Origin of the sequence: Streptomyces sp. NPDC059861 (genome assembly GCF_042731435.1) — a bacterium.
Classification (GTDB): Bacteria; Actinomycetota; Actinomycetes; order Streptomycetales; family Streptomycetaceae; genus Streptomyces.
In genome coordinates this window covers 64,892-122,562 of sequence record NZ_JBHWJQ010000015.1, presented here as the reverse complement: position 1 = coordinate 122,562, position 57,671 = coordinate 64,892, and the positions used below count along the sequence as shown (strand labels likewise).

The 57,671-nt window shown below is 69.4% G+C and carries 48 protein-coding genes and 3 pseudogenes (2 of these 51 running past the window's edge); 23 read left to right on the top strand and 28 right to left on the bottom strand.

Going from position 1 to position 57,671, the window contains the following annotated elements; all coding sequences use genetic code 11:
• From ykgO to ACFV6X_RS16070, 3 genes are all read right to left on the bottom strand, one after another.
• Positions 1–112, bottom strand: the 5' portion of a protein-coding gene (gene ykgO / locus ACFV6X_RS16080) for a type B 50S ribosomal protein L36 (protein WP_385383332.1). The gene continues 11 nt to the left of window position 1, outside the view; only the first 112 of its 123 coding nucleotides appear in the window; its start codon is at positions 110–112; the stop codon falls past the left edge of the window.
• Between the two features lie 121 nt (positions 113–233).
• Positions 234–398, bottom strand: a complete 165-nt coding sequence (gene rpmG / locus ACFV6X_RS16075; RefSeq protein ID WP_365453762.1) for a 50S ribosomal protein L33 — start codon at positions 396–398, stop codon at positions 234–236.
• Positions 399–568: 170 nt separating this feature from the next.
• Positions 569–1,702 (bottom strand): PP2C family protein-serine/threonine phosphatase, encoded by a 1,134-nt coding sequence (locus tag ACFV6X_RS16070; protein WP_385383329.1) that lies wholly within the window; start codon positions 1,700–1,702, stop codon positions 569–571.
• A 651-nt stretch (positions 1,703–2,353) separates the two neighbouring features.
• Between ACFV6X_RS16070 and ACFV6X_RS16065 the strand changes: the two genes are divergently transcribed.
• Positions 2,354–4,558: a CHAT domain-containing protein gene (locus ACFV6X_RS16065; RefSeq protein WP_385383327.1), complete on the top strand. Its 2,205-nt coding sequence runs from the start codon at positions 2,354–2,356 to the stop codon at positions 4,556–4,558.
• 73 nt (positions 4,559–4,631) lie between these two features.
• Positions 4,632–4,946 carry a hypothetical protein gene (locus ACFV6X_RS16060; RefSeq protein WP_385383324.1) on the top strand — a complete coding sequence of 105 codons (315 nt, stop codon included), beginning with the start codon at positions 4,632–4,634 and terminating at the stop codon, positions 4,944–4,946.
• A 130-nt stretch (positions 4,947–5,076) separates the two neighbouring features.
• Here ACFV6X_RS16060 and ACFV6X_RS16055 read toward each other — a convergent pair whose 3' ends face one another.
• Positions 5,077–5,271 (bottom strand): alkyl sulfatase C-terminal domain-containing protein, encoded by a 195-nt coding sequence (locus ACFV6X_RS16055; RefSeq protein ID WP_385383321.1) that lies wholly within the window; start codon positions 5,269–5,271, stop codon positions 5,077–5,079.
• On the opposite strand from ACFV6X_RS16055, the pseudogene ACFV6X_RS16050 reads away from it, so the two are divergent.
• Both ACFV6X_RS16050 and ACFV6X_RS16045 read left to right on the top strand, forming a co-directional pair.
• Positions 5,244–5,914, top strand: a pseudogene (locus ACFV6X_RS16050) (IS5 family transposase); the annotation flags it as partial. The gene ACFV6X_RS16055 and the pseudogene ACFV6X_RS16050 overlap by 28 nt on opposite strands.
• Positions 5,915–6,024: 110 nt before the next feature.
• The gene (locus ACFV6X_RS16045) at positions 6,025–6,900 is read left to right on the top strand and encodes a GNAT family N-acetyltransferase (RefSeq protein ID WP_385383318.1); all 876 of its coding nucleotides are present in this window, start codon (positions 6,025–6,027) and stop codon (positions 6,898–6,900) included.
• A 136-nt stretch (positions 6,901–7,036) separates the two neighbouring features.
• On the opposite strand, the gene ACFV6X_RS16040 is transcribed toward ACFV6X_RS16045, so the two are convergent.
• From ACFV6X_RS16040 to ACFV6X_RS16015, 6 genes are all read right to left on the bottom strand, one after another.
• Positions 7,037–7,489, bottom strand: coding sequence for a peptidoglycan-binding protein (locus ACFV6X_RS16040; protein ID WP_385383316.1), 453 nt, complete (start codon positions 7,487–7,489; stop codon positions 7,037–7,039).
• 649 nt (positions 7,490–8,138) lie between these two features.
• A complete protein-coding gene (locus ACFV6X_RS16035) occupies positions 8,139–8,900 on the bottom strand; it encodes an MBL fold metallo-hydrolase (RefSeq protein WP_385383428.1) in 762 nt (253 codons plus the stop codon).
• A gap of 626 nt (positions 8,901–9,526) precedes the next feature.
• Positions 9,527–11,098, bottom strand: a complete 1,572-nt coding sequence (locus ACFV6X_RS16030; RefSeq protein ID WP_385383313.1) for an alkaline phosphatase D family protein — start codon at positions 11,096–11,098, stop codon at positions 9,527–9,529.
• Positions 11,095–11,667 carry a phosphoesterase gene (locus ACFV6X_RS16025; protein ID WP_385383311.1) on the bottom strand — a complete coding sequence of 191 codons (573 nt, stop codon included), beginning with the start codon at positions 11,665–11,667 and terminating at the stop codon, positions 11,095–11,097. The genes ACFV6X_RS16030 and ACFV6X_RS16025 overlap by 4 nt, the downstream gene beginning before the upstream one ends.
• Positions 11,668–12,094: 427 nt before the next feature.
• Positions 12,095–13,393 carry a Na+/H+ antiporter NhaA gene (gene nhaA, locus ACFV6X_RS16020; RefSeq protein WP_385383308.1) on the bottom strand — a complete coding sequence of 433 codons (1,299 nt, stop codon included), beginning with the start codon at positions 13,391–13,393 and terminating at the stop codon, positions 12,095–12,097.
• A 269-nt stretch (positions 13,394–13,662) separates the two neighbouring features.
• Positions 13,663–15,198 (bottom strand): alanine/glycine:cation symporter family protein, encoded by a 1,536-nt coding sequence (locus ACFV6X_RS16015; RefSeq protein ID WP_385383305.1) that lies wholly within the window; start codon positions 15,196–15,198, stop codon positions 13,663–13,665.
• Between the two features lie 994 nt (positions 15,199–16,192).
• Here ACFV6X_RS16015 and ACFV6X_RS16010 point away from each other — a divergent pair.
• Entirely contained in the window at positions 16,193–16,816 is a 624-nt protein-coding gene (locus ACFV6X_RS16010) for a hypothetical protein (protein WP_385383302.1), read from the top strand.
• Positions 16,817–17,151: 335 nt separating this feature from the next.
• On the opposite strand, the gene ACFV6X_RS16005 is transcribed toward ACFV6X_RS16010, so the two are convergent.
• From ACFV6X_RS16005 to ACFV6X_RS15995, 3 genes are all read right to left on the bottom strand, one after another.
• Positions 17,152–17,649 carry a hypothetical protein gene (locus ACFV6X_RS16005; RefSeq protein ID WP_385383299.1) on the bottom strand — a complete coding sequence of 166 codons (498 nt, stop codon included), beginning with the start codon at positions 17,647–17,649 and terminating at the stop codon, positions 17,152–17,154.
• A gap of 73 nt (positions 17,650–17,722) precedes the next feature.
• Positions 17,723–18,061, bottom strand: coding sequence for a thioredoxin (gene trxA / locus ACFV6X_RS16000; protein WP_385383296.1), 339 nt, complete (start codon positions 18,059–18,061; stop codon positions 17,723–17,725).
• Positions 18,062–18,655: 594 nt separating this feature from the next.
• A complete protein-coding gene (locus ACFV6X_RS15995) occupies positions 18,656–19,168 on the bottom strand; it encodes a molybdenum cofactor biosysynthesis protein (RefSeq protein WP_385383293.1) in 513 nt (170 codons plus the stop codon).
• Positions 19,169–19,488: 320 nt separating this feature from the next.
• On the opposite strand from ACFV6X_RS15995, the gene ACFV6X_RS15990 reads away from it, so the two are divergent.
• From ACFV6X_RS15990 to msrB, 4 genes and pseudogenes are all read left to right on the top strand, one after another.
• Complete coding sequence (locus ACFV6X_RS15990) at positions 19,489–20,100, top strand: CGNR zinc finger domain-containing protein (RefSeq protein WP_385383290.1); 612 nt, start codon at positions 19,489–19,491, stop codon at positions 20,098–20,100.
• 481 nt (positions 20,101–20,581) lie between these two features.
• Positions 20,582–21,055: a VOC family protein gene (locus tag ACFV6X_RS15985; protein ID WP_385383287.1), complete on the top strand. Its 474-nt coding sequence runs from the start codon at positions 20,582–20,584 to the stop codon at positions 21,053–21,055.
• Positions 21,056–21,201: 146 nt separating this feature from the next.
• Positions 21,202–21,791: pseudogene (locus ACFV6X_RS15980) on the top strand (hypothetical protein); the annotation flags it as partial.
• Between the two features lie 150 nt (positions 21,792–21,941).
• The gene (gene msrB / locus ACFV6X_RS15975; RefSeq protein ID WP_385383284.1) at positions 21,942–22,349 is read left to right on the top strand and encodes a peptide-methionine (R)-S-oxide reductase MsrB; all 408 of its coding nucleotides are present in this window, start codon (positions 21,942–21,944) and stop codon (positions 22,347–22,349) included.
• 354 nt (positions 22,350–22,703) lie between these two features.
• On the opposite strand, the gene ACFV6X_RS15970 is transcribed toward msrB, so the two are convergent.
• Entirely contained in the window at positions 22,704–23,738 is a 1,035-nt protein-coding gene (locus ACFV6X_RS15970) for a LacI family DNA-binding transcriptional regulator (RefSeq protein ID WP_385383281.1), read from the bottom strand.
• Positions 23,739–24,070: 332 nt separating this feature from the next.
• Between ACFV6X_RS15970 and ACFV6X_RS15965 the strand changes: the two are divergent.
• From ACFV6X_RS15965 to ACFV6X_RS15955, 3 genes and pseudogenes are all read left to right on the top strand, one after another.
• Positions 24,071–24,772 (top strand): annotated as a pseudogene (locus ACFV6X_RS15965) (carbohydrate ABC transporter permease); the annotation flags it as partial.
• Between the two features lie 115 nt (positions 24,773–24,887).
• Entirely contained in the window at positions 24,888–25,970 is a 1,083-nt protein-coding gene (locus ACFV6X_RS15960) for an ABC transporter substrate-binding protein (protein ID WP_385383278.1), read from the top strand.
• A 117-nt stretch (positions 25,971–26,087) separates the two neighbouring features.
• On the top strand, positions 26,088–29,297 hold the full coding sequence (locus ACFV6X_RS15955) for a family 78 glycoside hydrolase catalytic domain (RefSeq protein ID WP_385383275.1): 3,210 nt from the start codon (positions 26,088–26,090) through the stop codon (positions 29,295–29,297).
• Between the two features lie 11 nt (positions 29,298–29,308).
• Here ACFV6X_RS15955 and ACFV6X_RS15950 read toward each other — a convergent pair whose 3' ends face one another.
• Positions 29,309–30,211, bottom strand: a complete 903-nt coding sequence (locus ACFV6X_RS15950) for a helix-turn-helix transcriptional regulator (RefSeq protein ID WP_385383272.1) — start codon at positions 30,209–30,211, stop codon at positions 29,309–29,311.
• Positions 30,212–30,533: 322 nt separating this feature from the next.
• Between ACFV6X_RS15950 and ACFV6X_RS15945 the strand changes: the two genes are divergently transcribed.
• The 7 genes from ACFV6X_RS15945 to ACFV6X_RS15915 all read left to right on the top strand — a co-directional run bounded on the left by ACFV6X_RS15945 (position 30,534) and on the right by ACFV6X_RS15915 (position 38,543).
• Positions 30,534–31,511, top strand: coding sequence for an aldo/keto reductase (locus ACFV6X_RS15945; RefSeq protein ID WP_385383269.1), 978 nt, complete (start codon positions 30,534–30,536; stop codon positions 31,509–31,511).
• A 121-nt stretch (positions 31,512–31,632) separates the two neighbouring features.
• Entirely contained in the window at positions 31,633–32,667 is a 1,035-nt protein-coding gene (locus tag ACFV6X_RS15940) for a zinc-binding dehydrogenase (protein WP_385383266.1), read from the top strand.
• Between the two features lie 42 nt (positions 32,668–32,709).
• Positions 32,710–33,561 carry an aldo/keto reductase gene (locus tag ACFV6X_RS15935; RefSeq protein ID WP_385383263.1) on the top strand — a complete coding sequence of 284 codons (852 nt, stop codon included), beginning with the start codon at positions 32,710–32,712 and terminating at the stop codon, positions 33,559–33,561.
• A 90-nt stretch (positions 33,562–33,651) separates the two neighbouring features.
• A complete protein-coding gene (locus ACFV6X_RS15930; protein WP_385383260.1) occupies positions 33,652–34,434 on the top strand; it encodes a flavodoxin in 783 nt (260 codons plus the stop codon).
• Between the two features lie 231 nt (positions 34,435–34,665).
• Positions 34,666–35,310 carry a (2Fe-2S)-binding protein gene (locus tag ACFV6X_RS15925; protein WP_385383258.1) on the top strand — a complete coding sequence of 215 codons (645 nt, stop codon included), beginning with the start codon at positions 34,666–34,668 and terminating at the stop codon, positions 35,308–35,310.
• A gap of 6 nt (positions 35,311–35,316) precedes the next feature.
• Positions 35,317–36,297, top strand: a complete 981-nt coding sequence (locus tag ACFV6X_RS15920) for an FAD binding domain-containing protein (protein WP_385383255.1) — start codon at positions 35,317–35,319, stop codon at positions 36,295–36,297.
• Positions 36,294–38,543 carry a xanthine dehydrogenase family protein molybdopterin-binding subunit gene (locus ACFV6X_RS15915; protein ID WP_385383252.1) on the top strand — a complete coding sequence of 750 codons (2,250 nt, stop codon included), beginning with the start codon at positions 36,294–36,296 and terminating at the stop codon, positions 38,541–38,543. The genes ACFV6X_RS15920 and ACFV6X_RS15915 overlap by 4 nt, the downstream gene beginning before the upstream one ends.
• Before the next feature lie 70 nt (positions 38,544–38,613).
• On the opposite strand, the gene ACFV6X_RS15910 is transcribed toward ACFV6X_RS15915, so the two are convergent.
• The 11 genes from ACFV6X_RS15910 to ACFV6X_RS15860 form a co-directional block, all read right to left on the bottom strand.
• On the bottom strand, positions 38,614–38,955 hold the full coding sequence (locus ACFV6X_RS15910) for a VOC family protein (RefSeq protein ID WP_385383249.1): 342 nt from the start codon (positions 38,953–38,955) through the stop codon (positions 38,614–38,616).
• A 68-nt stretch (positions 38,956–39,023) separates the two neighbouring features.
• A complete protein-coding gene (locus ACFV6X_RS15905; RefSeq protein ID WP_385383246.1) occupies positions 39,024–40,721 on the bottom strand; it encodes an ABC-F family ATP-binding cassette domain-containing protein in 1,698 nt (565 codons plus the stop codon).
• A gap of 78 nt (positions 40,722–40,799) precedes the next feature.
• Positions 40,800–42,434, bottom strand: coding sequence for a ribosomal protection-like ABC-F family protein (gene abc-f / locus ACFV6X_RS15900; protein WP_385383244.1), 1,635 nt, complete (start codon positions 42,432–42,434; stop codon positions 40,800–40,802).
• Positions 42,435–42,904: 470 nt separating this feature from the next.
• Positions 42,905–43,396, bottom strand: coding sequence for a hypothetical protein (locus tag ACFV6X_RS15895; protein ID WP_385383241.1), 492 nt, complete (start codon positions 43,394–43,396; stop codon positions 42,905–42,907).
• The gene (locus tag ACFV6X_RS15890; protein ID WP_385383238.1) at positions 43,393–45,885 is read right to left on the bottom strand and encodes a molybdopterin oxidoreductase family protein; all 2,493 of its coding nucleotides are present in this window, start codon (positions 45,883–45,885) and stop codon (positions 43,393–43,395) included. The genes ACFV6X_RS15895 and ACFV6X_RS15890 overlap by 4 nt, the downstream gene beginning before the upstream one ends.
• Positions 45,886–46,017: 132 nt before the next feature.
• The gene (locus ACFV6X_RS15885; RefSeq protein ID WP_385383235.1) at positions 46,018–47,007 is read right to left on the bottom strand and encodes a Ppx/GppA family phosphatase; all 990 of its coding nucleotides are present in this window, start codon (positions 47,005–47,007) and stop codon (positions 46,018–46,020) included.
• A 129-nt stretch (positions 47,008–47,136) separates the two neighbouring features.
• Complete coding sequence (locus tag ACFV6X_RS15880) at positions 47,137–47,838, bottom strand: DUF6766 family protein (RefSeq protein WP_385383232.1); 702 nt, start codon at positions 47,836–47,838, stop codon at positions 47,137–47,139.
• A gap of 132 nt (positions 47,839–47,970) precedes the next feature.
• Positions 47,971–48,345, bottom strand: a complete 375-nt coding sequence (locus ACFV6X_RS15875; protein WP_385383230.1) for a hypothetical protein — start codon at positions 48,343–48,345, stop codon at positions 47,971–47,973.
• Positions 48,346–48,568: 223 nt separating this feature from the next.
• On the bottom strand, positions 48,569–48,796 hold the full coding sequence (locus tag ACFV6X_RS15870) for a DUF5133 domain-containing protein (RefSeq protein WP_385383227.1): 228 nt from the start codon (positions 48,794–48,796) through the stop codon (positions 48,569–48,571).
• Positions 48,797–48,965: 169 nt separating this feature from the next.
• The gene (locus ACFV6X_RS15865) at positions 48,966–50,162 is read right to left on the bottom strand and encodes a PP2C family protein-serine/threonine phosphatase (RefSeq protein ID WP_385383225.1); all 1,197 of its coding nucleotides are present in this window, start codon (positions 50,160–50,162) and stop codon (positions 48,966–48,968) included.
• Positions 50,159–50,848 carry a GAF and ANTAR domain-containing protein gene (locus ACFV6X_RS15860; RefSeq protein WP_385383425.1) on the bottom strand — a complete coding sequence of 230 codons (690 nt, stop codon included), beginning with the start codon at positions 50,846–50,848 and terminating at the stop codon, positions 50,159–50,161. Before ACFV6X_RS15860 ends, ACFV6X_RS15865 begins: the two co-directional genes overlap by 4 nt.
• Positions 50,849–51,168: 320 nt before the next feature.
• Between ACFV6X_RS15860 and ACFV6X_RS15855 the strand changes: the two genes are divergently transcribed.
• From ACFV6X_RS15855 to ACFV6X_RS15840, 4 genes are all read left to right on the top strand, one after another.
• A complete protein-coding gene (locus ACFV6X_RS15855; protein WP_385383422.1) occupies positions 51,169–51,960 on the top strand; it encodes an SDR family NAD(P)-dependent oxidoreductase in 792 nt (263 codons plus the stop codon).
• Between the two features lie 235 nt (positions 51,961–52,195).
• Positions 52,196–52,522, top strand: coding sequence for a plasmid stabilization protein (locus ACFV6X_RS15850; RefSeq protein ID WP_385383222.1), 327 nt, complete (start codon positions 52,196–52,198; stop codon positions 52,520–52,522).
• A gap of 71 nt (positions 52,523–52,593) precedes the next feature.
• Complete coding sequence (locus ACFV6X_RS15845) at positions 52,594–52,839, top strand: hypothetical protein (RefSeq protein WP_385383219.1); 246 nt, start codon at positions 52,594–52,596, stop codon at positions 52,837–52,839.
• A gap of 24 nt (positions 52,840–52,863) precedes the next feature.
• On the top strand, positions 52,864–54,117 hold the full coding sequence (locus ACFV6X_RS15840) for a cytochrome P450 (RefSeq protein ID WP_385383216.1): 1,254 nt from the start codon (positions 52,864–52,866) through the stop codon (positions 54,115–54,117).
• On the opposite strand, the gene ACFV6X_RS15835 is transcribed toward ACFV6X_RS15840, so the two are convergent.
• Complete coding sequence (locus ACFV6X_RS15835) at positions 54,100–55,212, bottom strand: acetate/propionate family kinase (RefSeq protein ID WP_385383213.1); 1,113 nt, start codon at positions 55,210–55,212, stop codon at positions 54,100–54,102. The genes ACFV6X_RS15840 and ACFV6X_RS15835 overlap by 18 nt on opposite strands.
• A 219-nt stretch (positions 55,213–55,431) precedes the next feature.
• Positions 55,432–57,671, bottom strand: partial view of a phosphodiester glycosidase family protein gene (locus ACFV6X_RS15830; RefSeq protein ID WP_385383210.1) — the 3' portion only. Its footprint extends 1,126 nt past the window's final position; 2,240 of the gene's 3,366 nt are visible here — the last part of the coding sequence; the start codon falls outside the window, past its right edge; it ends in the stop codon at positions 55,432–55,434.

Sequence of the window (57,671 nt, the reverse complement as noted above, 5' to 3'; positions counted from 1 at the left end):
GCGCCTTGAAGCGCGGGTCCTTCTTGTTGATCACGAACGTCACACCCCGCCGGCGCACTATCTGCGCCCCCGGCTTGGACTTCAGTGAACGCAGGGACTTACGTACCTTCATGACTCTGCACCTCCTGTGCGTGCTGGGGGATTCGCCTACGGCCTTGGCGGCGACAGGCGGGTGGGCGTCGTGCCGTGCTCCCGCCAGGGCATCCGGCATGGGTCGCCGCCGGTGGCACCGTTCAGCGTTCCTCACGGAAGAGGACGTGCTCCCCCGCCACCGGGTCGTACTTGCGCAGGACGAGCCGGTCGGGGTCGTTCCCACGGTTCTTGCGCGTCACGTACGTGACGCCGGTCCCGGCCGTCGACTTCAGCGTGACGACGGGACGAGTGGCGTTGCGTGCCATGAGGCCCTCCTTTCACCACAGACCGCGACTGGCGAGTGCATGCCATTCGCTGTCGTGAAGAACAGCGGCCTTCGCCGTCGCATTCCCGACCCGGCACCGAGACACCCTCCGCCGCGCGGTTGCTCTCGACAGCCCACTTGCCACTGCCGACGGACGTTGCCGTGGTCTGCTCACGACGGTCCCGGCAGCCGCTGGATCGCCACCATGGCGGCGTCGTCACCCAGGTGCCCACCCGCGTGCCGCAGCAGGTCCTCGCGCAGCCGGGAGAGCAAGGCCTCAGGTCCGACGACCCTGCCGCCGACGAGGCGTTCCATTCGTTCCGTGAGCGGGTAGAAGGTGCCGTGGCCGTCGCGGGCCTCGATGACACCGTCCGTGTAGAGCAGGACGATGTCACCCGCCTCGAACGCGAACCGCTGCGGGGAGAGGTCGGTGTCCACGAACTCGGTGAGCCCCAGGGGCGGCGCCGGCCGGCTCACCTCCAGAAGGCGGACCCGGCCCCCGCCCACCAGCAGGGGCGGAGGGTGCCCGCAGTTGATCAGGTACAGGGCGGACTCGTCGTTCGGTACATCCAGCACGGCTGCGGTGATGAATGCCTCGCCCAGGTCATCGGGTTTGTCCTCGGGGGCGACGGGGTCGTCCAGATCGGAGGAGACGGTGCCCTCCAGGAAGGCGACGAGTTCGGCCAGGTCCGCCTGACGGTGGGCAGCGCCCCGGAACGCGCCGAGCAGGAGGGCAGCGTCCCCGACCGCCTCAAGACCCTTCCCGCGGACGTCGCCGATGACGATCCGGGTCCCCAGCGCCGTACGGGCGGCGGCATAGAGGTCGCCGCCGAGCTGCGCTTCACGCTCGGCTGACAGGTAGACGGAGGCGATGCGCAGCGGGCCGATCTGATGCGGAAGCGGTCTGAGCACGACGCCCTGCGCGGACTTCGCGACCGAGCGCAGCCGGGTCATCTCGTCCTCACGGCGTTCCCGCCAGTAGGCGAAAAGTGTCACGATCGCCGAGATCAGGATCAGTGCGATGATCTGGAAGGCGTGATTCAGGTCGACCAGTGTGGTGCGCACCATCGCGACCATGACCTGCGCCAGGACGGCGAGCGCGCCGACGCAGGCCGTGGTGCGGGGACCGGCGAACGACGCCGTTACGGCGGGCGCTGCGACCAGGAAAGGGCCCAGATGGACGCTGGGCGGGGCGAGGATGTCGACCGCCGTGACGACCGCGATCAGCAGGATCGGCGCCACCAGCAGAAAGCGGCGGGGCTCCTCCGGCAAATGGTGATCCGCACGGAGCCGCCGAGGAGTCATACGTACTGGATACACCCCCGCGAGCGGCGCCGCCCGGGGAGCGTCGGACCGTCGGGGCGGGGGGGCCGACTGGCCGGCGGCCCCGGTCGACGTCGGCGGTCGTCAGCCCGCGGACGAGCTGATCCGGCACGGTCTCAGCGACACGCGTATGGATGCCGGGCTGGCCGGCTCGCGCACCGCGGCCTCGACACGACCGCGAGCAGGCCGGCTGAGCCACTGCACCCAGCTCGGGACGTGCCTCGCCTGGCGTATCCCGAAATTGCGTGAACCAGCCCTTCCGGCCGCCGGGGGACGGCATGATTTCCATGGCTACCCCGCTGCCGGACATCGGTCGCACTGCGCCCCGAATCTCCTGGTGCCGTACAGGGGAGCCTGAGCCGTTGGGGGGCAGGCATGAGATCAACCGCGTATGGACGTCTTCTCGTTGTGGCGGGACGTCTCGGGCGACGCCGGTTACGTCCGGACCGTGGGACTGTTGCTTCCCCCGGCATCAAGCGGATCGCAGCACTCATCGACGCATTTCTCGAACACAGTGCGGATCTGCCGGATGCACTGCGCCGTGACCTCCTGGAACTCGAGGGGGTCCTTGGCGGGGTGACCCTCGCAGATGCCGACGACTCGGGAAACGCGGGGGTCTCCTATGTACGTTCGATGCTGATTCGCATTGTCCAACACCCCGGGCCACGGGACTCGTTGCCGCCGGCCGACAGGCAGCTGGCGATCCTCTACGAACTGCTCGGGCGCGAATATGTGCGATTCGCCGACTGGGCCACCGCGGCGGAGTGCTTCGCGGGAGCCGCGATCTACTGGCCCACACGTCGGCACAAACGCCGGACCTTCTGCCAGTTGGTCGTCCTCACCATGAAGGCAGGAGACCGGGACGCCGCGCTCGACCATCTGAAGACCATCGAAGGGGCGAGTCACGGAGCGTCCGCCGTCTTCCATCGGATAGCCGCGCGGGTGCTGGATGAGACGCCGGGCATCGGCGCGCACGACGTAGCCGGGATCGAGCGGGTGCGCAAGCTGGGAATCATCCCGTACACGTACCTGGCCTCCTGCTTGGCGGAGCGCCTCACCGAGGACGCTCAGCCGGAGCGGGCGTTGGGGGTCCTGACCTCGGCGATCGGGCGGCTGACCGAGGAGAGGGCCGATTACTGGCTGATCGGGGAACTGGAGCAGAGGTCCGCGGCGATCTGGGTGGCCCTGGGCCGCTACGAGGAAGGGCTTGGTCTTGCTCTCGCCGCATGGGCAAAGCTGGACGCTCAGCGCTACCGCGCCTGCTCGCACACGCAACGTGTGGCTCTCTGGGCGAACTTCGGGCCATCGAGGCACGCGGCGCTGGCATCGGCGACTGCCCTCGGCGACGGCCGGGCCGTGGCCGAACTCATCGAGTCGTGCCGCCTCCAGTCCATGATCGGAACGGTCGTCGAGGTCGATGCCGAGGAGGAGACCTCGAAGCTCGCGGACAGCGGGTTCAGCACGTCGGCGGAGGCGACCGATGCGGCCGAAAGCAGCACACCGCTCGTCTCCCAGGCACTCTTCACCGCGCTCGACGACGCGTTCGGTGCGACGCTGCTGCACTTCCCCTCGCCCGTGTCCTTTCAGGGCACGACGCTTCTCACGCCCCACTACGGCGACGTGCTGCCTGCCGAGAGAGCGCACGCACTCGCGCCCCGGCCTCTGGACGAGGCGCTGCCCGCGGGCCTCTTCTGGTCCTCGCACATCGAGGACGGCTACCTCTTCTGGTTCGCCGCCCGGGACGCGAAGCCGATCGGATACGGCAAGGAGGACCTCCGGGAGCGGGACCGGGTCAAGCCGGTACTGCTGGCCCTGGCCGGGCAGGCCCAGTCGTCCGAACCGAAGACCTGGAGCCTGTTCCCCTACCGGCGCGGACCCGGCGACTACTACGAGCCCTACACACATCTCGAGAGCTGGAAGTCGGCCGAGGAACAGATCATCACCCGTACGGTCGGCGATCTCCTGCCGCCAACGCTGGTCGAGGAACTGAGCGCGGCCACGGAAGCCGATCCGCTGCCACTGACGATCTCCCCGGCACGCGAACTCGCCTGTGTGCCCTGGCCGATCGCGATGATCCCGGGGACCGAGCATCGACTGGTGGAACGGGCCGCACTACGGATGTGGACCTCCACCCCCACTCAGCTCATGCGCTCGGTGCGCGGCGCGCGGACAGGGCAGCCTTCCTCATCACCCGCACCGTTCCTGCTGGCATGCGACAACCCGGACGGGACGCTGCGCGAGCGCACCTCGGAGTCCGTGGTACGGAGCGCGGCCACACTGCTGGAAGCAGTGGGGTCTCCCGTGCCCGCCACCAAGGAAGCCCTGCTCCAGGCGCTCCACCGGATCGGGCCTTCGGCCCAGGGGCTGTTCTTCTACCGCGGGCACGCGGTGCACGACTCCGACCCGGCGTGGGCGGCCCTTCCCCTGGCCGGGGACGACTTCGTGAGCTCGGGGGAACTGTTCGGCAGCCTCGACGACGGCACACCGTTCCTGCCGATGCCGCAACGGGTGGTCCTGTCGTGCTGCTCCAGTTCGACCGCCTCGTCCCTCGGCGGCGAGGCCATCGGGCTCGCCGCCGGTGCCGTCCAGTCGGGTGCCGACCAGGTGATCGCCACGTCCGTCGACATCCTCGACTCGTCGTTCACCGAGGTGTTCGAGGACCTGATCGTGGAGGGCATGCTGGAGCGGCCGCAGGGCGATCACGCGGCCCTGCTGAGAAGGCTTCAGCTGCGGATGCTCAACGAGTGGAAGATCTGCTCACTGCGCGGAACGACCGACACCGGCGACGACGTCCGTGACCCGCACCCCGTCATCTGGGCCTCTTACCAGGCGTACTGACACAGTCTCGTCCGCGCGCACCGCACGGCCGACTCCGACACCTATGAAAGGGCCACTCTTGATTGCCGTAGCCATGCCGTCCGAACTCGCCGACGCTCTCGTGCGTCAGAGGCTGGCGATCCGCCCGGGCACTCGGGGCTCCGCCGCCGAGATCGCCCTGATCGGTATCACCGTGACCACCACCACCATCAGCCTCCTTCAGGCACCGGACACCTTCCTCCGGCTCACGGAGCTCATCCGGAACACCTTCGGCCGACCCACCGGCATCACGGTCCAGATCACGGCGAAGGGTGAGAAGGTCAACATCGAGATTCCCGCCGCCAACGGCATAGACGTCGCCACGGTAGCCCGGCGGATCCAGGACGCCCTTACGGAGGAAGACGACTAGAGGGTGTCGGCGTGGCTGGGGATCCGCATCGCGGGTGCACGCCGGCACCAAGTCTGGACGAGGGGCTCCGTTACCTGTGGCCGGCGGACATCCGTCGGTCGGCGGTCCCGGCATGTTCGCCGTGGTCGGGTCAGGGAGTGACGATGGCGAAGTCGGTGTCCGGGGCGGAAAGGTGGCCGAGCAGTGCGGACAGTCTTCCCGGATCGCCGGTGCTCTCGACGTCCGAACGGCCGGCCAGCTGATCGGGCGTGACGGTGCCGAGGAGGACGGCGCGGAGGGCGGCTTCGTCGAGCGTGGTGGCGGGCCCTACCTGCGGACTTCCCACCCCGGGAGACGGTTTACGGGTTTTTCCGGAGGTGGAACCGGGCCGGAGTCGTCACCTACATCCGCGATCAACTCCGACACCGGATCCGTACCGGAAGGGCCGCTGCCCGCACCCCGTGACGCTCATCGTGGACTCCCAGTCGGTCAAGGGCGCCTCCACCGTCGGCAGGAACAGCCGCGGCTACGACGCCGCGAAGGAAATCAACGGCCGCAAGCGACATATCACCGTGGACACGCTCGGCCTGCCGGTGATGATCACGGTGACGCCCGCCGACATCCAGGACCGCGACGCCGCCCGCGACGTTTTCTGGCGCCTGCGTCTCACCCACCGCAGATCACCCAGGTCTGGGCCGACCGCGGCTACGCCGGCGAACTCGTGGACTGGGCCCCGCGAACGCCTCTGGCTCGCCCTGCGCATCGTCACCAGGCCCAAAGGCGCCAAGGGCTTCGTCGTCCTGCCCCGCCGTTGGAAGGTCGAGCGGACGATCGGCTGGTGCATGAACGCCCGCCGCAACGCACGCGATTACGAACGGCTGCCCCAGCACTCCGAAGCACATCTGAACTGGGCACTCATCACCGTGATGACCCGACGTCTGACCCGGAAAAGGCCGCGGACCAGCCAGTGGACGAAGAAAACTCGTGCCTGATCAAGAGCAGCCTGTCACGTGGCTGAAAGGCATCGGCCCAGCCGTGGCGACGGTGCATCTCCGAGCAAAGCACTGAACCGAACCGAGTACATCCGGGATCATGAACCATGCTTCCGGACACCTGGCACCTCACCGAAGACATCGAGGACTTCCTCGCTCGCGCCGGAGACTTTCTCCGCTCGCGCCCCGCTCTGCACAACACGCCGCTCACCACACTGGAAAAGTGGCGGACCCAACCGGGCGCGTTCACCCCAGGTTCCGTCCTCTTCGGCCGACTGGAGTCGGCGGGCGAGACCCAAGCGATCTTCTACCGCCCGCCGACTCGCCGGCTGACCCTCACCCCGCTCTCCCCCGAGCGGGCCGATGCCCTCGCCGTCCATCTGACCGGCCTCGGCCACATCCTCGCTGGCGTCACCGCGGACCACGACACCGCCACCGCATTCGCCGAAGCCTGGCGGCGGCACACCGGCGCGACGCCCACACTCCGCGTCCGGATGCACCTCTACCGCCTCGACACCCTCACCCCGCCGAACCCGCACCCGGACGGCCACAGCCGCCCGGCGGGCGAACAGGACCACGACCACCTCATGCGCTGGTGCCGTGGGCTCGCTGCCGACCTCGGCGAGACCGTCACCATCGACGCCGCCTCCTGGGCCAGCACCCGCTTCGCCGAGAAGAGCTACACCTTCTGGGAGACCCCCGACGCCACCCCCGTCTCCATGGCAGGCCTGAACCCGATGATCGCCGGCATGGTCCGGGTGGACCCCGTCTACACCCCGGCTCACCTCCGCGGACGCGGCTACGCGGCCGCCGTCACCGCAGAGGTGAGCCGGGCCGCGCGCGCCGCAGGCGCCACAGAAGTCGTGCTCTTCACGGACGCGGGCAACCCCACCAGCAATGCCCTTTACCAACGCCTCGGATACCGCCGGATCACCGACTGGGCCCCGTACGACTTCGCCTACACCACACCAGAAGCCGGCTAGGAGACAGGAGCGCGACAGGCCCAGACAACACCACACCATCCCGGGACTTCGCACCCGGCACCTGCCGGCCTTCTGCGATCCGTGGCGCAGGTAGAAAACACCTACTCACCCAATGCTGACGAGTTCCGAACAGCCCCTAGACGCAGGTGCCGGAGAACCCATTGTCGACGATCCGATACGCCGGAAACATCATGGCGTAGTAGGTATCGGGGCCGTACTCGCCGTCTACGTGGATTCGGTGCTGCGTCTGAACAGCGCGTACCGCTGCCCGGGTGGCGTCCCCGTAGATGCCATCGACCACAAGATTAGGGATGCTGTTGTAGCAATGGTTGATCGCCCCCTGAAGCGCTTTGACTTCGTCGCCTCGGGTTCCGTAGGCCATCCAGCAGAGGTAGAGGGAGCTGTTGTACGCAGGCAGGTAGAGATACCGCCCGCTGGGGGTGTTTGGGGCGGCCGTCGTGATCCTGGCGGTGTTGCACTCGGAGGTGGCGGCAGAGGCAGGACTCGCGGTCGTCAAACCAACCAGCAGCGTCGAGGTCACGCCGATGATGGCACTGATGGCGCCGACCTTGAAACGGTTTCTGTTCACGGTTCTCCAGTTCGTAGGTAGCTGACAGGGGCGAGGCTCGACACCACGCAGTCCTTAGTTGTGGTCAGACGCATGATCCCGTAGGAGACCGACCGCCGGGCCGTCCGCCGGCTCCCCCCTTCGCTGGCCTCATCCACGGACTTTAGGATCATCGTGGGCTTCGGACTTTGTCATCCGTGCAGGGAACTTTGTCAGTCGTGCACAGTCTCAAGCTGACGCTGCATCAGGCGAGGGTCGCCCTGCGGGTGAGGTCATGCGCGACCGCCATGGCCGGTGTCAGCTCCGTACGACGAGCACAGTAGCCCGGCCCGGTCGCTGAGTGTGCCGGTCGTTTGCCCCACACGGAACAGCCGCCGCGCACACCGGAATACGGGCAAGGCGGCGGTCGAGACCGCCTCTGGTTTACAGCCGCGACCTTGTTGAGCTCAACTGCCGCTACCGCTGGAACCACGAGAAGCGCCCTACGGGTCCGTCAGATCCGTGGCTCGCAGCGAAGTCGCGGGTCATCGCGGGGTGCGGAGGGCTGGGGTGTTCGGGTGTTGGTTCGACAACTTTTCGACGGCATCGCGCCTCCCGGTTCATCAGGTGAGCACATCCCGTGGGCGACTCCGCCGCGCCCACGGGATGACCAGCCGGGGAACAAAAGCACCTACCAAGCCCTTCGTTGAGCATGCGCAGCGTCTGGTCGTGCAGGTAGGCGTACAGGTCGCGTTGCTCGGACAGGAACGTCAGGACGCGGTCGCGGCCCCATACCGGCCAGTGGTGGGACGCGAAGGCGACATCCGAGGCGTCGAGGAAGAGGCTGATGGCCTCGGTGAGGTAGCGGGCCCAGACGCGCGGGTCGCGAACCTGGGCGCCGCGCAGCGTGAGCAGGTTGTGGGTCGCGTTCTCCGCCATGCACAGCGCGGCATGGTCCGGGAAGTGGAGGTTCAGTTCCGCCGGGGCCTCGGTGCCGGGGGTCATCTGGAAGACCATCCGGATGCCGTCGACGGTCTCCGCCTGCCCGGTGCGGGTGACGTCCAGCGTCGGCGGGATCAACCCGACCGAGCCCGTGGACGTGGTCTGACCGAGGCCCGCGCCGATCTGCCCGCGCTCGCCCTTCGGCAGGGCGGCACCGTACATGTAGGCGGCACGGCGGTTCATCGCCGTACCGGCGTAGACGTTCTCCCTCACGGCGTGCCCCAGGAACCCTCGGGGTGCGATCACCGGGACGCCGGCCGCCCACATTCTCGTCGTCGATGACGCCTCGCACACCCCCGAAGTGGTCGGCGTGGCTGTGGGTGTACAGCACGCCGGTGACCGGGCGCTCTCCGCGGTGACTGCGGTAGAGGGCGAGGGCCGCGGCAGCCGTCTCCGCGCAGAGCAGAGGGTCGATCACGATGACGCCTCGCTCGCCCTCCACCAAGGTCATGTTCGACAGGTCGAAGCCCCGCACCTGGTAGATGCCCTCTGTCACCTCGAACAGGCCGTGGTCGGCGGCCAGTCGGCTCTGCCGCCACATGCTGGGGTTGGCCGTGTCCGGACAGTCCTGCGCCAGGAAGGCATAGGCGTCGAGGTCCCACACCACGCGCCCGTCCTCGGACCGGATCAGGTTCTCCCGGGCGGTGCCCATGAAGCCACGCCGCGCGTCCTGCAAGTCCTGCGTGTCGTCGAAGGCGAGGCGTTGCCGAAGCGCCCTGTTCGCCTCCGCGATCACCGGCTGCGCGGGCTTGGACTCCAGGTCTTCGGACATCGGTCTCCCTCGCAGGCGCTGTGCAGGGGCCGACGGCACGGAGAACACGCGGCCATGACCACCCTCACCCGGGCACCACTTCCGGACCAGCGGGCGTCCGCCGTCGGAGGGAGGTGCACGAGCCGGCAGCCGGGCGGCCTCATCCGGGCAGTCCCGGACGGCTCCCGCGCTGTGGCCCTCCGTACAAGCCCATGCGGGCGCGGGAACGTGCCGTCACGACGGGAACGTACTCGGGCTGCCAGGAAACCGGCACCGCCGGGCACCGTGCGGTGCCCAGCGGACGGTTCGGCGGACGTTTCGGCGGGTCAGTCGCGGCGGTACTGCGCCGGGGACTTCCTCGTCGCGGGGTCCTCGAAGGAACCGGCCCGGCCGCGGTCCACGTGGAAGGTGGTCAGCGTGGTGACCCGGGAGTCCGGGTCACGGCGGTCGCCGATCACGCGCATGTGGGCGCTGAAGCGCTCCGGGGTGACCTCGTAGACGTCGTAGCCGTAGCGGTTGCCCTCGAAGTACTTCAGGTGCGGGTTGGCCGCGCCCATGACGGGACCGTTCTGGGCGTTCCAGTCGGCCGAGTAGGCGCCCGAGGTCACCGAGTGCGCGGTGAACTCCGTACCGATCACCGGCGACGAGACGTCGTCGAAGTCGGGCCGGATGTCGTCGACGAAGGCCGAGTGCCAGTCCCCGGTGAGGACGACGAGGTCCTCCAGGCCCGCGCTGTGGACATGCCCGAGCACCTCCTTGCGCTCGGCGAGGAAGCCGTCCCACTGGTCGGTGAACATGTACGAACCGCCGGGGCGGCCGCGCAGTTGGCTGAGCATGATCGAGTTGGCCCAGACGTGCCAGGAGTCCGGGGCCCGGTCGACGTTCCGCTTCAGCCACGCCTTCTGGGCGGAGCCGAGGATCGTGCCGTCGGACAGGTTCTGTGCCGAGCGGTACGAGCGCAGGTCGAGCACGGTCAGCTCCAGCAGGTCGCCCCAGCGGCGGACCCGGTGGATCTCGGGGTCGGGAAGCGCTGAGGCGGCACCGGCCCCGTCGCGGTGCGGCATGTTCTCGTACCACGCCTGGTACGCGGCGGCCCGGCGCTGCATGAAGGGCGCTCCCCCGCCGGTGCCGGAGTAGTCGTTGACGACCTCGTGGTCGTCCCACGTCAGGAACCACGGGTGGGCGGCGTGCGCCTCGCGCAGGGAGGGGTCGCCCTTGTAGAGCGCGTGGCGGCGCCGGTAGTCGGGGACGGTGAAGACCGAGGGGCCCTCGTGGTCGCGGACGTGGTCGGCGGGGACGCCGCCGACCTGCCCGTGCTCGTAGATGTAGTCGCCGAGGTGTATGACGAAGTCGACCTTCTCGCGCGCGATGCCGCGGTGCGCGGCGTAGAAGCCGTCGTGGAAGGCCTGGCAGTTGGCGGCGGCGAAGCGGACGGAGGGGACGCGGCCGGCCGGCGCGGTTCTGGTGCGGCCGATCCGGCTGCGTCTGCCCAGCGCCTTGAAGGCGTACCAGTAGCGGGTTCCCGGGCGCAGCCCGTGGACGGGGACGTGGACGCTGTGGCCGAGCGTGGCGGAGGCCGTGGCGGTGCCGCGTGCGACGACCGACCGCAGTCCGCGGTCGGTCGCAACGACCCAGTCGACCTCGACGATCTCGGGCAGGTTCTGCTCGGCGGCAAGCGGCTCGGGCGCGAGCCGCGTCCAGAGCAGAACGCTCCCGGGCTGCGGGTCGCCGGAGGCCACCCCCAGGGTGAACGGCGCCGGGTCGTACTCCGCACCCAGCGCACGGGCGGCTTCCAGTGCCTGGGCGGGCGACAGACCGGCGGCCAGCGGCCAGACGACGCCCAGGGCGCCGGCGGCGCCGGCCGCCTTGAGCAGTCCGCGTCGGTCGAGCCGGGTCATGTGCGTCCTCCAGTGGCGAGTGTGAGCGAGATGGCGTCGGCGTAGCCGTCGTTGGAGGCCCCGCCGTTGCGAGTGAGGACGAGCAGCACGCGCGCGGTGCGCGCACCTGGCGGCACGGTGGCAGTCGCGGTGCGTTCCACGAGCGCGGTGCGGGACAGCCGCTCGGCTGCCGTCACCGGACCGAGCACGGACAGGGCGACCGGGGTCCCTCGGTCGTCCCGGAACTCGACGGACAGCCGGGCGCCGTCCTCCTGTGTGCCGTATCCGCCCAGCCATGCGGCCACCGTGTACCGCACCTGCCCGGCGTCGACGGCCCGGCGTCCGGTCCGGCCGCGTACGGGCAGCGCGATGTCCTGGACGAGCGCGGTGCGGACACTGTTGCCACCGGAGAAGAAGCGGCTGCCCCGGTCGGTCGGTCCGGGGTCGTCGGGCCCGGGGTAACCGCCCCCCAGGGTGTACGGGATGAGCGCGGGTGCTCCTTCCCGCACCTCCCAGCCGGCCACCTTGGGGACTGGCTCGGCGGAGCCGCCGGGCCCGGTCTCGGCGTCGCCGTTGACTACGAGATTCACTCAGTTCTCCTTGATCGAAGGCGCTGGGGAGACAGGTGTGCATCGCAGCAGGCGGGAGTGAACCGGCGGCAGCGAGGCGGGAAACTAAGGCGGCAAGTTGTTCAGACAAGTTGGGGCCGAGCAGCTCTCGCTTAGCCCCTGCGACACGGGCGTGGGCCGTCGCCGCGCCCCAGAGCTGTGGACTCGGCAGCCCCACCTGCCTCGCATCTGACGTCCGCTCGGCAGCGGGTCTGAGGGCCAACTGGTCCGGGCGGTGGGCGGTTTCGGGAGGCTCAGCCGCGACCGCGGCATGCGGCGTTGTTCCGTGGGCGTCACAGTGAGGCAACACCATGCCGACGCCCGAGGTCGGGCGGCTTGCCATGTGAGAGCCGGCGGCAACGATCACCGCGGTCAGGCATGACGCCTGCACGGCCGCAGCCCCTTCACATCAGCGCTCGGCGGCGCCGGTCCGCTGGTAGATGTCGGGTATGCCGTCGTGATCCTCGTCGAGGTTCTCCTCTTCGTACAAGCGCCGGTAGATGCCGTTGCGCCGCTTGATCAGAAGGCCTGCCAGGGCTGCGGCGACAAGTGAGCCGATGAGCACCGCGGCTTTGACGTGCTCGGCTGCCGCCGGGTCGGGGAAGGCCAGCTCGCCGATCAGCAGTGCCACGGTGAAGCCGATGCCGGCGAGGACGGCGAGCGCGAAGACGTCCGCCCAGGCCAGGTCCGGGTTGAGCCGGGCACGGGTGAAGCGGGCGGCCAGGTAGGTGCCCGCGAAGATGCCCAGGGTCTTGCCCACGACCAGGCCCACGACGACACCGAGAGGCTCGGGCTGGGTGAAGACCTCACCCAGGGAAGCGGCCGTCACTCCCACGCCTGCGGCGAAGAGGGCGAACAGGGGGACCACCACTCCGGCGGAGAACGGATGCAGCAGGTGGGAGGTGCGTTCGGCGGGTGAGGCGGTCTCCTTCTCGTCGCGGGTGGTACGCAGGATCAGACCCATGGCCACGCCGGCGACGGTGGCGTGGACGCCGCTGTTGTACATCAGTGCCCAGGTCACGACGCCGAGGGGGACGTACCACCACCAGCCGCGCACGCGGAAGCGCTGGAGCAGGTAGAAGACGATCAGGCAGGCGAAGGCGCCGCCGAGCGCGGCGAAGTTCAGGTCGCTGGTGAAGAAGACCGCGATGATCAGGATGGCGCCCAGGTCGTCGACGACGGCGAGGGTGAGCAGGAACGCGCGCAGCGCGGCGGGCAGGTGGGTGCTGAGGACCGCGAGGACGGCGAGTGCGAAGGCGATGTCGGTGGCCATGGGCACGGCCCAGCCGTCCATGCTGCCGCCGCCCGCCGTGGCGGTGGCGACGTACAGCACCGCGGGCATGACCATGCCGCACAGCGCGGCGATGACCGGCAGGGCCGCCGTGGCCGGGGTGCGCAGCTCGCCGACGACCATTTCGCGCTTCAGCTCGATGCCTGCGACCAGGAAGAAGATCGCAAGTAGTCCGTCGGCCGTCCAGTGCTCCACCGAGAGGTCCAGGCCGAGTGCCGGTATGCCGAAATGGAAGTCGCGTATCTGCTCGTATGCCCCGCTCCAAGGGCTGTTCGCCCAGATCAGCGCGACGACGGCGGCCGCGAGCAGCACCAGCCCGCCGACCGTTTCCGTCCTCAGGGCCTGGACCACCGCGTTGCGCTCGGGCAGCGGCAGGAGACCGAGGAACGGGGAGCGCTCGCGTGGTGCGGCAGCCATCAGTGGGACCTCCGGGGCGTCGACTTCAGGGCATACGAGCCCCAGGACGCCGACCAGACTTCCCGGCACACCGCGCGTCGGGTGGCACCGCCTCCGGGCGGGACGTTGACGCGTTCTTTACACCCTAACCGCCTGCCACCCGTCCTGCCAGACCCAGTTTCACCTGCGGAAACACGGTATGAGGGCATGGCGAGCGGGCCTGTTCACACCAAGGCGCGAGGTGTGGACAGGCCCGCTCAGGAGTCGGGCTCCCTGACCGTGGGAGGCGGTCAGGCGGTGCTCTTCACCGGCTCCTGGTCTTCGTCGGCCTCGTCGATCTCGCCGGCGTCGCGGGCGCGGACGAACTCCAGGAAGGAGTTCAGCTCGCGCTTGACGACCGGGGCGAGGAGGTAGAGGCCGATGATGTTGATGACGGCGAGCATGAAGAGCACGGCGTCGGCCATGTCGATCAGGGTCTGCAGCGTGAGCAGCGAGCCGGCGACGGCGAACAGCGTGTAGATGACCTTGAAGGTCAGTTCGCTGGCCTTGCTGCGGCCGAAGAGGTGCGTCCATGCCTTGAGGCAGTAGTAGCCCCACGTCAGCACGGTGGAGATGGCGAACAGCATCACCGCGAGGGTGAGGATGTACGGGAACCAGGGAAGCACCGTGCCGAAGGCGTCGGACGTGATGGTGACGCCGCCGATGGACTGATCCTCACGCGCCTCTGCCCAGCTGGCCGGGTTGGCGATCACGATCGTCAGCGCGGTCATGGTGCAGATGATGACGGTGTCGATGAACGGCTCCAGCAGGGCGACCAGGCCCTCGCTGGCAGGGTGCTTGGTCTTGACCGCGGAGTGCGCGATCGGCGCGGAGCCGAGACCGGCCTCATTGGAGAACGCGGCCCGCTTGAAGCCGATGATCAGCGCGCCGAGGACACCACCGGCGACACCCTCGGGGTTGAACGCGCCCTCGACGATCGAGACCAGGGCGTCGGGCACAGCCGTGATGTTCACCAGGATGACGATCAGGCAGGCGACGATGTAGATGCCGGCCATGGAGGGGACCAGTTTGCTGGTGACGTTGGCGATGGAGCGGATGCCGCCGAGCAGGACGATGCCGACGAGCGCGGCGATCAGGATGCCGAAGAACAGGGCGCCGGTGGAGGATCCGATCGCGCCGTCCTCACCGCCGGCGACGGAGACCAGCTGCGCGTAGCTCTGGTTGACCTGGAAGAGGTTGCCGCCGAAGAGGCCGAAGAACAGGATCATGAAGGAGGCGAGGACGGCGAGGACCTTGCCGAAGGTCTTGCCGTTCTTGCCGAAGCGGTCGGCGAGGCCCTTGGGCAGGTAATGCATCGGACCGCCGGAGACGGTGCCGTCCGCGTGCACCTCGCGGTACTTCACGCCGAGCGTGACCTCGACGAACTTGGTGGCCATACCGAGCAGGCCGCAAAGGATCATCCAGAAGGTGGCACCGGGCCCACCGATGGAGACGGCGACGGCCACACCGGCGATGTTGCCGAGTCCGACGGTGCCGGAGACGGCCGCCGTCAGGGCCTGGAAGTGGTTGACCTCGCCGGCCGACCCCTTTTCGTCGTACTTGCCTCTCACCACGTCGACGGCGAGCAGGAACTTGCGGAACTGCACGAACCCGAACCAGCCGGTGAAGATCAGACCGGCGACGACGAGCCAGGCGACGATGAGGGGGAGGTCCGTTCCGCCGACGGGGACGGCGTAGAAGACGACTTCGCCGAGCCATGTGGCTATCGGTTCGAAGAAGGAGCTGACTGCTTTGTCGACGGAATCGGTGAATGCGTCGAGAGACACTATGGCTACCTCGGTGGCGCAGGGGGGACCGGCGCCCGGGGAGGCTGCGCCGGCAAGTGTGCGGTCTTTGAGCGAACGCCGTTGTCCGATCGGCGCGCCGCGGTGGCACGGCCCGCGGACTCGGGCTGTGATCACGTTGGTCGTACTGCCGGTGCGTGCCGGCACTCTGCAGAGGGGCCAGGAGCCCATGCGGGGTTGCGCAGTTTTAGCACGTCGTTTACGAATCCTTTAGTGATGCAGGTCACATGACGGTGAGTAATCCCGGAAAGTCCCAGCACTCGTGACTGGACCGTTATACGGATTCGAGGCTCCGCTGAGCGAACGATCAACTCTTGATGAGGGCTGGGTGCCGTCGCGGACCGTGTTGAGCGCAGGCCATCTCTGGTGGCGAGCAGGATGCTGCGGTCGCCGAGCGGGCGATGCGGGAGCATTCCACATGCCGGTGCCCCGCCTTCGCGTGGGAGCCGGGCGGTGGGCGACGGCGACCGCGTGCGCGTGCGCGTGGGACAGCCGTAGGCCAAGCCTCGGCGAGGTGGTGCAGGTCGCCGCTACTGTTGAGCCGGTCGTCGATGAACTCTCGGCGTACTGACCCTTCCTGACGTGCCGTCAGGCCGCATGCCGCCCGGCGAGGGCGCTGTCGGAGGAACCGAGGGGGCGGGCCAGGCCTCGTGCGCCACCGGCAGATGGGTGTTGATCAGGGCACGCGGGCCGTAGGCGGCGTCCGCGGCCTGTTCGACCTGTGCGCACCGGGCGGCGATCTCGACACGGTGAGTAGCCCGTCGGCGGCCGAGACCTCGGTCGGGATGTGGGCACAGTCGTCCAGATACTGCTCCCGTATCGGCCGGTCCGTCACGTGGTCCCCCGCATTATTGACGAGCTGGTGACGGCTTCTTGGCGGCCCACCGGCATGGAGACCCTGATGAACGCTGCCGGGAACCGGCAATGCGCGAGGGTGCTCCGTCCGGGCAGCATGGCTGGCGGAGGAGCACTGCGGATGGTTCCGGTGCCGGACACCGGCAGGTGCCCGGCACCGGAATCCGAGGAGCAGCGCGTCACCGACCACGACTCGCGTGTGCCGAGGGCGGAGAAGGGGGAGCGGTTCATGCGGATGTTTCTGGAGGCCGCCACCGGCCTGCCCACGATCGTGCTCACCGCCGCCCTCGTCGTGCTCATGTCTTTCTGGCTGCTGGTAGCGGTACGGGTCGCCGCCCCCGCCAGCTTCGACGCGGACGTGGACCTCGGTCCGTGGGGCATGGGTGGAGTACCGGTGTCGGTCGCGCTCACGGTGCTGACGGTCCTTGCCTGGCTGCTGGGCGTCGGCGCGACGATGGCGCTGGGTGCCTTCGTGTCCCCTGGTCCCGCCACCGGGCTGCTGCGCCTGGCCGTGCCGGTCGCGGCACTTCTGGTCGCCTGGCGGTTGACCTGCCTGTCCGTTCGCCCGTTGCACCGCCTCTGCACCGATGAACCCGGGCCCTCGCCCTTCAGTGACCGCACCGCGCCGCGCGACACCGGCGACGGAAGCCGGGACCCGCTACGGGGGCGCCGTACGGCGGAGCGCTACAGATGCGCGACCTCGCCGCCTGAGACACGGTCCCTGCGGCAGCAGCCGTTGCCATGACCGATATACGGGTGCGGCGCCCTGCATGCCTTCGCCCGGCAGTCTCCTGAAACTCCTCCAGGCGCGCAGGCCGCTCAGGCGGCCTGTGCCGGACTGCGTGAAGCCGCCCTCGTGTGCGGGGCCCGTTCTCGCCGCCGCCACCGTCGCGGGCGCGACGCAGCGAGTCGGGGCCGAAACGGTCGTCGCCGTCGCCTTCACGGTCGGTGCGGCGATCCCACTGATCTTCTTCGCGCTTACCGGGCGGCACGTCGCGGAAACGTGCGCGCCTTCCGCGAGAGGCGGCGGCCGATCAGGTTCGCCGTCGGCCTGCCCTTCGTCATCCCGCAACCGGGCTGTCAGCGCTGCAGGCGCACGGTGAAGTGGCGCTCCGTCTCACCCGCGGGGACGGTGCGGATGAAGCCGCGAGCGGTGCTGTAGTCGCCCGAGCCACCGGTGATGCCGACGTCGACCGAGTCCGGGGCGGGCAGGTGCAGCAGGGACTGTGCGGTGAACTGTCCCTCGGGAAGCGCGAAAGTGCCGACGCACTGGAGGGCAGCGGGGGTGACCTGCGTGAAGGTGCAGATCGCGCTGTGGTCGCCCACCTTCTCGCCGTCGCGGTAGAGGTCCTCGTGAACGACCCGCTGGTCACCCACGCTGACACCCGCCTCGCCCAGATCGACCTCACCGGCGGAGGTCTGCTTGCCAACCAGTTCGAAGGTATCGACGCGAGGCTTCGCGACGGAGGTGTCGGCCGACGCCGACGGTACGAGCGCCGCGACCCCCGCGAGGGCAACCGCCACGCCGGCGGCCGCGCTCAGGTAGCGCCTCTTGCTCGTACTCAAAGTGTTGGACACTTCGGTGCTCCGTTCATCGGTTGCCCACGCCAGAGGTGCCGTGCGGGCCACATCGCCGGTGTCCCGTGCCGTCTCAGATGAAGTCGGCCAGGTCTCGCAGAAGGGCGGCTTTGGGCTTGGCCCCAAGGATTTGCTTGACCACTTCGCCGTCCCGGAACACGTGCAGGGCAGGGATGCCGGTGATGCCGGCCTGCTCTGGGGTCAGCGGATTCTCGTCGACGTTCATCTTGACGATCTCGATCTTGTCGCCGTGCTCAGCCGCGATCTCTTCAAGAATCGGGGCGATCTGGCGGCACGGGGCACACCACTCGGCCCAGTAGTCGACGAGCACGGGCTTGTCGCTCCTCAGGACCTTTTCTTCGAAGTCTGCGTCGGTCACGGATTTCACGACTCCCCCTCTGTGGGCGGGCATCGGCTGCTGTCGGGACCAGACTCAGGAAGTGCGAACGTCCAAGGGTACACATTCACATTCTCACGCACCCATTGCTGACAGCACCTCGCGGGGCAGGCCGTCGTCCCAGGCTGCGGTAGGCGGCCATTGCGGTCGATGCCGAGTCCCGACGCGGGCGTCACTGGTAGCGGCCGTCGAAGCGGGCTCCGTTCTTGAGATCCCGCTGTAGGCGAGGCTTCCGGCGGTGACGGCGGCAAGGACGTGCTCCGCCGGCACCGTGCGCCGTCTTGAGCGGCCACGCCGTCGAATCTTCTTGTCACGTTGCGGTTCTCACGTCGGGCCTTGAGGACGCTCGTCCAGCATGGCTACGTCCCTGCGCCACGGGAGGGGAGCGCGACGCGTGTTGCCAGGTGGCCAACCGCACCCGTGACAGTGACGAAGGCCGTCGGCATCCACGGGCCGAGGGAGACGGTGGACCGGCGACGAGCGGACCTGCCAAGCGCCTGCACCTGCCAGGTCACGACTACGGCATCTGATCGGCCATCATGGCCCCCAGGCGCTTGAACACCACTCCCGAGAGCGCCGTGCACGATGAACTGCTACGCAAGATCGAGTTCAGCGTGCCTCCTGCGAGTCCATGACAGTGGTCGTGAGTGATGCGGCTCCCAAGGTGATGACGCCATCGGAAAGCGGTGTGCAGCGCACCCCGCCCTTACCTCTCAGCGCCCGCTGGGCACCGGCTCCGATGGTGGTCTCCATCCAGGCACACGGCCTCGCAGCAGTGTTGACCGCTAGCAGGACCGGGCCGCTGCCGCCGTCCAAACTGACCACCGACCCCAGGTACGCATCGATGTCTATTCCTCTCAGGAGCACGTTCCGACGCGTCTGCCGAAGGTCAACTGCCGCATTGATATGCCTCGGAAGATTCTCCACTGCCGTCAAAGTAACGGCGGCGCGGCGGTGTGCTGGGTGACCGAAGTACCGGTCGCCAACGATCCCCAGATTGCGCCGGACTTCGACGCTCTCGACCAGCTCGTCTTCCTGGGTCGCAGCCGGGCCGTCGGCCGGCCGTCCCATGTAGCGATGGGTCGGTGACAACAAGAGCTGAATCACTTCCACCATGGCCATGAGGTTCACTCTACGGCGGGGTGAAAGGCCCCGGCAGGAGCGGACGCGGAACCCGGAGGGAACTTGCAGCACCCCCGTCGGCCCCAGCCCGCACCCCACCTGCGGCGAGTCTGCCGCGAAACTCGTGAATCGATACGACGCCGCAGCCCGGCTCTCCCCGCTCAGGACTCCACGAAGCGGCGGCCCGCTCCGGCCGCCGCTCCCCGCGTTGGGGAGAGATCCTGAGGAGAGTTCTCGATTCACGGGAAGGAAGTAGCTAGCATAACCGTTTCGGTAATAACCTTGATGGCTGATGCGTTCTACGATCGAGGAGGTCGATGATGTCCCCGCGCACGACCGATCCCAGTCCGCTGACCCAGCCGCCGGCGGCTGACGTGGTCCTGCAATTCGTCAATACGCACCCCGCGGGACCCCATCGACTGCCGGAGCGCTTCGGAAGCGCGGAGGATCTGCGCGCATGGCTGCGGGAGCAGGCCCTGGGCCGGGAGACGACCCATGTCACGGAGGCCGACGCGGCCAGCGCCCGCGAGCTGCGCGAAGCCTTGATCACCGTCCTGCTCGCTCATTCCGCCGACAAGGACACCACCCCCGGCGTGCTCGCCGAGGCGGAGGGCTACCTGCGCCACGCCGCCTCCCGGTACCCGCTGGTGACGGTCGTCACCGCGTCCGGGGCGTCCCTGGCGCCCGCGCAGACCGATGTACCCGGGCTGCTTGGCACCGTGTTGGCGAACGCCACGGAGCTCGCCCAGACGGGCGTCTGGGACAGGCTGCGGGCATGCCGACACCAGCCGTGCCACTTCGGCTTCTTCGACCGGACGCGGAACAAGAACGCCGTCTTCTGCGGCCCGAGATGCGGTTCGCGTGAGTCGATGCGCGCGTACCGGCAGAGGAAGAAGGCACTGGCCGCCGAACATGACCCGTCTTCGAAGTGATCCTGCGGGCGGCCCCTCGGCTGGTACGTGGGTAGTGACTCACTGACCCAGGGGGCACATGTCACAGTGCGCCCGGCGATCGACCCGCCCGCCAGGGCCCCGCTCGCAGACGTAATCGAACTGGAGTGCACATACAACTGGAGTGCACATACACATCGGCCGATCCCGTCCGGCCGGGATGTGACGCTCCCCTCCCCGTCGAGCTTTGCTAGTTATGAGCTAATCCTTTACGGTCATAACCAAGGATGCGCCACGCCACCGGGCGGTGCTCCGGCGAGCAACCCGAGCGCTGCACCCCGTCCCGCGCCTATGGCGCAGGCACCTCTGGCAGTGGTGACCGCCGACGACCCGACCCTTCGCCGTTCGGACGCCGCGGTCTTCCCCACCTGGATCACAACCGTCATCCAGGTCGCATCAGCCGGTCGGCGGCGGACAGCGCGTTCGCCCACATCGGTTGTGAACCAAGAAGGAAAAGCCCCAGATGTACATGAAGCTCGAAGTCACCGTGCTGCCCGTGTCCGATGTCGATCGCGCCAAGACCTTCTACGAGGCACTGGGATTCCGTCTGGACCTCGACAAGGCCGTCAGTGAGGACTGGCGCGCGGTGCACTTCACGCCGCCCGGCTCCGAGTGCTCGATCATGTTCGGCACGGGAATGACCTCCGCCGAGCCGGGCTCGGCCCAGGGCCTGTACCTGGCCGTCCTTGACATCGAGGAGGCCCGTGCGGAGCTCCTCGGCCGAGGCATCCAGGTGAGCGAGATCTTCCACGACGCCGGAGGCCTCCTCTTTCACGGCCACGAGAGCGGGGACGTCACCCACCGGCTGGAGGGCCAGGGCCGCGAGCCCGGTCCGCACCCCGAGCGCGCCTCCTACGGCTCCTTCGCCACCTTCAGCGACCCCGACGGCAACGGCTGGGTGCTCCAGGAGATCCAGCAGCGGTTCCCGGGCCGCTGACCGTCCAGCCGCTCCCCCGCACGAACCAGATCGAGGAGCGGACTGCCGGGCAGCCCAAGCCCCGGACATGTCGGCCCGGCAACTGCCGGGCCGCCAAGGGTGCGCTGCGTCAGCGCACCCGGCCGGCAACCGAATCCCGCAGAACCAGTGTGACCCACCAGGGCAAGTACCAGGCCCGGATCGCCGGCGCCGTCATCGGCGCCCGGGCCAGGGGAGATCAGCTCGACGACGCGCCGTGGGGCGCGCACGTCGCCACCGCTGACAACGTGGCCGTACCGCAGGTCGTCTTCACCCACCCCGAAGTCGCCTCCGTCGGCTTGACCACTCGTGAGGCGGAGCGGAGCGGCCGGCGGATCAAGGTGGTGGACTACGACCTCGCGCGCGTCGCGGGCGCGCATCAATACGCGCATGGCTACCGAGGTCAGGCCCGCATGCTCATCGACCTGGACCGTGACATCGTCGCCGGTGTCACCTTCGCGGGTCCTGGAGTCGGCGAGTTGGTGCACCGGCGACCATCGCCGTCACGGGCGAGGTGCCGATCGACAGGCTCTGGCACGCCGTCCCGGCCTTTCCCACGATCGGTGAGGTCTGGCTGAGGCTGCTGGAAACCCACCGCAGTCAGCGGCACCCAGCCGACTCTCGGCGCAGCGACCACCGCGCTTCCGGTGCAGGTGACAGGGGTCACGGCTGCGGTCAGGGCGGCTGGAACAGCCCAGATAAGTTGACTGTTGAATGACATGTAGGTGTCGGAAGGGACGATACCCCGGCCCCGATCCCGGCTTGCAGCGGAAGATCGAAGTCCTGCGATGCCCGCCCGCCGCGAGGCGACCGCCCTTCCCCACACCTCTTCCTCTTCCCGATACCGCCTGCTGTGAGGTTGAGTTACATGCCGTACGACATCGAAAAGCCGGACGAGCAGTGGCGCGCCGAGCTGACCCCTTCCGAGTACGAGGTCCTGCGCCGTGCCGCCACGGAGCGACCCTTCATCGGCGAGTACACCGACACCAAGGTCCGAGGCGTCTACTCCTGCCGCGCCTGCGGCGCGGAACTGTTCACCTCCACGGAGAAGTTCGACTCCGGCTGCGGCTGGCCCTCCTTCTACGACCCGAAGGACAGCGACGCGGTCGAACTGGCCGAAGACCGGTCCTACGGTGTGGTGCAGACCGAAGTCCGGTGTGCTCGCTGCGGATCGCATCTCGGGCACGTATTCGAGGGTGAGGGCTTCCCCACCCCGACCGATCAGCGTTACTGCATCAACAGCATCTCGCTGCGTCTGACGCCCGACGAGAACTGATCATCGCGCCTGCACCTGTCCGGATGCCGCCCCCGTCGCTGCCCTCTGGTAGCGACGGGGGCGTGCGCGTGCGACGGGCTTCCGTAGCGCGGTATGCCAGCCATCGTGCGCCGGGGTCAGCTCCATGCCGTCGAACTGATGGCCCCGTTGCCGCTGCACGCGCAAAGAGCGGCCGAAAGGTTCCGCGAGGCGGGAGAGCCAGGCCGCGAACTGCCCTGCGGCTTCGGCCTTTTGATGCGACGGTCGAACAACGCCCCCGTGACGGCCCCTCGTGACAGTCGAGACCGCACCCGCCACCGCGCCGCAAGTGACCCTCTGCGATCACGTCCCGATCCCAGCGTCCTGCGCCTGCGTTCACCGCGGGGCAGCAGAGGAGCTCCGTGCCACGAGCGTGGGGGAAAGCCTTACCTGGACGGTCGGCCTGCTCTTGTCGGTGATGCGCTCCAGCAGCAGACGCGCCGCGTTGCTGCCCATGCCGTGTCCCGCCTGGTCGACACTGGTGAGGGAGATCGGACGCAGTGCGGCGAAGGTGGTGTTGTCGTACCCGGCGAGGGACATGTCCTGCGGGACGGACAACCCTGCCTCGCCCAGTGCCTCCAGCACGCCCATGGCGACGAAGTCCGCGCCGGCGAAGATGGCGGTGGGGCGCCGCTCACGTGCGAGCAACTGCTGCGCCCCGCGATAGCCGCCCTCCTGCGTGTAGCTGGTGGAGACGATGTCCGTCTCCTCGGCGAGGCCCCGCCTCTGCATGGCCTGGCGATAGCCCTCCGCCCGTTTCGTGTTCGGCATCTCGGCGATGCGAGTGGGGTCCTTCTCCAGATGCTCGATATGGGCGATCCGCCTGTGCCCGAGATCGACGAGGTGGTCCACGACCAGTGACGCTCCCGCATGGTCGTCATCGACCACGGTGTCGTACAGCGCCGAGTGCCCATGGCGGCCGACGACCACGGTCGGCACCAGGCCCGCCAGGCGTTCGAGGTGGGAGCGCGGGGAGACGGGCGCGACGAGGATCAGGCCGTCCATGCCCCGGTCGACCATGGCTTCCGTGACCCTGGCCTCCGCCTGTTCGCCATTGCAACCTGGTCCGAGCAGCACCTGGTAGTCGGTGTCCTTGAACCAGTCGGTCACGCCGTCGACGATGTCGGGGAAGAAGGGGTTGCGGATGTCAGGAAGCATCACACCGATCGTGTAGGTCTGCCCGCGCAGACCCCTGGCGGCCGCGTAGGGCCGATATCCCAGCTCTTCTATCGCGCGCCGCACCTTCTCCCGCATCGCGGGGCTTGCGCCGTAGGCGTTGCGCAGCACCTTGGACACGGCGGTCGTCGAGACCTGCGCATGACGCGCCACATCGACGATCGTCACGCGCCGCTGGGGTACGGACGGCTCCACGGCTGCCTCCGAGAGTGGGGAACGTTGCGCAGAGTGTAGGACCGCTGCCGCTCATGGGAGATCGTGCGCCCCGCACGGACTTCGCGAGGGTTCACTGCCCATTCCACGAATTCGCAGCACGCAGAACGTCTTGACGTCGTACAGGCCGGACCCTAGGGTCAGCGCAACTTCTGGGAAACGTTACCCATTACGCCGTTCCGGTTGGAGCGGCGCCGACAGTCCACCAACCCCCTGCCGTCCGGTTCGCGCGCCAGGAGCCTGGAGCACCGCTGGGCGAGTCGCAGATCCAGCCGTTCGATTGAAACGTTTCACTCTGAGTAGGTCCGTCAGTGATGAGTGCTCCGATCGGCCAGCCGCGCAGGCCGGCCACAACCGCCCCCGCGCGCCGGCCGTGCACGGGCTCGACTTGGTGGTTCCTGCTCCCGGCGATGCTGCTGTTCCTCTTCGTCGTCCTGGTGCCGAGCGCCCGCGGTGTGTACTACGCCTTCACCGACTGGGACGGCCTCGACCCCAGCTTCTCCCTCGTCGGCTGGGACAACTTCACCGCCCTGGCCCGGGATGCCGACGCGGTCCAGGCGGTCGGGCACACGCTCCTGATCGCGGTGGCGATCACGGTCATCCAGAATTTCGTCGGGCTCCTGCTCGCACTCGGCGTGAACAGCGCGATCAAGTCCCGCAACCTGTTACGGGTGCTGCTGTTCGCACCCGCCGTGATCACACCGATCGTGACCGCCTACCTGTGGCGCAACCTGCTGGGCCCCGAAGGCGCGGTCAACCGGTTGCTCGGCGCCATCGGGCCGGACTCCTGGCAACGGAACTGGCTGGGCGATCCGGACCTCGCCCTCTGGGCGGTCGTCGGCGTGATCGTGTGGCAGTTCGCAGGCTACTCCATGGTGATCTTCCTCGCGGGACTCCAGTCGGTCCCGCAGGAAGTCCACGAGGCCGCCGCGATCGACGGCGCCGGCCCGGTACGACGCTTCTGGTCGGTGACCAGGCCGCTGCTCGCGCCCGCCTTGACCATCAACCTCATGCTGTCGGTCATCGGCGGCCTCAAACTCTTCGACCAGGTGTACGCCCTCACCGGCGGCGGCCCCGGGCACGCCACCGACACGATCTCCACGCTGATCTACAAGGCGGGCGAACCCGGGGGTGAAGGTCCGCTACACCACCAGCAGCGCCGATCAGTACCAGCAGCAGATCCGCACCCAGCTCTCCTCAGGTACCGCGCCCGACGTGATGTCGGTCTGGCCGGGCAACGGCAACCCGGCCGCCACGTACGTCCTGGCCGAGCCCGGTTATCTGCGCGACCTCTCCGACCGCCCGTGGGCCTCGAAGCTGCCCGCCGCCACCAGGAGCGTCGCCCAGTACGAGGGGAAAACGTACACCGCGGTCTTCGGGCAGAACGGCATCGGCGCCGTGTACAACGAGCGGGCGCTGCGCGAGTCCGGCCTCTCCGTCCCGACGACGTGGACCGAACTCCTCCAATTCTGCGAGGACGCCGCCGCCAAGAAGACCCCCGCCTTCGCGCTCGGCATTCAGGACAACTGGGTGACACAGATCGTGCAGTACGCCCTGGTTGCCACGACCGTCTACGGGCCTGACCGGAACTTCGACAAGAAGATGCAGGCCGGACAGGCCACGTTCGCCGACTCCGCCTGGACCACGGCCATGGACAAATACCAGGCCATGGAGGAGTCGGGCTGCTTCCAGGAGAACCCGCTGGGCACCACCTACGAGGCCAGCCAGGAACTGGCCGCCACCGGCGGGACGCTGGGCATCGTCCAGGGCAACTGGGTCATCGCCCTGCTGAAGCAGAAGAACCCCGAGGGCACCTTCGTCCTCAAGCCCCTGCCCGCCGACGACAACCCGGCCGACGACTTGATCCCCGCCGCGGCGGGGGCAGGCTACGGCGTCAACGCCAAGGCGAAGAACGAGGAACTCGCCTTGCGGTTCGTCGACTTCGTCATGTCCCCCGAGGGCATGAACCTGTACGTCAAGCAGCAGGGCGGCCTGCCCACCCTGCCCGACACGGGTTACTCGGTCGACGCGTCACTCGCCGAACTGTCGCGCTTCATCAGCGACGGCCGGACCGTGCCGTTCATGGACCAGCTCTGGCCCAACGCCAAGGTGCAACAGACCATGCTCAGCGGCCTCCAGGAGATCTTCAGCGGCCAGAGCTCACCCGCGGACGTCCTGGAAGCCATGGACGCCGACTACAAGGCCGGTTCCTGAGCGTCAGGTCGGTTTCCCGCCGGTTCCCCCAGGGAGACGGCCGCCCGCCGCCACAACGCGCACGGCCTTCGCGCCACCGGTGCGACGGTCCTGCCCGACACATCAAGGAGTTCCAGCATGTCCACAGAGCCGCGTGGCATCCTCAACCGCAGGCACGCCGTGGGAATCATGGTCGCCGGGACGGCCGGTCCGAGTCTGCCCGTCGTCGCCACTGGGGCGGCCAACGCCTCACCAACCCGTGGAGCGGACGTGACCACGACAGTCGGCTTCCTCGGCGTCGACGGCCGTCTCGATGAGCCCCTCGGCGTCGACGACACCACGCCGAGACTCAGCTGGCGCGTCAGCACCCGTCAGCGCGGCTGGGAGCAGACCGCCTACCAGATCCGGGCCGCCCGGACCATCCGTGACCTCGCGCACGGGCCCTACCTCTGGGACTCCGGCAAGGTCCGCTCCAACGCCCAGACCGACATCCCCTGGCGCGGCGGCGACCTCCCTTCCCGCCAGGAAGTGGTGTGGCAGGTCAGGGTCTGGGACGGCCGGGGCGAGGCCACGCCGTGGAGCCGCCCCTCGACCTGGGAGATGGGCCTGCTCAAGCGCAGCGACTGGGGCACCGCAGAATGGATCGAACATCCCGCCCGCGGCGTCAGCGACCCGCTTCCCCTGTTCGCCCGGTCCTTCACCCTCAGCCGCCGTCACGGCGCACGGATCAGCAAGGCCAGGCTGTACCTGTCCGGGGTCGGCCTGCACATCGCCCATCTCAACGGCCGGCGGGTCACCGACGAGGTCCTCGCCCCGGGCAACTCCAACTACCAGCTCTCCACCGAGTACCGCGCCTACGACGTGGCCGACTTCGTCCGCTCCGGCAGCAACGTGATAGGTGTCGAGCTGGGACACGGCACCGCCCTGGTCACCCGTTCCGTCACCAACCCCGAAACCGGCCGCACCGCCCCGTACAGCTGGTGGCAGAGCCAGACCAAGGGCAGCGGCAGCCTCGTGGCGCCGGCAACCGCCGGGGACGGCACCGTCAAGCTGAGCGCCACGACCAGCTACCACGTCGGCGGCACGATCAACATCGACACCGGCGACGCCGGCGAGCGTCTCGAAGCGCGCACCATCACCGCGATCGGCACCCCCGGCGCGGCCGGCACCGGCATCAGCTTCCAGCCCGCCCTGAAAGGGCCGCACGCGGTCGGCGCCGCCGTCACCGGCTCGGGAAATCCTCTCGCCGGTACCGACCCCAGCGCGGGTGCGGCCGTCACTCCCCGCATGATCGCTCGCCTGGAGATCACCTGGTCCGACGGGTCCGTCGAGACCGTTGTCAGCGATCGCGCCTGGAAGGCGGCCCTGGGCCCCACCACCACGAACAACTGGTACTCGGGCACCGACTACGACGCGCGGCGCGAACAGCCCGGATGGGCCTCCCCCGGCGCCGACCACGGCAGGTCCGCCCGCCGCCGGGACGGCTCGCCGGCGGGCTGGATCGCCGCCGGGATCGCCCCACCACCGAACCTGAGCACCGAACTGGTGTGGCGCGCCGGCGAGCCGGTCAAGATCGCCGATCGGCTTCGTCCCGTCGCCGTCACCCAGCCCCAGCCGGGCGTGTGGGTCTTCGACTTCGGCCAGAACTTCGCCGGCTGGCCCCAGCTGAAACTGGACGCAAAGGTCCCGGCGGGCACGACCGTCAGGATGCACCCGGCGGAGTCCCTCGACGCGGACGGCACCGTCAACCAGGACTCCGTCATGGGCGGCGGCGGAGGCCGCGGCACCGACATCTTCGCGGCCTACACCGCACACGGCGCCGCCGACGGCGAGACCTGGCACCCGGAGCTGAACTACTTCGGCATGCAATGGGTGCAGGTGACCGGCCTGCCCGAGGGATACAAGCCCACCACCGACACCATCACCGGACTGCAGCTCCACGCGGACACCCCCGTCGCCGGGAACCTGCGCACCTCCGACGAGCGCATCAACCGGATCCACCGGATGTCGCGGTACTCGATCACGAGCAACCTGATGTCCACCTTCACGGATTGTCCCGGCCGCGAGAAGCTCGCCTACCCCGCGGACTACCTTCAGCCCTTCGCCTCCCTGCACCGCCACTTCGGCTACGCGGCCTACCTGCGCACGATGGAACGCCACCTGGCGGAAGGCCAGTCCCGGGCCGGCGACAACATCGGCAACGTCGCCCTGAAGGCACCCGTGTACGACTGGGGTTACACCGGCCGCTTCGGAGACGAGATCAACTGGGGCAACGGGATCGTCCTCACGCCCTGGTTCCTCTACGAGACCTACGGCGACACCCAGACCATGGCCCGTTACTACCCTCAGATGCAGGCATTCCTGAACTACATCAGAACCCGGAAGGCCGGAACCGGCGCCGACGCCCACATCGTGGACGCGGCCCTGGGCGACTGGATCGCCGCAGAGACCACCTCGGGCCGCATCACCGGCACCTGGGGCTACCACCAGGTCGCCGACCGCATGGCGAAGATGGCTGCCCTGCTGGGACGCCGCGCCGACGCCGCCGAGTACCGCAGCCTGGCCGACGACATCGCAACCGCGTTCAACGACGCCTTCTACAACGAGACGCTCGGCCTCTACACCAGCCAGGGACGGCAAGGCTCGGAAGGGGCGACACAGACCGCACAGGCCCTCGCACTCGACGAGAGCCTGGTGCCCGACAACCAGCGCGCGCGAGTGCTCAGCGCCCTGGTCCAGCTGATCGAGGGTTTCCAGCCCTTCGGCGGCGGACCGCACTTCAGTGGCGGAACCATCGGCCTGGCACCGATCGTGCGGGCACTGATGGACGGCGGCCGTGACGACGTGATCTGGAGGGTGCTGCAGGAGGACACCCAGCCCAGCTACGGATTCTTCATGGCACCGACGACCGCCAACCCGGAGGGTCTGACCACCATCCCGGAGGAATGGGGCATCCGGAACTCCAAGAACCACATGATCCTCCTGCAGATCGAGGAGTGGTTCCACGGGGGTCTGGCCGGCATCCGGCAGGCACCCGGCTCCGTGGGCTACCGCGAACTGGTCATCGATCCGAGGATCGTCGGGGACCTCACCCATGTCGAAGGCGGCTACCGGACGCCGTACGGCGAGGCCGCATCCGAATGGACGCTGAAGGACGGCACCTTCCGGCTGAACATCCAGGTCCCGCCGAACACCACAGCCGAGGTGCGCGTTCCGAGGGGCAGGCACACCCACCAGGACGCCCCTCGCGGCGCTGACCTGCAACGCGTCGATGGCGACCGCGCCGTCTACAGGGTCTCTTCCGGGACGTACAGCTTCACGGTGCGAGGCGTACGCGCAGCGGCGTAGCACCTGAAGTATCAGCCGGCGGTGCGGCCTGACTCGTCGTGCCTGTGTGGGGTGACGGTGTCCGGTGCGGCCATGTCGAGCAGGAGCATGGCGTCGTGGTCGGGGGTTCCGGGCTCGGCGGTGTAGGCGCCGAGGCGCTGGCCCGGAGTGCCTTCGAGCTGCATGCTCTGGCCGCTCAGGGTGAGGACGCCGACGTCGGGGTGGTGAAAGGTCTTCTGGATCTTCTTGCGGCCGATGACCTCGTAGCGTTCCCAGAGCTTGGCGAAGTCCGGGCTCTTGAGCAGGAGTTCTCCCACGAGGCTGGTGAGGTCGGGTGCGTCCGGGTTGGTGCCGGCTTGGGCACGCAGGCGGGCGACGCAGCTACGGACCTGGGTGTCCCAGTCGGGGAAGAGCTCGCGGGCGGCGGGGTGGAGGAAGAGGTAGCGGGCGAGGTTGCGCTGCTTGGCGGGCCAGTCGCCGATGCCGGCGTACAGGGCGAGGCCTCCGGGGTTCCAGGCGAGCAGGTCCATGCTGCGGCTGATGATGTAGGCGGGATTCGGCCGCATCGCCTCCAGCAGCAGCTTCAGGTGCGGGCGGACCGTGCGGCTGGGGGGCGGAGGCGGTTCGGGGGCGTAGTGGGCGGCCCGGGCAGCGAGGTCGCGCAGGTGGTGGTGCTCGTCGTCGTCGAGATGCAGGGCGCGGGCGAGGGCGTCGATGACACCGGGGCTGGGGCGGGTTTCCTTGCCGCGCTCCAGGCGGGTGTAGTAGTCGATGCTGACCCCGGCAAGTGTGGCCAGTTCCTCGCGGCGCAGGCCGGGCGTACGCCGTACGCCGGGCCCGGGGGTGAGACCGGCGCTCTCGGGGCTGGTCTGGGTGCGGCGGGCGCGCAGGAAGCGCGCGAGTTCGTCACCGCTGGTGTGCTGCTCGGGTGCCATGAGGTCCAGTGTCGCAACGCTGCGACCAGGGCGGTATCCGCGAGGGGGGCCCTGTCATACCCCCCGCTGTCCAGCACCCGGCAATACTCGGCCTGCCTGTGCGAGGCGCGAGGCGGCACGGTGGATGACGTCTCCCCTTCCGCCCGTACCGCGCCGTTCCGGTGTGGGTCACGGGGGAAGGCGATCACTGTCACCTGCTCCGGCCCGCCACCCGTTCGTCATGCGACGGGCCGCGCCCGGATGGGCGCAGCGCCTGCGCGGTACTCGCCCAGGGGCAGCGCAGACTGAGCCCAGCAAACGATCAGAGAACGGAGAAAGATCAGTGAAATACATCAAGCTTCGTGAACTGGAAGTCTCCCGGATCGGGCTGGGTGCGATGGGGATGTCTCATGGCTACACCGGCTCCGGGACCGACGAGGCGGAGTCCATCCGCACCCTGCACCGGGCGCTGGAACTCGGCGTCACGCTGATCGACACCGCCGAGATCTATGGTCCGTACACCAACGAAGAACTCCTCGGCCGCGCGCTCAAGGGCCGCCGCGACCAGGTGGTGCTGGCGACGAAGTTCGGCCTGGTCTCCCATGCCGGTGAAGGCCCCTGGAATCTGGACAGCGGCCCGGCCAACATCCGCACCGCCGTGGAAGGCTCGCTGAAGCGGCTGGGCACCGACCACATCGACCTCTACTACCAGCACCGGGTCGACCCGAACACTCCCATCGAGGAGACGGCGGGCGCCGTGGGCGACCTGGTCGCCGAGGGCAAGGTCCGCGCGTTCGGCCTGTCCGAGGCCGGACCGGACACCATCCGCCGAGCCCACGCCGTCCACCCGGTCACCGCGGTGCAGTCGGAGTACTCCCTGTGGACCCGGGGCGTGGAAGAACGAGTCCTGCCCACACTGCGCGAGCTGAACATCGGTCTGGTGCCCTTCTCGCCGCTCGGGCGCGGCTTCCTGACGGGCACGATCCGCTCCACCGACCAGTTCGACGAATCCGACTTCCGGCGCGACAACCCGCGCTTCACCGGCGAGAACTTCCAGCGCAACCTACGCCTCGCCGACGAGGTCAAGGCCATCGCCGCCGCAGCCGGCGCCACACCCGCGCAGGTCGCGCTCGCCTGGCTGCTCGCGCAGGGCGACGACATCGCGCCGATCCCCGGCACCAAGCGCGTGCACCGGGTGGAGGAGAACACCGCCGCCGACGGCGTCACGCTGACCCCCGAGCAGATCGACAAGCTCAGCAGCCTGCCCCCGGCCGCCGGGGACACCCACACCGAGGACCAGGCACGGATGCTCGAACGCTGACCCGTCACCACACCCGTCAGGGCAGCCCCGGGGCACTCCTCCCACCCGGGAATCCACCGCCGCCGCAACCGGCAACCCCTTTCAGAGCAAAGATCAGAGCACAGAGCAGGAGATACCTTCCATGCGCGCAGCAGTGATGTACGGCGCCGGCGACGTCCGGATCGAGGACCGGCCCGACCCGGAGATCCAGCAGCCCACCGACGCCGTCGTCCGTGTCGTCCTGTCATGCGTGTGCGGCAGCGACCTGTGGCCCTACAAGTCGATGCCGGCCACCGGCACCGGCAGGCCGATGGGACACGAGTTCCTCGGCGTGGTCGAGGAGACCGCCTCCGCCGTGTCCGGCGTCGCAGCCGGTGACCTGGTCGTCGCCCCCTTCACGTACTGCGACAACACCTGCGACTACTGCGCCCGCGGCCTGCACATCTCCTGTCGGAACGGCGGCCGGTACGGCTTCGCCGGCGTGGACGGCGGCCAGGGCGAGGCGGTGCGCGTGCCCCAGGCCGACGGCACCCTGGTCAAGCTGCCCGTCGACGCCGACTCCCCGCTGCTGCCCTCCCTGCTCACCCTGTCGGACGTCATGGGCACCGGCCATCACGGCGCAGTCACCGCCGGCGTCGAGCGCGGCGACTCGGTACTGGTCATCGGGGACGGCGCGGTCGGCCTGTGCGCGGTGATCGCCGCCAAGCGGCTGGGCGCCGAGCGGATCGTGCTGATGGGCCGGCACACGGCCCGCACCGACCTGGGCCGCGAATTCGGCGCCACCGACGTGGTCGCCGAGCGCGGCGAGGAGGGCATCGCCCGCGTGCGCGAGCTGGCCGGCGGCGACGGCGTCGCGAGGGTCATCGAGGCCGTCGGCACCCTCGAGACGCTCCAGACCGCCCTGGCCTCGGTCGTCGACGGCGGCACCATCAGCCGGCTGGGCGTCCCGCAGTACGAGGAAGGGCCCGTCGGCGCGTCCATGATCATGCGGAACATCACCCTCACCGGCGGTGCCAGCCCCGCCCGCGCCTACATCGAGGAACTGATGCCGGACGTCCTGGACGGCGTCATCGCACCGGGCCGCGTCTTCGACCGGACCTTCACCCTCGACCAGGCCCCCGATGCCTACCGGGCCATGGCCGACCGCCAGGTCCTCAAGGCCCTCATCACTCCCTGAGCCCGCACCGGAGCGACTCCGGTACGACAAGGAAGAGCCCCCATGAAGACCGTCACCCTCAACAACGGCGTCGAGATGCCGATCCTCGGCTTCGGCGTCTATCAGATTCCGCCGGAGCAGACGGAGCAGGCTGTCGCCGAGGCTCTCGACGCCGGCTACCGGCTGCTGGACACGGCCGCCGCCTACGGCAACGAGGAGGCCGTCGGCCGCGCCATCAAAAGCAGCGGCATCCCGCGCGAGGAACTTTTCGTCACCACCAAGCTGTGGGTCCAGGACGCACCCGCCGAAGGGAACACCCGGCGTGCTTTCGAGACCTCGTTGCACAAGCTCGGCCTGGACCATCTCGACCTGTATCTCATGCACCAGCCCTACGGCGACGTGTACGGCCAGTGGCGCGCCATGGAGAGCCTGCACCGCGACGGCCGCGTCAAGGCCATCGGCGTGGCCAACTTCTACCCCGACCGGCTCGTCGACCTCGTCCTCAACAACGAGATCACGCCCGCGGTCAACCAGATCGAGACCCACCCGTTCTTCCAGCGCACCGACGAACAGGAACTCATGCGTGAGCACGGGGTCCAGATCCAGTCCTGGGGCGGCTTCGCCGAAGGCAGGAACGACCTGTTCACCCACCCGCTCCTGAGCAGGATCGGCGAGCAGCACGGCAAGTCCGTGGCACAGGTGGTGCTGCGCTGGCTCGTCCAGCGGGGCGTCGTGACGATCCCGAAGTCGGTCCGACCTGAGCGGATGGCGGAGAACATCGACGTCTTCGACTTCGAACTGACCGCTGATCAGCTGGCGGCCATCGCCGGCCTGGACACCGGCGCCTCACTGTTCTTCGACCACCGCGACCCGGAGATGGTCAGCTGGCTCAGCAAGCGGCGCCTGACCGACTGACCTGGCAGGCCGAACAGGCGACCGAGGCACCCGTGCGCGGGTGCCCGGCCGTGCTGATGACGACATCCTTCTCATGAGTCAGGGCTCCCTATGTCCCAGAAGCAGAACCTCATCGACGTCCTCATAGGCGGCGCGACCGGCAGCGCCGGGCGGCCCGGCGTGCGAGCCCGCGGATCTCGACGTGGTTCGCCGGGCCGGCGCACGCTCCTGCGGAACGCGCTTCTGACAGGAGCCGCCCTCCTCACCGGCGCCCAGCTCACCGGCTGCTCCTCGTCCTCGCCATCCTCGCCGAGCGACGAGCAGGAGCCGCAATCCAGCCGGCGGAGCGCTTCGACCGCTTCGCCAGGGCAGCGGGTTCTCCTGGCCTACTTCTCCCGGCCGGGCGAGAACTACTACTACGGCGGGCGCACCGACCTCAAGGTCGGGAACACCGAAGTCCTCGCCGGGATGATCAGCGAGCGCATCGACTGCGACGTGCACCGCATCGAAGCGGTCGACCCCTACCCCGACGACTACGAGGAGACGGTCGCGCGCAACGTGCGAGAGCAGGAGGCCGATGCCCGGCCGGCCGTCGCCGACCTCCCGTCCTCCCTCGACCGGTACGACACGGTGCTGCTGGCCAGCCCGATCTGGAACGTCCGAGCACCCATGATCATGTCGACGTTCACGGACACGTTCGACTTCCGCTGCAAGACGGTCTTCCCGGTCGTCACCTACGCCGTGAGCGGGCTGGGCGACACCGAGCGCGACTACGCGGCGTCCTGCCCGGGGGCGACCATCGGGGACGGGCTCGCCGTGCGCGGCGAAGGGGTCAGGGACGCCGGAACCGACGTGCGGTCCTGGCTGCGGCGGACCGGGCTGCTCGAGGGCTGAACCGGTTCCCAACCGCCCCAGTCTGCCAGTGCCGGTCCCCGGGGCGACAGATGTGAGAGGGGCCGTATCGACACCCGCTGTTCACCCCCGGCACAGCACGGCCCTGCTGTTTCTGCGGTCCGCCCGGCAGGCTGGACGGACGCTGAAACGCAGAGCTGCAAGCGGCTGTTGCGTCGCGGGCCCACCCCGATGAGCCGGACCCCCATCCTCCCTTGCGTCGAGAGAGCGGGCATGTCTACCGAGAGCTCCGAGACAGCTGTGTCTTCCCCCACCCAGCCCACGTCCGCGCCGTCGCGCCGAAGCTTCATCGCGACGACTTCCGTAGCCGGCGGCGTGATCGCGACAGGCGGCCTGGTCGCCGGTCCCGCGCTGCCAGGCACCGAGCAGGCCGCTGCCGCCGAGGCGTCGCCCAGCAGCCGCGTCTCCCTGACTGTCAACGGCCGTCGGCACAGCCTCACCGTCGACAACCGCACCTCGCTGCTGGACCTGCTGCGCGAATTCTTCGGCCTGACCGGCACGAAGAAGGGCTGCAACGCCGGTGCCTGCGGCGCCTGCACGGTTCTGGTCGACGGCCGCCGCGTCAACTCCTGTCTCACTTTCGCCGTACGCCTGGAAGGCGCCGAGGTCACCACCATCGAAGGCATCGCCGACGGCGACGAACTCCATCCCCTGCAACAGGCGTTCATCGACCAGGACGCCTTCCAGTGCGGCTACTGCACTCCCGGCCAGATCGTCTCCGGCATCGGCTGCATCCAGGAAGGGCACACCGGCTCCGCAGAGGAGATCCGTGAGTGGATGAGCGGCAACATCTGCCGCTGCGGCTGCTACGTAAAGATCGTGCGCGCCCTCGAACAGGCCACCACGGGCCGGAAGTGAGTACCGATGTACCCCTTCTCCCTCACCACGGCGCCCACCACACGTGCGGCCGTGGACGCCGGCCGTCGCGGCGGCCGGTACATCGCCGGCGGCACCACCCTCGTCGACCTGATGTGCGAGACCGTCGAACGCCCCGACACCCTGGTCGACATCAGCCGACTCCCGCTGCGTGAGGTCACGGTCACCGGCGGCGGCGGGCTACGCATCGGCGCGCTGGTGACCATGACCGAGGCCGCCGCCCACCGCAAGGTGCGCACCCTGTACCCGGTCGTCTCCCAGGCTCTGGAACTGAGCGCGTCGGCGCAGCTGCGGAACATGGCCACCATCGGCGGCAACATCATGCAGCGCACCCGCTGCGCGTACTTCCGTGACGTGAGCGCCGCCTGCAACAAGCGGCAGCCGGGATCCGGCTGCGCCGCGCGGGAGGGCTACAACCGCACCCACGCGATTCTGGGCACCTCCGAGAACTGCGTGGCCACCCATCCCTCCGACGTTTCCGTCGCCCTCGCCGCCCTGGAGGCACGGGTGCATCTACTGGGCCCGGACGGGCAACGGACGGTTCCCTTCGCCGACTTCCTGCTCCAGCCCGGCCGCACCCCGGACCGCGAACAGGCCATCCACCCGGGCGAGCTGATCACTGCCGTGGAGATACCGGCACATCCGCGCCCCCTGAAGTCCGGCTACCTGAAGGTCCGCGACCGCGAGTCCTACGAGTTCGCCCTCACCTCGGCCGCCGTCGCCCTGCACATTCACGGCGGCGTGATCCGCGAAGCCAAGGTCGCCGCCGGCGGGGTGGGGACGGTGCCGTGGAAGCTGCCCACCGTGGAACAGGCACTCGTCGGGAAACGCCCCTCGGACCGGCTCTGGGCTTGGGCCGCCGAGTCGGCAGCTGACGGCGCCCGCCCGCTGACCCACAACCGGTTCAAGGCCGAACTGCTCAAGCGGACCGTCGAACGCCAGCTGCGCATCGTAGGAGAGACCGCATGAGCCCTCAGCCGCAGGCAGCCGTAGGCGCGCCGCTCTCCCGGGTGGACGGGCGCCTGAAGGTGACCGGGCAGGCGAAGTACGCCGCCGATCACCCTCACGCTCGAACCACCTCGCACGGCGAGACCCCCACCCCCGACGGCCCCGACGGCCCCGACGGGATCGTGCATGCCGTCGTGGTCGACAGCAGTGTCGCCCGGGGACGGATCACCGGCATCGACACCCGCGCCGCCGAGGCCCACCCGGGCGTAGTGAAGGTGATCCACCACGGGAACGCCCCCCAACTGCCCTACGGGCCCAACCCCGGCTCCCTCAACCTGCCCGGGCAGCGGTTGCGCGCCTTCCAGGACGACCAGGTCCGCTTCCACGGCCAGCCGGTCGCCGTCGTCGTCGCCACCACGCCGGAGGCCGCCCAGCACGCGGCGAGCCTGGTGAGGATCGACTACGACGCCGAGCCGTCCGCCACCGACCTGGCCGACGCCCCGGCGGCGGGCGAGCCCGTGACGTATGCGCGCGGCGACGCGGAAGCGGCCCTCCGGTCCGCCGCCGTACGGCTGGAGATGACCTACCGGCCCGCCCGCAACCATCACAACGCGATGGAGCTCCACGCCACCGTCGCCCACTGGGACGGAGACCGGCTCACCCTGTGGGACAAGACTCAGTGGGTACAGAGCCCGCGAGCCGAACTCGCCGCCAACTTCGGCATCCCGCCGGAGAACATCCGGGTCGTCTCCCCCTTCGTCGGCGGCGCGTTCGGCAACGCCGCGCGGGCCTGGCCACACATCACCATCGCGGCCCTCGCCGCCCGCGAGACGGGCCGCCCGGTCAAACTCGTCCTGACGCGCAGGCAGCTCTACTTCGGCGTGGGCTACCGTCCGTCGTACGAGTACCGGATACGCCTGGGCAGCGACCGGCGCGGTCGGCTGACGGCTATGACCCACGATCTGCGCGCCGAGACCTCCCGCTACGAGACGTTCTCCGAGCGCGGCGTCCTGGCCCCGGGACAGATGCTCTACACCACCCCCAACGTCGCCCAGGCGTACCGCACGGTGCCGCTGGACGTGAACACCCCTACACCGATGCGCGGCCCGGGCTACTCCACCGCCGCCTTCGCCATCGAAAGCGCGATGGACGAACTCGCCCACGAACTCGGCATCGATCCCATCGAACTGCGGCAACGCAACGAACCGGAGAACGACCAGGCCAACGGCCGGCCCTTCTCCACCCGGCGGCTGCGCGAGTGCTACAGCGTCGGCGCCCGCGCCTTCGACTGGCACCGCCGCGACCCGCGACCACGGTCGAGGCGCGACGGCGACTGGCTGATCGGCACCGGCATGGCCACCGCGCTCTACGACACCCTGCGCGCCCCCGGCCAGGCCCGGGTCCGGCTGACCGCCGACGGCACCGCCCTGGTCGAGTCCGCCACCAGCGACATGGGGCCGGGCACCTACACCTCCATGACCCAGATCGCCGCCGACGCCCTCGGCCTCGCGGTCCGCAACGTCACCTTCAGGCTCGGCGACACCGCCCTGCCCCCGGCCCCGATCCACGGCGGCTCGCTGACCATGGCCAGCGTCGGCTCCACCGTCCAGGACGGCTGCGACAAGCTCCGGCACCAGGCGATCGAGCTCGCTGTCGAGGACTCCAACTCGCCGCTGTACGGCGCCGCAGTCGGGGACATCGTCGTAAGGGGCGGCCGACTGCACATGAAGGACGACCCCGCACGCGGTGAGACCTACCGGCAGCTGCTCGCCCGCAACGAACGCACCCACCTCGAAGCCCAGGGCACCTACACCCCTGGCCAGGCCCGGTCCTCCATGTACGCCTACGGCGCGGTGTTCGCCGAGGTGGCCGTCGACGCACGCCTCGGCCTGGTCCGAGTACGAAGGATGCTGGGCGTCTTCGACGCGGGCCGCATCATCAGCCCCGAACTCGCGGACAGCCAGGCCATCGGCGCCATGGTCGGCGGCATCGGATCGGCCCTGCTGGAGCACACGGTCACCGACCACCGCGACGGCCGCATCGTCAACGCCGACCTGGCCGACTACCTCGTCCCCGTCAACGCCGACGTCCCCGACCTCAAAGTGATCTACCTCGACGGCCGCGACGACGAAGCCGGCCCGATCGGCGTCAAAGGCCTCGGCGAGGTCGTCCTGGTCGGCGTCGCACCCGCCATCGCCAACGCGGTCTTCCACGCGACCGGCCGCCGGCGGCGCGACCTGCCCATCACTGCCGAGACGCTGTTGTGACCTGAGGCAACTCGAACTCGAGCCGAATCCCGACATGGTGAGGGCCAGTCACCCCGCAGGACGGTCGCAGTCAGAGTGCGGCGCCGCCGAACCCGACCTCGTTCCCGTCCGGATCCCGGTACGTCACCTTGCGCGCGCCGTTTGCGTAGGTCTCGCGACTCGTGGGCTCCAGGCCCCGATCAGAGATCCGGGCGATACGGGTGTCGAGATCGTCGACGAACACGGTGTGCAGGGCGTGGCCGGCGTGTCCGGGGCAATGCTCGATGTACACGTACCGGTGTTCAGCGAGCTCCCAGACGGCCTCCGTGTCGTTCGGGACGAAGACCGGCGGCGAGCCGAGCAGCCGCTCGTACCAGTCCAGCGCCGCCGCGTAGTCATTGACCGGGATGCCTGCGAAGAGGTCGACAGCCATGACGTCAATGGTAGGGCCGGCACTGTGATCCGGAACTCAACCGGGAGGGGCACAGTCCCTTCGGGCCGTCATCGTGGCCCACCGCGGCGGGGAAAGCGGCCTCCGCCGGCGAGAGGCTTGGGGCCCGCGCTGTCCTGGCGTTCACCGTCCGACCCAAGCCTGATCTCCCGTCCCCGCCAGCGCTCCCGCAGCCAGCGGTCGTGGCTGGCCAGCACGATCGCGCCGGGGCCGGTACCCAGGGCAGCCTCCAGCTCGTCACACAGACGCGGCGACAGGTGGTTGGTCGGCTCGTCGAGCAGCAGCAACTGAGGCGGTCGCGCGACCAGCAGCGCCAGCGCGACCCGCCTGCGCTGCCCGACCGAGAGCCGGCCTACCGGCTTGTCCAGGTCCGCCTCGTCCAGCAGACCCAGCGAGCCCAGCGGCACCGCCTCGGCCCGTTCGGCGCCGAGCACCAGCTCATATGTGTCTCTGACGGACCGGTCGGGCCGGTCGAAACCGGTGTCCTGGGCAAGGAGTCCCACGGTCAGTCCGGGCCGCCGCGACACCTTGCCCTCTGGCGCGAGCCGCCCGGCGAGCACGGCCAGCAGAGTCGACTTCCCGGCCCCGTTGCCACCGGTGACGAGCAGACGGTCGGTGCCCGACACCTCCGCGCACACCGGCGCGAGCCGACCCGGCACCCATACGTCGTCGAGGGACACCAGCGGACCGATGCCTTCCACCGCCGACGCGGCGAGCGCCGTGCCCTGGAAGCGCAGCGGCTTAGGCGGCTCGCCGACCTGGGAGCGCTCCAGCTCCTCCAGGCGGCGGGTGGCGTTGCGCACCCGCCGGGAGATCTGGCTCTGCACCCGGCCGGCGCGGTGGCCGTAGCCCATCTTCTCGTTGTCCCGCGGCCCCCGGTCCGGTGCGACCCTGCGCGCGGTGACCCCGGCGGAGGCCCGCAACGCCGTCAGTTCCTCCTGTTCCTCGGCCCAGCGTCGCTCCCAGCGGTCCCGCTCGCTACGTTTCTCGGCCAGGTAGGTGCTGTAGTTCCCGCCGTGGCGGACCGGGCCGTCCACCGCGGGATCGAGGTCGATCAGGTCCGTGCACACGGCGTCCAGAAAGGCCCGGTCGTGGCTGGCCACCACGACGACCCCGGGCAGGCTGCGCACCTGCTCCTCGACGAAGGCGGCGGCACCGTCGTCGAGATGGTTGGTCGGTTCGTCGAGCAACAGCGCGGAGGGCCGCCGGACCAGCAGTGCGGCCAGCGCGAGCCGGCTGCGCTGCCCGCCGGACAGCGACCCGAGCGTCCGGTCGTGTGCGAGGGCGCGGAGTCCGAGGCCGTCGAGGACGAGCGCGGCACGCCGGTCGGCGTCCCAGGCCTCCCGTCGCTGTGCCTGTTCGAGTCGAACGCCGTACGCGTCGAGCAGGCCGACGTACTCGGGCGCGTCCTGCGCGGTCCGCGCGAGTTGCCCGGTGAGCCGGTCCAGCTCGGCGAGGTCCTCCCTGGCCTCGCGCAGGGCGTCGTCGAGTACGTCGGCGATCGTCGCGTCGGCGTCGTACGGCATCTCCTGCTGGAGGAAGCCCAGGTCGGGCGGACGCGTGACGCTGCCGGCGTCGGGCTCGTCCGACCCGGCGAGCAGACGCAGCAGGGTCGACTTGCCGACGCCGTTCTCCCCGACCAATCCGATGCGGTGTCCGGGCGAGGCGGTCAGGGAGACCCCGTCGAGCACCCGTCGGTCGCCGAGGGTGCGGACGAGGTCGTGGGCGAGAAGAGCGGGCTGAGACATGAGTTCCGTCCAACGTGATCGGTGCGTGGCCCGCGGGCGGCATGCCTCGGACACGAGCCAGGTCGACACGCCGCCGGCTCACACCGCGGGGGCCCCCGTCTCCCTCAGCTCGCCGTCGGCCAGCCTCAGCCACCGGTCGACACCGATCTCGCGCAGGAACCGCTCATCGTGGCTGACCACCAAGAAGGCTCCCTGGTAGGAGTTCAGAGCGCCCTCCAACTGACCGACGCTCACCAGGTCGAGGTTGTTCGTCGGCTCGTCCAGGAGCAGCAGGTGCGGAGCTGGTTCCGCGCACAGCACACAGGCCAGGGTGGCGCGCAACCGCTCGCCTCCGGAGAGTGCCCCGACGGGCAGATGGGCGCGTGGGCCCCTGAAAAGGAAGCCGGCGAGCAGGTTCATCCGCTCGGCCTCCGGGCGCTGTGGGGCGTAGTCGGCGAAGTTCTCGGCGACCGTACGGTCAAGGTCCAGCAGGTCGAGGCGCTGCGAGAGGTAGGCGATGCGGCCGTCCGCCCGCTTGATCCGGCCGCTCCTGGGTGTCAGGTCGCCGTTGAGCAGGCGCAGCAGCGTGCTCTTGCCGGCACCGTTGGGGCCGGTCAGTGCGATGCGCTCCGGGCCCCGGACGGTCAGGTCGACGCCGTGGCCGGCGAACACGTCCTTGTCTCCCAGGCGAATGTGGAGCTGCTCGCCGAGGAACAGGTTGCGCCCGGCGGGCACTTCGGTGTCCGGCAGGTCCAGGGTGATGCGCTGCTCCTCGCGCAACGCCCGCCCGGCGTCGTCCAATCGGGCCTTCGCCTCGCTGACCCGGCCTGCGTGCACCTGGCCCGCCCGACCCGCGGCCACCTGCGCGTCCCGCTTCATGTTGCCGGCGAAGATGCGGGGCAGTCCGGCGTTCTTCAGGTTGCGGGCCGCGTTGCTCTGCCGGCGTTCGGCGCGCTCGCGGGCCTGCTGCATCTCGCGCTTCTCCCGCTTCAGCTGCTGCTCGGCGTTGCGGACGTTTTTCTCGGCGACTTCCTGTTCGGCCCGTACGGCTTCCTCGTACTCGGTGAAGTTGCCTCCGTAGGCCCGTAGTTCGCCGCGGTCGAGTTCGGCGATGCGTTCCATCCGGTCGAGCAGGGCGCGGTCGTGGCTGACGAGGAGCAGACAGCCGTGGAAGTCCTCCAGCACGTCGTAGAGCTTGTGCCTGGCGTCGAGGTCGAGGTTGTTGGTGGGTTCGTCGAGCAGCAGCACGTCAGGCCGCTTCAGCAGCTGGGCGGCGATACCGAGGGAGATGACCTGACCGCCGCTGAGGGTGCTCAGGCTGCGATCGAAGGTGAGGTCGGCCAGGCCGAGGCGATCGAGCTGGGCGCGGGTACGTTCTTCGATGTCCCAGTCGTCGCCGATGGTGGTGAAGTGCCTCTCGTCGACGTCCCCGGCCTCCACGGCGTCGATGGCCTGGATGGTCGCGGCGACGCCCAGCACCTCGGCGACCGTGAGGTCACCGGTCAGGGGGAGGTTCTGCGGGAGGTAGCCGAGGGTGCCGGTGACGGAGACCGACCCTGTGCCGGGTCGCAGTTCACCGGCGACGAGCTTGAGCAACGTGCTCTTGCCGGCGCCGTTGGGCGCGACGAGGCCGGTACGGCCGGAGCCGACGGTGAAGGACAGATCCTGGAAGACGGGAGTGTCGTCAGGCCAGGTGAAGGACAGGTTCGAGCAGACGATGAAGGCGTCGGACATGACGGTGACCTTGTGGAGAGGGGCAGATGAGACACCTCTGCCCGGGCGGCAGACAGGGGGAAGGAAGGGACGACAGCGAGGCCACATCGGCGGTGCTTGCACGCACCGGCGCGGTGGCCTGTCGGGTCCGGGTATCACCCGGAGATGTCGTCGTCCACCACCATGTCTGGTCTCCTCAACAAACGATCAACGTGTCCACAAGACTAACAGCAGGGGCGTCCGACCGGAATCGCGACGGCCTCGAAGCGCTTGAACGCGACGAGGGCCGGCCGGCCCCGTCGGCCGGCACCACCAGCGGAGCCGCAATCGCCACGACCATGCGGCGGTCGGCGTCGAGAACGACCTGCAGGTTCGTCGAGTACTGCTGGTTCCTGCCCGGGGGGCAGCGCCGCGGGTCAGGCGGCGCACCAAGGTGCCGGCAGCGGAGCCAGGTGATCAGGTGATCGGTGAGGGGGCGTGCGTTTGCGTCGTCAGAGACTCGTCAGTATCTGCGGCGACAGGGTCTTGATCATCGTGTTTGTCCAGCGCATCTGTCGCAGCGTCTGTGGATGGCAGGCCGAGGCCAGGGCGAGGAGACCGTCGTCGCCGGCGGCCTGAGCGGCTTGGGCGAGCATCTCCCAGTACAGGGAGTTCTGGGTCGCGGCGACGTGCAGATCACCCAAGTCGCGCAGGAGGACGAGACCTGGCTCGGAGCGATGTCCGACCGCCTCCGCCGCGTCCTTCCGCAGGGCCGACAGCAGTGCTGCGGAGGAGGTTTTCGAGGCGTCACCGAGGTCGAGGCCACGGTGCCGGCCGGTCTCGGCCAGGCGCTGGACGTGCTCGTGGGACCAGCGGGCCAGGTCGATGGCGACGTGACGGACCTCCGGGTCGGTGCCGTGACGTTCAGCCACGGTCAGCAGTTCCTTGCCCAAGCGCTCCTCGCCGTGGTGCAGGGCACGCAGGACGAGGTGTGTGCCGTTCACCCGGCCTCCTTCCCCTCGCTGTGGCCAGAAGCTCCGGCCGACTCGGAGACGTGCGCGGCGGGGCCGCCGGTCGTGGCCGTCAGCGAGCCGGCGTGCGCGGAAGCGGACGCGGTGATGGTCGGGGCCGGAGCGTTGCGACCGTCGCCGGGCCGGATGCGGTGGAGTGCCGCTGCGGCCGTCTTGAACAGGGGTTGCTTGGAGGCCGGGTCCCAGTCGCTGATGGTGGTTTCGTTCGCCGCCCGGCCCGGCATGCCGTCGTCCGGTCCGTGGCCGGCCGGGGTGTCCCAGTAGCCGTAGTGGAAGGGGACGAACAGCAGACCTGGGCGTATGCCGGTCACGCGTAGCTGTCCCTGCAGGGTTCCACGTCGTGTCCTGACCTCCACGAGGTCGCCTTCGTCCCAGCCGAGCTCGGCTGCGTCGGCGGCGGACGCCTCGACCCACACGCCGGGAGCGGCCGCGTTCAGCTGAGGTGCCCGGGCGGTCTTCGTGCGGGTGTGGAAGTGGTAGAGGGTGCGGCCTGTGGTCAGTTGGTAGGGGTAGTCCTTGTCGGGTTCTTCATGAGGCGGCAGGTAAGCGGCCGCCTTGATCATGGCCTTGCCGTCGGGGTTGAGGGAGCGGTACTCGACCACGTCCTGGGCCGCCCCGGTCAGCAGGTCCTTGCCGTATTCCTCGCACACGTCCGGATGAGCCCAGTGGATTCCGTCCGTGTACAGGCGTCCCGTGCCGTCAGGAGCCTGGTCGTTGCACGGCCACTGGATGCCGCTGCCGCCACGTAGCCTCTCGTGGGTGAGACCGGTGTAGTCGCACGGCCGGCCGGCGCTGCACCGTTTCCACGCCTCGAACGCGGCCTCGGCGTCGTGCCAGGTGATCAGTGGGTGGCCGTCCTTGTCGCGGAAGTCCATGCGGGACGCGTAATCCAGGAAGATGTCCAGGTCCGTCCTGGCCTCGCCGGGTGGTTCGACGGCCTTGTCGGACAGGTGGACGGTGCGGTCGGCGTTGGTGAACGTGCCGGTCTTCTCGCCCCAGGTCGCCGCGGGCAGGACGACGTCGGCCAGCTGGGCGGTCTCGGTGAGGAAGAGGTCTTGCACCACGACGAACAGGTGATCTCGGGCCAGGATCGAGCGGATGCGGGACAGCTCCGGCAGGGAGACGGCGGGGTTGGTACCGCTGATCCAGAGCATGCGGATCGAGCCCTGCTCGGCGTAGCGGAACATCTGCATCGCGTGCGTGGGCGGCGCGTAGTGCGGGATCGTGCGCGGATCGACATTCCACACCTTGGCCAGATCGGCGACATGGCGGTCGTTCTGCCAGTTGCGGAAGCCGGGCAGGTCACCGTTGGCGCCGCATTCGCGGGTGTTCTGCGCGGTGGGCTGCCCGTTCATCTGCAGCACCCCGGCACCCGGTCGCCCGACCATGCCCCGGATCAGGTGCAGGTTGTTGACCTGTACGGCGGCCGCCGTGGCCTGGTGGGACTGGTAGACACCCTGCAGCACAGTGGACAACAGCCGGTCGGCCGTACCAAGGATCTCGGCGGCTTCCGCGATCCTCGCGGCCGGCACGTCGCAGATACCGGCCGCCCATTCGGGGGTGCACCCGCGCACCTGGGAAGCGAGTTCCTCGAAGCCGACGGTGTGGGCCTCGATGTAGTCGTGATCGATGCGGTCGGTGCGGATGATCTCGCACAGGAGCGTGTTCAGCAGAGCGACGTTCGTGCCGACGCGCGGCGCCAGGTGCAGGGCCGCCGCACGGGCCACGGGTGTGGGTCGGGGGTCGACGCACAGGAGACGCGGCGGATCACCGCCGTCCAGCCGGTCGAGAACGCGCATCCATTGCACGGGCTGCGTCTCGGCGATGTTGTGACCGAACAGCGCGATCACATCGGCGTGGTCGATGTCGTCGTAGCTTCCGGGCTGCCCGTCGCAGCCGAATGACTGCTTCAGCGCCTCGGCCGCGGTCGAGGTGCACAGGCGGGTGTTGCCGTCCAGATGATTGGTGCCGATACCGGCTTTCGCCAGCACCGCGAGGGTGTAGTACTCCTCCAGGAACAGCTGCCCGCTGGTGTAGAAGCCGATCGATCCTGCCCCGTGCTCGTCCAGCAGGTTCCGCGAGCGAGTGACGATCCGCTCCATCGCGGTGTCCCAGTCGCATTCCGCCAACCGGCCGTCGTCTTGCCGGACCAGCGGCCTCCTCAGTCGGTCCCGTGAGGTGTTCGCCTGCCATCCGAAGAGATCCTTCGGTTCCAGTCGGCCACGGTTGACCCGGTCGACCGCTCGGCCACGCACGCCCACCATGCGTCCGTCGACGACCGCTATGTCCATCGCGTCCCCGTCTGAATGCAAGATCGACGCGGCCTGCACCCAGTGCTCCACGGCACCCGCGTCCACGCCCTCCCGGAGGAACATGTCCACCCGGGCGGGCCACGGCTCATTCCTGCCATACGGCGTACGTCCACCCCACGGCTGTGCGATCCGGTCCACCGAAGCGTCCATGTCCGCCTCCCGATTCCCTGACGACGCCGCGTACCCGGTACCCCGCTGCCCCTGGCAGGTAACCGCGCAGCTACTCGCCGGGATCATGCGCGCTCCAGGTGCGTAGGAGCCGTCTGGCCGGCCAGACGGCTCCTACGCGAGGTGAAGGCTGCCAGTCGCTGCCGTGGCGGTACCTGCGACATGCAAGGTGTCCCACCAGTCAGGGCCGTCCTCGATGCAGCGCAGGAGCACACCTTCCCGCAGAGCCCAGGGGCAGACAGTGACGGTTCGCAGGCCCATGAGTTTCATCGCCGTGTGTCCGATCACTGCTCCGGCCAGACTCTGCCGTGCCCGCGGCCGTGAGATGCCAGGCAACTGCGCGCGTTCGGCGGCCGGCAGAGCGGCGAGGGTGTCGATGGCCGCCCGCAGATCCGCGCGGTCCATGGAGCGGTGCACGAAGACCCCCTGGCGGCCGGGTGCGGCCCCGCACAGCCGGGCCAGTTGCTGGAAGGTGCGGGAGGTGACCGCGACCGCCGCCGGGTTCTCCCACCGGATACGCGCGGCGACGTCCCGTAGTTCGTGGCGCACCTTGCGCCTCAGGGCCTTCAGGTCCGCGGGGGTGGGTGGGTCGCCGGTGCCCAGGTGCTTGTCGGTCAGGTGGTGGGCGCCGAGTGGAAGGGAGACGGCGAAGCCGGGCAGCCGGCCGCGGCCGAAAGCCACTTCCAGTGAGCCCCCGCCGATGTCGAGCACTGCCAGGGACCCGGCGCGCCAGCCCATCCAGCGGCGAGCCGCCAGGAAGGTCAGTTCGGCCTCCAGCTCGCCCGGCAGCGTGCGCAGCGGAACACCGGTCCTCGCGAGCACCGCGCGCAGGATGTCTGCCCGGTTGGTGGCGTCGCGCACGACCGCGGTCGCGAACGACCGGGGGGCGGCCGCGCTCCAGCTCTGCGCTGCGTCTCGCGCCGCAGCCACTGCTTCGATCAGCTGGTTCACGGCGCTGTCGGCGAGACTGCCGTCCGGTTCCATCTGCTGAGACAGGCGCAGCTTCCATTTCATGGTGTGGACCGGCAGCGGCAGACCTCCCTCGGAGTCCGCCACCACCAAGCGGACCGTGTTCGATCCCGCGTCCACGACACTGACCCGCATAGGGCCCGCTGTACCCCCGCCCGCCCTGGCGGAAACGACAGGCAGGCAGCTTCAGCGGGCTCTGCGCATGCCACCGAGGTCGAAGAAGGAAGATCCCGAGGAATGGGCGTCGCGGGCCGGCGGCCGCTCTCAGCCCTCGACGCCGGTGGCGCCGTGCGCCGCACCGACGGGTTTGGATTCCGGTGAGCCGCGTTGCCTGAGGTAAATGGCGAAGACGGCCATGGAGGCGACGGCCAGCAGCTCGGACTGCCAGTTCTGCAGTGAGCGGCTCCAGAAGTCGGCGGAGGTCAGGTACGCGCCCCAGGTAGTGGGGGCTTGGAGCTGCCGCAGCTGCTGTTCGTTGTAGGCGGCCACGCCGGTGACGGACTGGGTCAGCCAGGACAGCAGGAAGATGCCTCCCATGACGAGCCCGAGGGAACGCGAGTAGACGACTCCGCGCCAGTCCGTCGCCGCCGCCCAGCGCGGCGAATCCTCCTTGGCGTGCTCACCGACCATCTGGTCCTTGTCCGACTCGGTACCGGCCTTGTCGAGTTCCTTGGATTCCGGTGAGCCGCGTTGCAGCAACCAGACAGTGGCGAAGATGTAGAGAAAGAACTGCAGGTATTCCGACTGCCAGTTCTCGGTGACGTCGACGGCGAAGTCCGACGAGGACACGTAGGCGCCGAAGCTGACGGGTGCCATGCCGTCGGCGGTCAGCTGGTTGTTGAATTCCGCGTGACCCGCGACGGCCTGACCCGCCAGTGCGAGCAGGAAGCCTGTCAGGAAGAACAGACCGAGGCCGTTGTGGCGCACGAAGCGCCGCATGCGGTGCGGGGCGGGTGGGGTGGTCATGCCCGCCTCCGGTGTGGCTCCCCGGCCCGGGTTCGACAAGGACTCATCGGTGCATCAGTCCCAACGCCATGAAGTAGGCCAGCCCGACGGCGATCAGCAGCAGGGTTCCGACGAACAGCGTCCTCACGGCCGTCACCCGCCCTTGATCTCGCACTGGTACGGCCGCTGCGGACGTGGCAGGCACCCGGCGGCCGTCACCTTCCACCCCGTGGGGAAATGCGCCAGGAACACGGTGTCGTGCTCCAGCACGACCCGGGCCTGGTCCCCGTACAGGTCCACTCCCCTTACGGCACCGGCCGCCGGCAGTTCCTGCTCGCCGATCACCTGCACGCACCGGCCGCCCTTGGCCGACTGCTCCAGTTCCTCCCGGGTGGCCGGCGCGAGAGCGGTGCAGAGCCTTTCATACTGGCCGGCGTCGAGCGCGCGCTCGAATCGTTGGACCTCGTGGGTGACGCCGTCCCGCCGCTCGGACAGCGAGCCGCATGCGCTGACCGAGACAAGGGCCATGACCACCGGGACCCCTGCCCGGTACCACCGTCCCGACATTCTGCCTCCCCTGCGGCTGGGGCTGCATGGCAAACACCCGGTCACGTACGTGTGCCACGCGGCTACCCGCACATGGGACCGCCATCCCACCCTGCCCGCAACCGAACCAGCTCATGGAGCCGTACGGACTCGGCGGGCCGACGGTCGCGCTCGTTGTGTCGGCCCGCCGAATGCAAAAAAGGAGTCAGGTGGCCAGGAGGGAGTCGTCCTGGGTTCGGGCGCCGGGCAACTGGTGGCGTGCGGCGATGAGCGCAGCGTCGACGTCACGGGTTCCGGTCGACACGCACAAGGTGTAGGCGATGTCGTCCATACGCCGGCGCACCTCCTCGCTGCCGTCCTCGGCATGCAGGATGCGCAGCGTCTCGTACTGCTCGATCAGGTTCTTCAACACGGCCGGGTGTGCCATGAGCATGGGGAGCCTCCCTTGTCGCCGCTACCCGCATGGGTCATACACCGCCCGTGTGCCCCCAGGCGCCAGCCGCTATTCCCCTGTTTCAGGACGAGCTGCCCTGAGCCACCTGACGGGCTGTCCTGAGCCATGTGCTGAGCACGGGCGGCCAATCTTCGGGACGCCGACCACGCTAGTGATCGGCTGTCTTGCCGTGCCATTGGCAGAACAGGACGGTGGCGTCGTCGTCCAGGCGGCCGTCGTGGTGTTCGAGGACGGCGTGGATCAGGCGGCGGAGGGTTTCGGCGACGGGCAGGCCGTCGGCGTGGTGGCGGATGATGAAGTCGGTGAAACGCTCCGGGCCGAACAGCTCGCCGGCCGCGTCGCGGGCCTCGGTGATGCCATCGGTGAACAGCAGAAGCCGGTCGCCGGGCTCCAGCTGATCGACACACACCTGCGTCGGCAGATCCAAGCCGGTGCCCATCGGACCGGCCGCCGGACAGCTCAGAGTCGTGGCCCACCGCCCACCGCGGATGACCACGGGCAGCAGATGCCCGCGGTTGACCCATCTGAACGCCCCCGTGGCCAGGTCCAGGTCCGCGAGGATCCCGGTGGCGTAGCGGCTGTGACCGAACTGCTCGGCCAGCGCCTCCTCGATGGCGTGGCTGATCTCGGCCAGTCCGCTGCCGGAGCGGCGGGAGCTGCGGCAGGTGGCCATGGCCAGCGACGCGGTCAGGCCGGCGGCCGTGTCGTGGCCCATCGCGTCGAACACCGCCAGGTGCGTGACGTCGCCGGCGATCGCGTAGTCGAAGGCGTCCCCGGCCATCCGGTAGGCGGGCTCCATCACGGCACTGATAGTGACCCGGCCGTTGGCGAAGGTACGCGGCGGCATCAGCCTCCACTGCATCTCCGCCGACACCCCCATCGGCCGGGTGCGGGTCAGCCGCGCATGGGAGTCGCTGTTGGTGCGTTTGGAGATCAGCAGCAGCCCTGCCAGCGAGGCCAGCGCCCGCACCACATCGTGGTCAGGGATGTCTGTCGCGCCCGGGGCCGGATCGACGCGCAGCACGCCCAGGCGCTCGGTGCCGTCCAGCACCGGCGCCCAGCAGGAGCCTTTGCCGGGCGGCGCGGTGATCTGCAGCATCTGATAGGCCCGGCCGGGCAGGGTGCCCTCGATCCGTGCCTCCTGGCCGCCCTGCCCGGCGTCCAGCCCCACCCCGGTGACCTCCCGCAGCACGTCCTGCTGGAGGTCCACCACGAACAGCCGAGCCCCACCGGCACCCGCCTCACGCGCAGCGTCATCGAGCAGGCCGGGCAGCTGCTCGAACACCGACGTATGACTGGCCTCCAGCAGACGGCTCAGCACCCGTCCCAGCGTCGCGGCGTTCATGGGCGAGGGCGCAGCCCGGAAACCGTGGGCGGCCGGCCTGTGAGGTTGGTGATCAGCTCGGTGCACAGGTCGCGGAGCTTGACGTTGCGGTGCTGGGATGCGGAGCGCAGGATGCCGAACGCCTCGTCGGCGGTGCAGCGGCGCTGGCTCATGACCACCCCGAGAGCCTGGTCGATGACACTGCGCGACTGCATCGCCGTCTGCATCTGCGTGACGAACTCCTGGGCCTCGGAAATGCGCTGCGCCAGCGCGATGGCGCCGGTGGCCTGCTCTGCCAGGGACCGCAGCGCCCTGACATCAGCGGTGGTGAAGGCGTGCGGCGGAGCGGCGTAGAGATTGAGCGCGCCGACGGTATGGGTGCGGGCGGCGATCGGCAGGGAGAACGAGGAGCGGATCCCGCTCGCGGCCGCATACGCCGGGTAATCGCCCCAGCGGGTCTCACCGAGCATGTCCTCGACGATGACCTCCTCGCCGGTACGGGCGGACTGAAGGCAGGGGCCGTCGTCCTGGCCGTACTGCTTCTCGTCCAGCTTCGGCGCCACCGGGCCCGCGCTGACCACGGTCAGCGGCCGGTGATCCCGCTCGATCGTCACCCCGACGCCCTCGGCACGAGTCAGCTCCACAGCGGCGTCGGCCAAGGACTGCAGGAAATCCTCCAGCGTCTCCGTCTCCAGCAGCCACTGCATGACGGGAGCACTGTCATAGGGGTTGTCGCTGTTCACCGTGGTGTCCTTCGTGGAGCCCGCCGGCCCCGTCGCCGTGCCCTGCCACCGGGGCAACGGAGCCCAACCTCCGAAGGGAATCTCCAGCGCGGCCAACACCCTCACACCGGCGCACCAGCCGGCGCGGTATGGCCTCTCCAGTCCCACCCTACAGACCAGCCGACCACACAGAACTCAAATTGAGCACTCGATCCCGGCAGGTCCTTTCGAATCCCGAAGTCTGAGTTCGGTCTCGGGCAGGTGAGGGATCGTTTGCCCATGGACGTATGGGTACCCGATTGGACATGAACGACAAAAAGCCGCTGGCTCTCGTCACGGGTGCGTCGAGCGGCATCGGGTTCGAACTGGCCAAGCAATTCGCCGAGAACGGGTACAACCTGCTGCTGACCGCCGAGGACGGTGGGTTGCACCAGGCAGCGAAGGAAATCCGCGCCCATGGAGCAGAGGTGGAGGCCGTTCAGATCGACCTCGCGGCACCGGGAGGCGTGGAGCGGCTGCACACCGCCGTCACCGCCGGCGGACAGCCGGTGGCCGCCGCGGCGTTCAACGCCGGCGTGGGAAAGGGCGGGCCGTTCGTCGAGACCGCGGTGGATGACGAGATCCGCATCATCGACCTGAACATCACCTCGACGGTCCGGCTCGCGAAGCACCTCTTGCCGGACATGGTCCGAAGGGGAGAGGGGAGGGTGCTGTTCACCTCCTCGATCGCGGCCACGATGCCCGGCTCCTTCCAGGCCGTCTACAACGCGTCCAAATCATTCGTGCAGTCCTTCGCGGAGGCCTTGCAGAACGAACTGAAGGACTCCGGCCTCACCATTACCTCACTCATGCCCGGTCCCACGGAGACGGAGTTCTTCCGACGCGCCGACATGGAGGACACCAAGGTCGGACAGCAGGAGAAGGACGATCCGGCCAAGGTCGCGAAGGATGGCTTCGAGGCACTCATGAGCGGCAAAAAGAAGACCGTCGCCGGCTCGGCCAAGACCAAGGCACAGGGCCTGGTGAACAAGGTCCTCCCCGACAGCGCGAAGGCAGCCGCCCACCGGAAGATGGCGGAGCCGGGATCAGCCGACTGAACCGCACGGGGGCCGCGACCGGCAGGGACACGTACAGCAGCGTGTGACGCGGCGAAAGTCCACGCCAGGGACATACTCATCCGTTCAGTCGACGTCCGCTCGCACACCGGGCGGGTTCCACATCTGATGGACGAACTCTGTGTTCCGCGTGAGAAGCCGGCCGAAGGGTACGCGGACGGTCACCAAACGTGCGGGCGGTCGAGTCGCCCGCATCCGGTCTGAAAGGAGTTGCGTCATGCCGCAGGGTTCCAGCGCGAAGCGTGAGCGGCAGTACGAGCACATCAAGGAGGGCGCTGAGAAGCGCGGTGCCTCAACGGGGCGTGCGAAGGAGATCGCGGCACGCACGGTGAACAAGGAACGGGCCCGTTCGGGCGAGTCGAAAACGGCGAGCAAGACCTCCACCCGGGACAAGAAGTCCGCCCCGCAGCGCGGCGGCGAGCGCTCTCACAGCGGTGCCCAGGGGCCGACGAAGGACCAGCTGTACGCGGAGGCGAAGAAGCGCGGCATCGAGGGCCGCTCATCGATGAACAAGCAGGAACTGGCCAAGGCCCTCGGCCGCTGACCGACGGCCGGAACACCCGGAACACCGCCCGCCGGCTTCCGTCGGCGGACGGCACGCGAGTAAGGAGACACATGGGGTCCCAGGATCTGGAGCACCGATCCGCGCACGACAAGGAGCGCCACGACAAGGAGCGCCCTGAGACGGCCGCCGACGAGGAGAGGCCCGGGACGGCCCTCGGCGAGGTGCTCCACGAGGCGGAGGAAGCCGAGACGCGTGTGGTGGACGACGGCGAGCGGCGTGGCAGCGACGGTGAGGCGGCGGACGCACTGACCCCCAACGCGAATTCGCAGGAGGACACCCAGCAGCACGACGCGTGACGCTCGCGTGAAAGGAGACCCTACGTGCTCGACCACACTTTGGCATTGCTGGTGCAGGGGTACGCGTGGTTGCCCGATCGCCGCCGACGCAGCCGTGGCAAACCGGTGCACGTTCGCCTCATGGGCAAGAACGCGGTGGCCCTCCGCGGCCCCGAAGCGGTGCGCTTCTTCTACGACGAGAGCCACATCGAGCGCCGTGGCGCACTGCCGGGGCCTCTTCTGGACACCCTCTTCGGGCGCGGGGCCGTGCACACCCTTGACGGCCAGGAGCATCGCGTTCGCAAGGCCCTGTTCATGTCCCTCCTCAAGGATCGCGGCGGCCTCAACTCCCTTGTGGATCACCTCGGGGCTCAGTGGGATCTCGCGCGACAGCGGTGGGCCGGCCGCGAACGGGTGGTGCTCTTCGACGAGTCGAGCCTGCTGCTCACGCGCGCGGTCTGCGACTGGGCCGGCATCCCTCGCACCGACGGTGACATCGATGAGACGGCTCGCGATCTGGTGGCCATGGTGGACGGGTTCGCTTCGGTGGGGCCGCGCCACCTGCGGGCCCGCCGTGCCCGCAGTCGTCAAGAGGCGCGACTCGCCCAGCAGGTCGAGGCCGTCCGGCACGGCGCGGAAGAGGCACCTGACGGTTCGGTACTGGCGACAGCGGCTGCCCACCGGGACGCCGACGGGCAGCTACTGGATCCGCATGGCGCGGCGGTCGAGATCCTGAACGTGATCCGTCCGACGGTGGCGGTGACATGGTTCGTCACCTTCGCAGCGCACGCCCTGCACCGCTGGCCCGAGCACCGGAAGCTCCTCGCTGACGGCGACGCGGCCTATACTCGCGCGTTCGCTCACGAGGTCCGGCGCTTCTACCCCTTCGCACCCTTCATCGGTGGCCTCGCCGCAGCCGATCTGCGCTGGGAGGGGCAGCACATTCCCGCAGGCAGCACGGTCCTCCTCGACCTGTACGGGCAGAACCACGATGCCCGGCTCTGGCCCGAGCCCTACGTCTTCGACCCCGGCCGCTTCCTGGGTCATGAGCCCGAACGCGACGAACTGGTGCCCCAGGGTGGAGGCGACCCCGCCACCAATCACCGCTGTCCTGGCGAGGACGTCACACTGACAGTCCTGGAAACCCTCGTCCCCCGGCTGGCCGCACTGCGCTACGCCGTACCCACCCAGAACCTCGGCATCCCGCTGCGACGTCTCCCCACGGCACCCCGCAGCGGCTTCGTCATGACGCCGGCGCCCTCGGACGCCCAGGCCACCCGCTCAGGGGCGGCGCAGTAGGTTTCGGGTCTCACGGTCGACCTGCTGAGGCTCTCCAGTGGGTACGACGACAACCGGTACCCGCGCCCCGGGATCGCTGACGATCTCGGGACGTTCGGCGACGATCGGCCGCAGCCCGCCGGCGAGGCCGAGCGCGGTCAGCCGGGCGCACACCTCCTCACGCACCTCGGGCTGGTCCTCGCCGATCTCCCCGGTGAAGACCAGGGCGTCGAGCCGAGTGAGGGACGCGGCCATCGCGGCGATCCCGCGACGACAGTGGTGGGTGAAGACGTCCAGTGCGAGCGCGGCACGCTCGTCCCCCGCTGCCCGGCTGCGCACGAGGTCGCGTGTGTCGTCCGAGGCGCCGGAAAGCGCGAGCAGTCCGGACTCATGGTTCAGCGCGTCCTCGACGGCATCCGGCGACAGATGGTGCCGGTTCTGCAGCCACGTCAGGGCGCCGGGGTCGACCGTGCCGCTGCGGTGGCTCATCACCAGCCCTTCCAGCGGCGTGAATCCCATCGTGGTGTCGACGCTGCGCCCGTCCCGTACGGCACAGGCGGAGCAGCCGCCGCCGAGGTGGGCGATCACGAGGTGGAGCTGGTCGGCACGGCGGCCCAGGAGTTCGGCGGCCCGGCCGAGAGCCCAGGCGTAGGACAGTCCGTGGAAGCCGTAGCGGCGCACCCCGTAGTCCTCTCGCCAGGTGGCGGGCACCGCGTACTCCCGTGCGGCAACGGGCAGATCGGTGTGGAAGACAGTGTCGAAGCAGGCGACGTGCGGGATGTCGGGCAGCAGGTCCCGGGCTGCGTCCAGAACAGCCAGCGCCGGCGGTACGTGCAGCGGTGCCAGGTCGGCCACCTGGTCCAGAAGGGCGCGGACGTCGTCATCGATCAGAGCGTGGCCGGTCAGTTCCGGCCCGCCGTGGACGATGCGATGCCCGACGGCCGTCGGAGCGGGCGCTTCGTCCAGCAACCGCCGCAGCGGGCCGACGGCGTCGTCGCCGGGTGGAGAGTCGCTGCGATGTTCGGCCAGGACCTCGCCGTCGTCACCGAACACGGTCAGCCGCAGGCTCGACGATCCCGCGTCGGCGACCAGGACCGGTCCGTTGCTCTGTGCCACCACTTTGATCCTTTCGGGCGGTCCGGGAGCACACCGCACCGCTCGCTGCGCACGAACGTGCCGGGCACCGGAGTACCCGAGCAAACCTCGTGGGAAACAGAAGGACGCCGGATGAGCCCCGCACACAAGGAGGGTCCGGCCACCTGCGAGCGGCGCCGAACAGCCGGGCGCCGTTCCGCCGGGCCGGCGACCTGTCGGTCGCCGGCCCGGCGGGCACGGTCAGCGGTGGCGCACGGTGATCTCCTGCTCAGCGGTGACGCCGTTCACGGTCACCCGCAGCACGGCAGTGCCCGCACGGCGCGCGGTGAGCGTTCCGGTGGCCGGGTCGTAGGAGACGACGGGCGCTCCGCCGGGGTGACGGTGGTCGCGATCGCCGCCCACCACGTCGACGCGGCTTCCGGCCCAGTCGGCGCTGACCGGCCAGGCCACCGGGACGGTGCGGGTGCCGTCCTGCGTGAGCGTCGCCGACGCCTCGGCCCGCTCACCCACCACGAGCGTCTCGGGCGCGCTGAGCACCACCGCGTCGGCGCGGGCATGGACCTCTGCTCGCAGCCACGTCTCGTCGTCGTCGGACGGTACGTCGAACAGGTCGCCGATCCTGCCTTCCCTCGGGTTGATGCCGAGCATCGTCCAGCCGGTGAAGCCGCCGTTGTCCGGCGTGCCGGCCGGGCCCTTGCCCGAGTTGCCGTTGACGAGGTAGGGGATGCCGTCGACCGAGGCGGCGGAGAAGACCCCTGCGTGGGAGCCGACGAACGCGGCGGACTTGTGGCTGTCGGCCCGGAAGTCGGCGAGCCACTGCTGCACGAGTGCCGCCTCCTTGCGGTCGCCCAACTGGCTGGCCTTGTTCGGCAGCGGATCCTCGGTGGGGTGGTGCTCGAACACCACGACGCCGCTGACGGATCTGTCGTCGGCCGCGTCCGCGAGCTGGTCGTGCAGCATCTGCAACTGGGAGAAGCCGCCGCCGCGCAGGGTGCCGCTGGAGGAGTCCAGCGTGATGATGCGGGTGCCCTCCACGTCGAACGCCGAGGTGGTGTCGCCGAACTCGGCCTCGAAGTTGACGGTGGATCCGGGGCCCATGATCTCGTGGTTGCCGGGCACGTAACGCCAGGGGATGCGCTTGCCGGTGCGGGCGTCGAACTCGTCGAGCAGCTCGCGGGCGAGCGCGAAGTCCGCCGGGGACCCCTCGTCGACGAGGTCGCCGTTGATGACCAGCAGGTCCGGCTCGGCCTCGGCGATCTCGGCGAGGGTGCGGCGGGCCGCCTCGACCAGCGGGCTCTCGGGGTCACGGGCGACGAACTGTGCGTCGGACATGACGGCGACGCGCAGCGGACGGTCGTCGACGGTGCCGTCGGTCACCACGACCGGATCGGCGACCTTCGGCTGGACGGGCAGCTCGACGTCGGGGGCGACCTTGACCCTCAGGTCACTGACCGTGACCTCACCCGTGTAGGAGCGGGCGGCGCTGGTCTCCAGCAGTCGCACCCGCTGGAAGGTCAGCGGGTAGGCGGTGCCCGCGGGGACAGGGAACTCCACCTTGCGCCAGCCGGTCCAGGTGATCGTGGGGCCGTCGAGGTTCGCGGTCACGCCCGAGCCGGTGCGGTACTGCAGCCGGGGCCACGCGCCGTTGCCGTCGCCGTGGATCCACAGGGTGACGGCCTGGGGCTGACCGGGCAGCGGGATCTGCTGCGGCGGCAGGGCGTACTGACCGCGGGTGGCGGTGGACTTGGTGAAGTCGTAGGTCAGCTTGAGGCCGGGCGAACCGTCGTGGCCGGGGGCCGGGGTCACCGAACCGCCGGGTGCGCGGTCGTTCGCCGACGTCCATGAGGAGGCGTCGGACAGGTCCGCGAAGGACGTCTCCGCCAGGCCGACGGTGACCGCGACGTCGGTGGTCATCCTGCCGACCGTCAGGTGCAACGTGGTGGAGGCGCCGTCGACCAGGCCCCGCACGGTGAACGTGGCGTCGTCCGCGGGCTGCACCGACACGATGCCCTCTCCCCCGGTGACCTTGATGTCGGACGCCTCGATCGGAGCGGAGTCGCCGAGGGCGTCGTAGCCCGTCACCGTCAGACGCGCGTCCTTCCCGGCGCCGTCGAGCGCCACCAGGCTCCTGCTCGGCGCGATCCGCACGGCGGGCGCGAGTACCGTCAACTCGGTCCGGCCGTCGGACCGGTGACCGGAGGACGCCACCACCTGGGCGGTTCCGGAGCGCCGTCCGGTGACGACGGCGGTGCCGTCCTTGCGGGAGTCGACCGATACGCTGCCACCCTCGCCGCGCCACTGCACCCGTCCGGTGGGCAGCGGTGCGTAGGTTTCGTCGTGGGCGAGCGCCCGAACGGTCCGGCGCAGGCCGGGGAAGACCTTGTCGGAGCCGTCGGCCGACAGGGTGGGCAGCACTCGGAAGCCGCGTACCGTGCCTGACCCGGGGGCGGCGAACAGCCCGAGTCCGTTGGCGACCTGCC

Bases quoted from the DNA above. Each gene is read 5' to 3' on its own strand.
- ACFV6X_RS16060 (WP_385383324.1), top strand. From the start codon at position 4,632: ATGCCGTCCGAACTCGCCGACGCTCTCGTGCGTCAGAGGCTGGCGATC.
- ACFV6X_RS15850 (WP_385383222.1), top strand. From the start codon at position 52,196: ATGCCGCAGGGTTCCAGCGCGAAGCGTGAGCGGCAGTACGAGCACATC.
- ACFV6X_RS15910 (WP_385383249.1), bottom strand. From the start codon at position 38,955: ATGGCTGTCGACCTCTTCGCAGGCATCCCGGTCAATGACTACGCGGCG.
- ACFV6X_RS15955 (WP_385383275.1), top strand. From the start codon at position 26,088: ATGTCCACAGAGCCGCGTGGCATCCTCAACCGCAGGCACGCCGTGGGA.
- ACFV6X_RS15925 (WP_385383258.1), top strand. From the start codon at position 34,666: ATGTCTACCGAGAGCTCCGAGACAGCTGTGTCTTCCCCCACCCAGCCC.
- ACFV6X_RS16010 (WP_385383302.1), top strand. From the start codon at position 16,193: ATGGTTCCGGTGCCGGACACCGGCAGGTGCCCGGCACCGGAATCCGAG.
- ACFV6X_RS15930 (WP_385383260.1), top strand. From the start codon at position 33,652: ATGTCCCAGAAGCAGAACCTCATCGACGTCCTCATAGGCGGCGCGACC.
- ACFV6X_RS15870 (WP_385383227.1), bottom strand. From the start codon at position 48,796: ATGCTCATGGCACACCCGGCCGTGTTGAAGAACCTGATCGAGCAGTAC.
- ACFV6X_RS15885 (WP_385383235.1), bottom strand. From the start codon at position 47,007: ATGCGGGTCAGTGTCGTGGACGCGGGATCGAACACGGTCCGCTTGGTG.
- ACFV6X_RS15855 (WP_385383422.1), top strand. From the start codon at position 51,169: ATGAACGACAAAAAGCCGCTGGCTCTCGTCACGGGTGCGTCGAGCGGC.
- ACFV6X_RS15935 (WP_385383263.1), top strand. From the start codon at position 32,710: ATGAAGACCGTCACCCTCAACAACGGCGTCGAGATGCCGATCCTCGGC.
- ACFV6X_RS16065 (WP_385383327.1), top strand. From the start codon at position 2,354: ATGCTGATTCGCATTGTCCAACACCCCGGGCCACGGGACTCGTTGCCG.
- nhaA (WP_385383308.1), bottom strand. From the start codon at position 13,393: ATGGCTGCCGCACCACGCGAGCGCTCCCCGTTCCTCGGTCTCCTGCCG.
- ACFV6X_RS16035 (WP_385383428.1), bottom strand. From the start codon at position 8,900: ATGACCTTGGTGGAGGGCGAGCGAGGCGTCATCGTGATCGACCCTCTG.
- ACFV6X_RS15890 (WP_385383238.1), bottom strand. From the start codon at position 45,885: ATGGACGCTTCGGTGGACCGGATCGCACAGCCGTGGGGTGGACGTACG.
- msrB (WP_385383284.1), top strand. From the start codon at position 21,942: ATGCCGTACGACATCGAAAAGCCGGACGAGCAGTGGCGCGCCGAGCTG.
- abc-f (WP_385383244.1), bottom strand. From the start codon at position 42,434: ATGTCCGACGCCTTCATCGTCTGCTCGAACCTGTCCTTCACCTGGCCT.
- ACFV6X_RS15920 (WP_385383255.1), top strand. From the start codon at position 35,317: ATGTACCCCTTCTCCCTCACCACGGCGCCCACCACACGTGCGGCCGTG.
- ACFV6X_RS15905 (WP_385383246.1), bottom strand. From the start codon at position 40,721: ATGTCTCAGCCCGCTCTTCTCGCCCACGACCTCGTCCGCACCCTCGGC.
- ACFV6X_RS15880 (WP_385383232.1), bottom strand. From the start codon at position 47,838: ATGACCACCCCACCCGCCCCGCACCGCATGCGGCGCTTCGTGCGCCAC.
- trxA (WP_385383296.1), bottom strand. From the start codon at position 18,061: ATGCCCGCCCACAGAGGGGGAGTCGTGAAATCCGTGACCGACGCAGAC.
- ACFV6X_RS16045 (WP_385383318.1), top strand. From the start codon at position 6,025: ATGCTTCCGGACACCTGGCACCTCACCGAAGACATCGAGGACTTCCTC.
- ACFV6X_RS15995 (WP_385383293.1), bottom strand. From the start codon at position 19,168: ATGGCCATGGTGGAAGTGATTCAGCTCTTGTTGTCACCGACCCATCGC.
- ACFV6X_RS15845 (WP_385383219.1), top strand. From the start codon at position 52,594: ATGGGGTCCCAGGATCTGGAGCACCGATCCGCGCACGACAAGGAGCGC.
- ACFV6X_RS16030 (WP_385383313.1), bottom strand. From the start codon at position 11,098: ATGACCCGGCTCGACCGACGCGGACTGCTCAAGGCGGCCGGCGCCGCC.
- ACFV6X_RS15865 (WP_385383225.1), bottom strand. From the start codon at position 50,162: ATGAACGCCGCGACGCTGGGACGGGTGCTGAGCCGTCTGCTGGAGGCC.
- ACFV6X_RS16070 (WP_385383329.1), bottom strand. From the start codon at position 1,702: ATGACTCCTCGGCGGCTCCGTGCGGATCACCATTTGCCGGAGGAGCCC.
- ACFV6X_RS15950 (WP_385383272.1), bottom strand. From the start codon at position 30,211: ATGGCACCCGAGCAGCACACCAGCGGTGACGAACTCGCGCGCTTCCTG.
- ACFV6X_RS15860 (WP_385383425.1), bottom strand. From the start codon at position 50,848: ATGCAGTGGCTGCTGGAGACGGAGACGCTGGAGGATTTCCTGCAGTCC.
- ACFV6X_RS15915 (WP_385383252.1), top strand. From the start codon at position 36,294: ATGAGCCCTCAGCCGCAGGCAGCCGTAGGCGCGCCGCTCTCCCGGGTG.
- ACFV6X_RS15990 (WP_385383290.1), top strand. From the start codon at position 19,489: ATGTCCCCGCGCACGACCGATCCCAGTCCGCTGACCCAGCCGCCGGCG.
- ACFV6X_RS15985 (WP_385383287.1), top strand. From the start codon at position 20,582: ATGTACATGAAGCTCGAAGTCACCGTGCTGCCCGTGTCCGATGTCGAT.
- ACFV6X_RS15940 (WP_385383266.1), top strand. From the start codon at position 31,633: ATGCGCGCAGCAGTGATGTACGGCGCCGGCGACGTCCGGATCGAGGAC.
- ACFV6X_RS15875 (WP_385383230.1), bottom strand. From the start codon at position 48,345: ATGGCCCTTGTCTCGGTCAGCGCATGCGGCTCGCTGTCCGAGCGGCGG.
- rpmG (WP_365453762.1), bottom strand. From the start codon at position 398: ATGGCACGCAACGCCACTCGTCCCGTCGTCACGCTGAAGTCGACGGCC.